Here is a 57,149-nt window from a genome sequence, read left to right on the forward strand (position 1 = left end):
ACCTTCTTCACGCCCGCGATCTGGGCCGCCGCTTCGGCAGCCGCCTTGGCGTTCGAACCCGCCACCAGCACGTGCACGTCCTCACCGCATTGCAGCGCTGCGCTCACCGTGTTCAGCGTCGCCGCCTTGATCGATTGATTGTCGTGTTCTGCGATTACCAGAATGCTCATCTCGTCGTCTCCCTTAGATGACCTTCGCTTCGGTCTTCAGCTTCTCGACGAGCGCTGCCACGTCCGCCACCTTCACCCCCGCGCTGCGCTTGGGCGGCTCGGCCACCTTCAGCGTCTTCAGACGCGGGCTCACATCCACCCCCAGATCCGCAGGCTTGACGCTCTCCAGCGGCTTCTTCTTCGCCTTCATGATGTTGGGCAGCGTCACATAACGCGGCTCGTTCAGACGCAGGTCCGTCGTGATCACCGCCGGCAGCGACAGCGACACGGTCTCAAGACCCCCATCCACTTCACGCGTGACCTGCGCGCGGTTATCCGCCACCGTCACCTTCGAGGCGAACGTCGCCTGCGGCAGCTTCGCCAGCGCCGCGAGCATCTGACCCGTCTGATTGGAGTCGTCGTCGATCGCCTGCTTGCCCAGGATCACCAGTTGCGGCTGCTCCTTGTCCACGATCGCCTTGAGCAGCTTGGCCACCGCCAGCGGCTGCAACTCTTCGTCCGACTCGATCAGAATCGCGCGATCCGCGCCAATGGCCAGCGCCGTGCGCAGCGTCTCCTGCGATTGCGCGACACCCGCCGACACCGCGATCACTTCCGTCGCCACACCCGCTTCTTTCAGGCGCACCGCTTCCTCCACCGCGATTTCGTCGAACGGATTCATCGACATCTTCACGTTCGCAATGTCGACACCACTCCCGTCGCTCTTCACGCGAACTTTTACGTTGTAATCCACTACCCGTTTGACCGGTACAAGGATCTTCATGAACTCGCTCCAAAGTTACGTTTACGTCAATCCGCTGCCATTATAACCACACGGCAAATGACGCATTTATTGCATATTTGAGGCGTTTTGTGGCAAACATGGATGACGTCCTGTCGATTTGCCACGAATGCGCAATCCTCGCGATAGCGGCACCCCCCTCCTTGGCAGGCACACGTCTTCGCACCCAGCCCCGAACGATCGTGCTATTTTTATGCAAATCGTGAGGCACAGCCAGTATCCTCGTGGTGCATTTCCTCTAGAGAAATCACCCCGCCGCCCGGGCGCCTATGATCGAATGGCGCACTCGATAATCGCAGTGCCGTCGCACGCATGACGGCCACCCGGCCAACGCGCCAGGAGGAGACATGACCACCTATTCGGCATCGCGTCTGCAGGCCAGCGACGGCCTTTCGCTGCACGTTCATCGCTGGCAGCCAGATACCGGCGGCGAACCGCCGCGCGCGGTCGTCGCCATCGTTCACGGGATGGGAGAGCACGGTGGACGCTACGCGCGGCTGGCCGAACACTTCGCCGCCCACGGCATCGCGACCGTCACCTACGATTTGCGCGGACACGGCCGCTCCGGCGGTGCACGGGTCTTCGTCAAACGTTTCGACGAGTACCTGGATGACACGGAAATCTTCCTCACGCACGTGCGCACCACGTTCGGCCCAACGCCGCTCTTCCTGCTAGGACACAGCATGGGCGGTGCCATCGCGGCGCTGTTCACCATCACGCGAGCACCGGCGAATGTGCGCGGCCTGATGCTCAGCAGCCCGGCGCTCGCCCCCGGCGAACCCGTGGCGCCGTGGATGATGACGGCCGGACGCTGGGTCTCGCGCTGGCTGCCGAAAGTCCCCGTCTTCAAGATCGATCCCGCCATGATTGCGCGCGACGAAGCCGTCGTGGCCGCGGCGAAAAAAGATCCGCTCAACGCCTATCGCGGCACACCCGCGCGCACCGCCGCCGAACTGCTCGACGCGATGGCAAGGATTCACGCCAATGCCAACGCCCTGCACCTGCCGCTCTACATCTTTCACGGCACCGCCGACAGACTCACCGCGCCGTGGGCGAGCGAACAGTTCTATGGCAACGCCGCCTCGCATGACAAGACGCTCCGTCTCTATCACGGGCACTTTCACGAAACACTCAATGACCTCGACCGCGAGAAGGTCATCGACGAACTGACGCAGTGGCTGCTGCAACACCTGCCCGATACGCCAACGTCGTCGTCGGCACAAGCACCCCTGCCGGCCCTGGGCACCCACGACAACACGTGAGCGTGGGCGCCGTCGACAAGACGAGCACACGGAACCCCGCACGCGAGCAGGGTCTCGCCGCGTAACACCTCACTGCGCGTTACACTGAATCCGTGTGATTCGCGAGGAGCCTCCGGCATGCAAGCGCAGACGAAATACTCGCCGCAAACGGTCACCGGCATGCATTTCTGGACGCCGACGATCTTCAGCATCAAAACCACGCGCCCCGCCGGCCTGCAATTCACGGCGGGGCAGTTCGTGCGGCTGGGACTTCCCGGCGACGACGGGGAACTGATCTGGCGGGCGTATTCCTTCGTGAACGCCCCGGCCGAAGATACATTGGAGTTCTACGTAATCACGATTCCTGAGGGGCAACTGACGCCGCGCATGTCGCGACTCAAGGTCGGCGACGAGCTGTTCGTGGATCACACGGCATACGGCTTCCTGACGCTCGACCGGTTCACCGGCGGCGAAGACCTCTGGCTGCTCGCTACCGGCACCGGCCTTGCGCCATTCGTGTCGATCCTGCGCGACCCGGCGGTATGGCAGCGCTTCAATCGCATCTTCGTCGTGCACAGCGTGCGATGGGCGCGTGATCTCGCCTACTACGAGGAACTACGGCACTTCTCGCACCCTGACGTCGATCCGTCGCTTGTCGAAAAACTTCACTTCACGGTGTGCGTGACGCGAGAGCAAACGCCGGAAGCGCTTTACGGGCGCATCACGTCGCTGCTGGCATCGGGAGAATTGGAGACGGCCATGGGCGCGACGCTCGATCCGGCCACCTCGCGCATCATGGTGTGCGGCAATCCGGACATGGTCAAGGAGCTACGCGCATGGTTCACCGGCAAGGGCTACGCCGTGAGCCGTACCGCCACGCCCGGGCCGCTCGTGCTTGAAAAGCAGTGGTAGCGAGGGGAACGTCCGACGTCTCACGTCCGTTGCAGACGCCGCCCGTCCTCAGACAGATGGCTTCGCCCAGCCGGGTGCGCGTTTCTCGATGAACGCCTGCACACCCTCGAGCGCACACTCGTCCATCATGTTGCAAGCCATCGTCTGCCCGGCCATCTGATAGGCCGCTTCGATCCCCGTCTCCGCCTGCCGGTAGAACAGCCCCTTGCCAGCGGCCACTGCCGCCGCAGGCTTCGCCAGGATCGAACGGCACAGCGCCGCCACCTCCGAGTCTAATCGCTCTATCGCCACCACTCGGTTGATGAGACCGCGCTCGCGGGCCGTCTGTGCGTCGATGAAATCGCCCGTGAGCAACATTTCCATCGCCTGCTTGCGCGTGAGATTTCGCGAGAGCGCCACGCCCGGCGTCGCACAGAACAAGCCGACATTGATGCCCGACACGGCGAAGCGTGCCGCCGATTCCGCCACCGCCAGATCGCACATGGCCACCAGTTGACACCCGGCAGCCGTCGCAATGCCATGCACCCGCGCAATCACCGGCTGCGGCATGCGCTGCATCGTCAGCATCACGCGCGTGCATTGATTGAACAACGTGCGGTAGTAGTCGAGCGACGGCTCGGCGCGCATCTCCTTGAGATCGTGTCCGGCGCAAAACGCCGGACCGGCGGCCGCAAGCACCACCACGCGCGCACCGGGGTCGCGGGCGGTGTCGTCGAGCGCGCGTTGCAGCGCGTCGAGCATCGCTTCGGAGAGGGCGTTGAAATGACGCGGGCGATTCAGCGTGAGCGTAACTACCCCCGCAAGCTCGCCTTCGCCGCGCGCGACGAGCACCAGCGGCTCAGGCGTGGCGGCCGTGGATTCAGATGCCGTCATGGTCGTCTCCTGCGCCGCGTCTGAGCGCGCGGCATCGCACATTCGTCAAACGCGAAACGTCAAACGTCGGCGAGCACCTTCAGATGCGCCACGACGCTGCGGCCAAGCGCCGAGAGGTTGTAGCCACCTTCGAGGCAGCTCACGATGCGTCCCTTCGAATGACGATCCGCAACCGCTTTGACACGCTCGGTGATCCAGGCGAAGTCCGCTTCGGTCAGCCCGAGATTGCCGAGATCGTCTTCGCGGTGAGCATCGAAGCCCGCCGAGAAGAAGATCATCTCCGGACGAAACGCTTCGAGCTGTCCCAACCATCCATAGTCGATGGCCTCGCGCACCTGCATGCCGGACGTGCGCGCCGCGATCGGAATGTTGAGCATGTTCGGCGCCGGATCGACCGCGCCGGAAAACGGATAGAACGGATGCTGGAAAATGCCGCACATCAGCACGCGGTCGTCGTTGGCGAATGCGGCTTCCGTTCCGTTGCCGTGGTGCACGTCGAAGTCGACGATCGCCACACGCGAGAGCCCGTGCACTTCCATCGCATGGGCGGCGGCAATCGCCACGTTATTGAACAGGCAGAAGCCCATGGCGCGCGTAGGCGTGGCGTGATGGCCCGGCGGACGCACGCTGCAAAAGGCGTTCTCGAGTTCGCCCCGAATGACGGCATCGGTCGCGGCAATTGCCGCCCCCGCCGCCCGCGTGGCCGCACGCCAAGAGTACGGATTGAGCAACGTATCCGGGTCGATCGGAAAATAGCCCGACTCGGGAATGTTGTCGCGAATAAAGTCGATATGGTCCTGCGTGTGCACGAGCCGCAGGCTCGCCTCGTCGGCCGCCGGCGCTTCGCGGCGCTCGAGCAGGCCATCGATGCGGCCGGCGATCAACTGGTCCTCGATGGCGCGCAGCCGCTCGGGGCATTCAGGATGCCACTCTCCCATCTCGTGACGGATGCAATCGGGGTGCGTATAAAACCCGGTAGCCATTCGTTGTGTCGCCTATCGCTTCGAATCGTTATATTGGGACGGGCGGGGGATGCCCGCCGCGCCATGGTCTCCACGTCCGGTAGCGGCCGGGCGTGGTGCCTGGCTCACTGTGCCGCACCGCACTGGCACACGCGTGCCGATGGCCGGCATCCCCCTGAACACTGTCACAGACAGTGCACAGGCCTTAAGGTATCACAGGTGCACTCGGTTATACTGCCGAGCAGTCTCCCAGCAGACCCGTGTCAGCCGGCAAGGGCCGTTCTCCTGAAATTCGGGACGGCAGGAACTGGCATGAATAGTTGACGCTCTAGTCTGAACGGCGTGTCGAGTCACTTCGACATGCGCCGACAAAAGCATCGACGCGACTAACGCGACGGCAGCCCATGCGGCTGCCTCGCATTCGGACTTCATACAGGCCTGACAGACAGCATGACATCACCGGTACGGATGTACGACTCGCTCCCGCTGGCGCTCTCGCGCCTCACTCATCGACCGGATACTGGCCGTCATCCTTCGGCCACCCTCCGCCAGCACGCCGGCAAGCAGCCCGTTTTGCAACTCTCGCGCCCCATTCGCGCGCTCGGCATTGCACTATGCATTGGCGCCTTCGCGCTGACGACGACTGGCGCTCACGCGCAGACGCGTCCGAAGCAAGTGGCGCAAGCCGAATTCGAGGAAGAGGTTGTGCCGCAACGCTATGCGGCGAACCCCGAAGTCGATGCGTTTATCAACGACATCGTGGCGCGCGACGGTTTCGAGCGCGCCGAGTTGCAGCGGGTGTTCTCGCGCGTCGTGTTCTCGCAGACGGCCGCACGTCTGGCCGCACCGCCCGCAACCCCCGGCCAGAAAAACTGGACGAAGTACGAGAAGAACTTTCTCGACAACACGCGCATCAATGGCGGCGTGCGTTTCTGGAATCAGAACGCCGCAACGCTCTCGCGTGCCGCGAAGCAATACGGTGTACCTGAGGAGATCATCGTCGCCATCATCGGCGTAGAGACGATCTACGGGCGCAACATGGGCAACTTCCGCACCATCGATGCGCTCACCACGCTCGCATTCGACTATCCGCCCGCACGTAACCGTTCGGAGCGCATGGCCCTCTTTCGCAACGAACTGGAAAACCTGCTGCTCTACGCCCGCGAACGCGGCGTCGATCCGTTCAGCATTTACGGCTCCTACGCGGGCGCCATCGGCATTCCGCAGTTCATGCCGTCCTCGATTCGCAACTACGCAGTCGATTACACCGGCGACGGAAAGATCAATCTGACGACTGACGTGGCGGACGCCATCGGCAGCGTCGCCAACTTCCTCAGGCAGCATGGTTGGCAGCCGGGACAACCTGTCGTCTGGAACATCGCCGGCGATCGCGGCAGTCAGGGGCTGGCGGAAGCCGGTGCCGACGGGCAGCCCGAGCCGCACTGGAAGCTTGGCGACTTCATCAAGGCCGGCATGTTGATGAACGAGCCGCGGCTCGACGTAGGGGCGTCGCTCGACACCCCCGTACTCATCGTCGATCTGCCAACACCAGGGCAAGCGACGCAATACCGCATGGGCCTGAATAACTTCTACGTGCTCACACGCTACAACCGCAGCTTCTTCTATGCCATGTCGGTGTACGACCTGGCCGATGCGATCAAGGCGGCACGCGCGCCGTAACGCCTGATTCACGTCGTCGCTCACCATGAAAAACGGGACCCTCGGGTCCCGTTTTCGTTGTGCATCGTGCAGGAAGCGGTGTCAGGCATCGCCACGCATCACGCGGGGAACACTCCTGTCGACAGATAGCGGTCGCCGCGATCGCACACGACGAACACGATGGTGGCGTTCTCGACCTCACGCGCCAGGTTCAGCGCGATGTGGCAGGCACCGGCGGCCGAAATGCCGCAGAAGATGCCCTCTTCCGCCGCGAGACGGCGCGCCATGATTTCCGAGTCCGCCTGCGTCACCGAGATCGTGCGATCCACGCGCGCACGGTCGAAAATCTTCGGCAGATACGCTTCCGGCCATTTGCGAATACCCGGAATGCGCGAACCTTCGGCCGGCTCGGCGCCGACGATCTGTACCGCTTCGCTCTGCTCCTTCAGATACTGCGACACGCCCATGATCGTGCCGGTCGTGCCCATCGCCGAGACGAAGTGCGTGACGCGTCCTTCGGTATCGCGCCAGATTTCCGGGCCGGTCGTCTCGTAGTGCGCGCGCGGGTTGTCCGGGTTGGCGAACTGGTCGAGGATCGTGCCGCGTCCGTCGCGCTGCATCTGCTCGGCGAGGTCACGGGCGTATTCCATCCCCCCCTTGACCGGCGTCAGGATGATCTCGGCGCCATAGGCACCCATGCTCTGACGACGCTCGATGGAGAGGTCTTCCGGCATGATCAGGACCATCTTGTAGCCGCGAATGGCAGCCGCCATCGCCAGCGCGATACCGGTATTGCCCGACGTAGCTTCGATGAGCGTGTCGCCCGGCTTGATGCGGCCGCGCAATTCCGCGTGCTTGATCATCGACAGCGCCGGACGGTCTTTCACCGAACCCGCCGGGTTGTTGCCCTCGAGCTTGCCGAGAATCACGTTGTTGCGGCGGCGGATTTCGTCGTCGGGCAAACGCACCAGTTGCACCAGCGGCGTGTTGCCGATGGTGTCTTCGATAGTCTTATAGGCCATTGCGCTAAGCTTTTTCGGTCGGGAATCGAAACATTCTAATCCACCGGCCGTGACCGCGCTCACGGTAGGACTTCGGCCGGACATCGCGCTGTGCGATATCCGGCCGCCCGTAGGGCGTCAGGACTTGGCTGCGCTGGCCGGCGACGGGGCCTTGGCCTTCTTCGATTTGGACGGCTTGGCCGCAGTCGCATCGGCTGCCCCGGCCGCCGGGGCAGACGCGGCCGACGGTGCCGCATCCGCCTTGGCGGCCTTGGCCTCTTTCGACTTCTTCGACTTGGCGGCCTTCGTGTCCGATGCGCCAGCAGCAGACGCCGTCGCCGGGACCGGTGTGCCGGGCTTGGCGGGCATGGCCGTCGCGCCCGGTGACGCGGGCTTCATGGTCGGGCCGGCGGCCGGGGTGGGCGTCGGCGTCTTTTGCGTGGCTGTCGACGGCACAGGCGCGGCCGGTGCGGCGGGTGCCGGCGCTACCGTTGCGGGCTTGGCAGGGACCGCTGGCGCTGCTGGCGTCTGCGCGGCAGACGGAGCTGGCTTGCCTGGCGCGGCAGGCGTCTGTGCGGCCGGCGCTGCGGCCGGTGGCGATTTGGCCGATGCGGCCGGCGCCGCAGGTGCCGCTGCACCGCCCTGCCCGTTGATCGTCATGCCTTCGGACTGGAGCGTGGAGACCGACTTGGCGCCAAGTCCCTTGACGCGCTTGGCAACGTCAGCGGCGTCCTTGTAGGGGCCGTGGGCGTTGCGCTCGTCGATGATGGCTTTGGATTTGACCGGTCCGATGCCCTTGAGCGATTCAAGCTGCGCCTGATCGGCGGTATTGATGTCGACGGCGGCCATGGCCAGACCGCACAGGGTGAAAAAGGCTACAACCGCCAGCAAGAGCTTGCGAAGCATGGTGTTTTCCTTATGAGATCACTCGGGTCAATAGCCTCGATAGCCTCGATACCCCCGATATCTCCTTAACGCCCAAGCGCGTCTGCGGATGACATCGGGTACGTTTTAAAACAAAACGGGGAGCTGGCTGGCTCCCCGTCTGTCTGGCGGCGCGTCGTGGCGGCTCCTGGCGCTTACTGCGCGAGCAGCCAGCGCACGTAACGCGACACCCCTTCACCCACCGTGTAGAAGGGCTGCTGATAGCCGCCCGCCTGACGCAGATGATCGATGTTTGCCTGCGTGAAGCACTGGTACTTGCCACGCAGGGCGTCCGGGAAGGGGATGTACTCGACCAGCCCTTGCTTGACGAGTTCGTCGAGGGTCAGCGGCGCCTCGCCCGCTTCCTCGCGAAGCGTGTTGATCACGGCGACCGCGATATCGTTGAATGGCTGCGCACGGCCCGTGCCCAGGTTGAAGATGCCGCTGCGCTCCGGATGATCGAAGAAGTGCAGGTTGACCTTGACCACGTCTTCCACCGAGACGAAGTCGCGGCTTTGCGTACCGGCAGCGTAGCCGTTGTACTCGCCGAAGAGCTTCACACGGCCATTGGCACGGAATTCGTTGAAATTGTGGTACGCGACCGACGCCATGCGCCCTTTATGCGCCTCGCGTGAGCCATACACGTTGAAGTAGCGGAAACCGGCCACCTGACTCGGCAGCTTGCCCCCCGCCTCGCGCATGGCGCGACGCACGATCTGGTCGAACAGGAACTTCGAGTAGCCATAGACGTTCAGCGGCTTCTCGTACTCACGTGTCTCCACGAACGTTTCCGACGCGCCATAGGTTGCCGCCGACGACGCGTAAAGGAACGGCACGGCCTGCGCCTGACAGGCTTCGAACAACGCACGCGTGTAGCGGAAGTTGTTCTCCATCATGTAGCGGCCGTCTGTCTCCATCGTGTCGGAGCAGGCGCCTTCGTGGAAAATCGCACGAACGCGGCCGAACTCACGGCGCTGGAAGCGCGCGACGAAGTCGGTCTTGTCGAGGTAGTCGCTGATCTCGCAATCGACCAGATTGCGGAATTTGTCGGCGCGCGTGAGGTTGTCGACCGCCACAATGTCGGTCTCTCCCCGATCATTGAGGGCTTTGACGATGTTCGCGCCGATGAAACCGGCTGCGCCGGTCACGATGATGGTCATGTCAGGTCAGAAAAGAGTTCGTTGTAGTCCACGGTCGCCGTACCCAGCTTGCCCACGACGATACTACCCGCGCGATTGGCGAGCACAACAGCCTGCGCGAGCGGCAGGCCGGCGGACAGCGATGCCGCGAGCGTGGCGATTACGGTGTCGCCCGCACCCGACACGTCATACACTTCGCGCGCCTGTGCGGGCACGTGCAGCGCGCCGCCTTCGGTGAAGAGCGTCATGCCCTCTTCCGAGCGCGTGAGCAGCAGCGCCTCGAGGTTCAGCGACTCGCGCAGGTTCTGCGCGCGCACCGTGAGATCCTCTTCCGAGCGCCATTCGCCCACGACCTGCTGTAACTCCGAGCGGTTCGGGGTCAGAATCGTGGCGCCGCGGTAGCGCTCGTAATCGCTGCCCTTCGGGTCAACGAGTACCGCCTTGCCTGCGGCACGCGCGGCGTCGATCATCGGCTGCACATGCGTCAGACCGCCCTTCGCATAATCCGAGAGCAGCACGACGTCATAGCTGCCCAGCAGTTGACGATACTGATCAAGTACCGCCAGCAGCACCTCATGCGCCGGCTGGTTTTCGAAGTCGATGCGCAGCAATTGCTGCTGGCGCGACACAATGCGCAGCTTGATCGTCGTCGCCAGATTGGCGTCGCGCGTGACGTAAGCCGTCACGCCGCTTGCATCGAGCATGTCGACTATCCGATCGCCCGGTTCATCGTTGCCCAGCACGCAAAGCAGCCCCGCCTGCGCGCCGAGCGACGTGGCGTTGAGCGCTACGTTTGCGGCGCCGCCCAGTCGCTCCTCATTGCGCTTGACGTGGACGACCGGCACCGGCGCTTCCGGGGAAATGCGATTGACGTCGCCGAACCAGTAGCGATCGAGCATCACGTCGCCAACGATCAGCACGCGCGCGCGGCTGAACGCCTCGCGAGGCACGATGGGCACGCCCGGCGCTTGTACCGTGCGGGTGAGCGAAGTTGCCGTCGAGGTCATTCGTCGCTCCTGGATGCTCAGACCGGCTTGTGCAGATCGCGGCCAATGGCGTGGTACTCGATGCCGAGTTCGTGCATGGCCTCCGGATCGTACAAATTACGACCGTCGAAAATCAACGGCAGCGACAACGCCTTTTTCACCTTGGCGAAGTCCGGGCTGCGGAAAGCCTTCCACTCGGTCACGATGACGAGCGCGTTGGCCCCCGTCAACGTGTCGTTCTGCGTGGCGCAAAACTCGATTCGGGCATGCGCCTCGGCGTCGTCGGCGAAATCGAGCGCAATCACGCGACGCGCTTCTTCGATTGCCACCGGGTCGTAGGCGCGCACGCGAGCGCCACGGCGCACCAGCTCCTCGATGACACGACGGCTAGGCGCCTCGCGCATGTCATCCGTATTCGGTTTGAACGCCAGCCCCCACAGCGCGAACGTCTTGTCCGACAGATCGTCGCCAAGGCGCTTGACGATCTTCTCGATCAGCACGGTCTTCTGCGTTTCATTGACGGCTTCGACCGCGTTCAGAATCCGCAGCGGCAAGCCGTAGTCCTCAGCGGTGCGCACGAGCGCCTGCACGTCCTTCGGGAAGCAGGAGCCACCGTAGCCGCAACCGGCATAAAGGAAGTGATAACCGATACGCGGGTCCGACCCAATGCCCTGACGCACGTCTTCGATATCCACGCCAACGCGATCGGCCAGATTGGCCAGCTCGTTCATGAACGAGATCCGCGTGGCCAGCATGGCATTGGCCGCATACTTGGTGAACTCTGCCGAGCGCACGTCCATGTACAGCGTGCGCTCGTGATTACGGTTGAACGGCGAGTACAGGCGCTTCATCATGGCACGCGCCTGTTGACCGTCGGCGTCGTCGTCCACGCCGATCACGATGCGATCCGGGCGCATGAAGTCGTCTACGGCCGCGCCTTCCTTCAGGAATTCCGGATTCGAAACGACGGAGAACGACACGTCTTCACCGCGCTTGGCAAGTTCTTCTGCCACGGCGGCACGCACTTTGTCGGCCGTGCCCACGGGCACCGTCGATTTATCGACGATCACCTTGAAGCTCTTGGCGTAACGACCGATATTGCGCGCAGCCGCGACAACGTATTGCAGGTCGGCCGATCCGTCTTCGTCCGGGGGCGTACCCACCGCAATGAATTGCACATCGCCGTGCGCGACAGATGCTTCGATATCCGTCGAGAATTGCAGGCGGCCCGCCTGACGGTTACGTGCAATAACTTCCTGAAGCCCCGGTTCGTGAATCGGCACGCCGCCGCTATTCAGGATTTCGATCTTGCGCGGGTCGACGTCGAGGCAAAACACGTCATTGCCGACGTCCGCCAGACAAGCGCCAGTGACTAGGCCGACGTAACCGGAACCGATGATGGTGATCTTCATGATTTTGCGAGTTTATGAAAATTAGGATGCCGCCGGCACGTCGGCACGGCGCGGCGTATAGGTCTCCCAGCCATTACAGCCAGGACACTGCCAATAGAACAGTCGCGCGCGGAAGCCGCACTGATCGCAGACGTAGCGCGGCAACGACTTGGTGCGTTGCGTAATGAGCTTGCCCATGAGTTGCAGATCGGACTGTGTGTCTCCGGGGGCTGTCGCGGCGTGCGCTTCGAGCAGGCGCGTCATGCCCAGAGCGCTCGGTGCGCGATGCATCTGCTCTCGCATGAGCTTGAGCGCCGCTTCCGTCCCCTCGAGGGCCACCGTCTTCTCGTAGACGATTTCCAGCAGGTCGTCTGAAGGGTTCTTGCGCAGGGCCTCACGCAGCACGTTGAGCCCCTCTGGCGCGCGGCCCAGGGCCTCGTACGCCCGCATTAGCCGCTTGGCGGCCAGGCCGAGGTACACCGGATTCTGTTGCTCGATGGTGCTGAGCACGCGCAATGCGCCTTGCGCATCGCCAGCGGCAAGCAGCATGTCACCGCGCAGCAGCGGCGCGCGCACGTTCGCGGGATTGACCTCGAGCGCGGCATCCAGTTCTTGCGTCACCGACTCGATGTCCTTGCGTTGCAGCGCTTCTTGCGCCAATTCGCAATGGAACTGCGCAATCTCCTTGCGGTACGACACGGCAGGATCAAGATCGCTCAACGCCTCGGCCTCGGTCAGCGCTTTGCGCCACTCTTTCTCGATCTGATAGATGGTGAGCTTCGCATGTTGCGCGGCCTTGGCATACGCCCCGGTATTGAGACGGCTGAATGCCTCTTCGGCACGGTCAAGCAGACCTGCCTTCAGGAAGTCGTGGCCCAACTCGTAGAGCGCATGCTCCTGATCGGCTTGCGGCAGATCGTCACGCGAGAGCAGGTTCTGATGCACGCGAATGGCGCGCTCCGTCTCGCCGCGACGGCGGAACAGGCTACCCAATGCGAAGTGCAGTTCGGTGGTCTCGGGGTCGAGCTTCGCGACTTCGATGAAGGCATCGATCGCTTTGTCGGGCTGCTCGTTGAGCAGGAAGTTCAGGCCGCGAAAATAGGATGCCGGCAGATTGCGGCTCTCCGAGAGCAGACTGCGCAGGTCCAGGCGTGCGGCTACCCAGCCGCAGCCGAAAATCACGGGGATGGCTAGAAGCCACCAGACCTCGAATTCCATGAATGCGTGTTGTCGTTGAAACAGTCGATGAGGATGACGAGAGTCGTGCGCTGTGCGGCCGTCGTTTTAGACCGGCGGCAACATCGGCGGTTGATCGCTTGCCTCGGGATCACGTTGCGCGCGCGCCAGATCGCGTCGCGTGCGACGCAGCTCCAGGCGTTGGCGCATCAGGCTCGGTAAAGTGGCAAGCACACCGATAACACCACCGACCACAAAAAACGCCAGACCGATCATGATGAGCGGTGCCGTCCACGTATGCCCCAGGAACAGGTTCAACGTGACCTCGCTCGTGTTGGCGAGCGCGAGACATAGCAACACCACGAACACGATGAGACGAACGATCCAAACAATCAGCTTCATGCCGAAAGGCTCCTGCGGCAGGCTTGCCGTATGTTTTGCGACTTGAGCGGTCTCGCGTATACGGTGTCGACCACCGTTCACGCGCCAGTCCCGCACGTGCGCGTATTGTACCGGATGTACTCCAAGAGGCGTCGTTACTGCAGCGCGCTTCACATTTGCGTCAATTGTGCGCACTTGCCTCCGCCGGACGCAAAAAAGCGCCCGAAGGCGCTTTTTTTGCGTAGTAGATCCCAAAGGGCCTTATTGGTCCGACGCCTTGTGATCAACCCGCTCTCGCAACTCCTTGCCGGGCTTGAAGTGCGGCACGAATTTCTCCGGCACCAACACTTTCTCACCCGACTTGGGGTTGCGGCCGACGCGCGGTGGCCGACGGTTGAGCCCAAAGCTACCGAAACCGCGGATCTCGATTCGATGACCGCGCGCAAGCGCATCAGCCATCGCGTCGAGAATTGTCTTCACCGCGAAATCGGCATCCTTGAGCACCAACTGGGGAAACCGCGCCGCCAACTGGTTGACCAATTCAGACTTGGTCATAGGCCTTGGACCTTACTGATTCTGGCTGTCCAGCTTGGCTTTGAGCAGCGCACCGAGGTTCGTGGTGCCGCTCGCTGCCGAGCTATCCGACGACAGCTTGCTCATCGCTTCTTGCTGTTCAGCCGAATCCTTGGCCTTGATCGACAGGTTGATGTTGCGCGACTTGCGATCGATGTTGACGATCATTGCATTGACGGCTTCACCTTCCTTGAGCACGTTGCGGGCATCTTCCACACGGTCGTGCGAGATTTCCGAAGCGCGCAGGTAGCCTTCAACATCATCGCCCAGCGACACGACAGCACCCTTCGGGTCGACAGCCTTGATGGTGCCGTCAACGATCGAGCCCTTGTCGTGGATCGCCACGAAGGTGTTGAACGGATCGCCTTCGAGCTGCTTGATACCCAGCGAGATGCGTTCCTTCTCGACGTCGATGCCGAGAACCACGGCTTCGACTTCGTCGCCCTTCTTGTACTTGCGCACGGCTTCTTCGCCAGCTTCGCTCCACGACAGGTCCGACAGGTGGACCAGGCCGTCGATGCCGCCCGGCAGACCAATGAACACGCCGAAGTCGGTGATCGACTTGATTGCGCCCTTGATCTTGTCGCCCTTCTTGAAGTTGCGCGAGAAGTCATCCCACGGGTTCGGCTTGCATTGCTTCATGCCGAGGCTGATACGACGACGGTCTTCGTCGATCTCAAGGACCATGACTTCGACTTCGTCGCCCAGTTGGACAACCTTGGTCGGAGCAACGTTCTTGTTGGTCCAGTCCATTTCCGACACGTGAACCAGGCCTTCGATGCCCGATTCCACTTCGACGAATGCGCCGTAGTCGGTGATGTTGGTGACCTTGCCGAACAGGCGGGTGCCTTGCGGGTAACGGCGAGCAATGCCTTCCCACGGATCTTCGCCGAGTTGCTTAACGCCCAGCGAGACGCGGCCCTTCTCTTGATCGAACTTGAGGATCTTGGCGGTGACTTCCTGGCCAACCGACAGAACTTCGCTCGGGTGACGCACGCGACGCCATGCGATGTCGGTGATGTGCAGCAGGCCGTCGATACCGCCCAGGTCGACGAACGCACCGTAATCGGTGATGTTCTTGACCACGCCCTTGACGATCGCGCCTTCCTTGAGCGTCTCGAGCAGCTTGGCGCGCTCTTCACCCTGGGTGGCTTCGATCACGGCACGGCGCGACAGCACAACGTTGTTGCGCTTGCGGTCGAGCTTGATAACCTTGAATTCGAGGGTCTTGCCTTCGTACGGGGTCGTGTCCTTGACCGGACGCGTGTCAACCAGCGAACCCGGCAGGAATGCACGGATGCCGTTGACCATCACGGTCAGGCCGCCCTTGACCTTGCCGGTGATCGTACCGGTCACGAGGTCGCCCGACTCGAGGGCCTTTTCCAGTTGCAGCCACGAGGCCAGACGCTTGGCCTTGTCGCGCGACAGCACGGTGTCGCCGTAGCCGTTTTCCAGGGCGTCGATCGCCACGGAAACAAAGTCGCCGGCCTGAACTTCGACCTCGCCCTGATCATTCAGGAATTCTTCGATGGGGATGTACGCTTCGGACTTGAGCCCGGCGTTGACGACCACGAAGTTGTGGTCAACCCGCACGACTTCAGCGCTGATGACTTCACCAGCACGCATGTCTTGGCGGGAGAGCGACTCTTCGAAAAGCGCCGCGAAAGATTCGTTGGTCGAGGTTTGCAGGTCGGACATAAATGTGGATTACGCCGCTGACGCCCGTCTCCCGAGGGGGGCTGACGATGACGAACAACGGTTGGGTTAAAGGTTAGACAAAGCCACGCCGGATGACTGCATGAAACATCCGGTCAGGCGCCTTGCGGGTACTGCACTTGCGCGAACCATTCGAGCACCTGAGCCACCGTCTGATCGACCGTGAGCCCCGATGTGTCGAGTACCCGCGCACCCTCTGCCGGCCTTAGTGGCGCTTCTGCCCGGGTACGATCCCGCGCATCGCGCGCCTCAAGATCCAGCATGAGACTGTCTATATTAGCAGAAAAACCTTTTTCTATCAATTGCTTATACCGTCTCTCGGCACGGGCCTGTGGCGAGGCGGTCAAAAAGACCTTCAATTCGGCTTCCGGGAAGATCACCGTGCCCATGTCACGGCCGTCTGCGACGAGGCCTGGTGCGGTCTTGAACCCCCGCTGGAGCGCCATCAGCGCTTGCCGCACCGCTTTGTGCACGGCGATGCTCGATGCCCGGTTGCCAATCGCCTCGGCCCGGATCGCGTCGGTGACATCTTCGCCAGCGAGCCATATGCGCTCGTATCTGAAGCGCACATCGAGTGTTTCGGCAAGTACGGCCAGCGCGCCAACGTCGTCGGGATCGATCCCGTGACGGGCACTCGCGAGCGCCGTCAGCCGATACAGCGCCCCACTATCCAGATAGTGAAATCCCAGCGCATCAGCGACACGGTGCGCCACCGTTCCCTTTCCGGACGCCGTCGGGCCATCCACCGTAATGACTGGAATCGAGTCGTCCACCACCGTCAAATCAGGCATCCCTTCGTCTCTGTCTATCTCACACATTAAAAAATAACCCCTCACCCAAATAATAATGATTATCATTTAGATGTAGGCGCTAACGGCGCTGTCAACCCTTTGTGACTGCCATGCAAAGCCGCGATTATCCCTTAGCCGGTTCCGAATGGGGGCTGACGCCCGACCCGCAATCCAACATGCCACGCCGTGCGCGGCGGTGGATGGGGTTCGCTGGCGCGGGCACCCTTATCGCCGTTGGGTATATGGATCCGGGCAACTGGGCCACGGCGATCGCGGGAGGGGCCCGTTACGGGTACACACTGCTGTGCGTAGTGTTGCTCTCGAGCGTGATGGCATTGTTGCTGCAATGGCTGGCGGCACGCGTCGGTCTGGTGACCGGACGCGATCTCGCGCAACTCTCACGTAGCCAGTATAGCCGTCGCACTTCGCTGGCGTTGTGGGTCTTGTGTGAGATCGCCATCATCGCCTGCGATCTTGCTGAGATCGTCGGCAGTGCGCTCGCACTGCAACTGCTGTTCGGCCTGCCTCTGCCCGTGGGCGTGCTGTTCGCGGGCGCTCTCGCTTTCGCCCTGCTAGGGCTGCAAGGTTTCGGACAACGTCGGCTCGAAGGTGCCGTCGCCGCACTGATCCTGCTCACGGCGGGTTGCTTCGCGGCGCAACTTGCGCTGGCGAACCCCGACTGGGGCGCCGCCGCAGCGGGACTGCGTCCTCGCAGTGAAATCGTCGCCCAAGCCGGCATGCTCTGGCTGGCGACCGGCATTCTCGGCGCTACGGTCATGCCCCACAACCTTTATCTGCATTCAGCCTTGCTGCGCATGCGCGGCGAGGCCATGCCAGAACGTACCCCGGCCACATTGCGACACGCACTCCGCGCCACACATTGGGACACCGCACTGTCTCTCGGCTTCGCCTTCCTGATCAACGCTGCGCTCCTGATTCTGGCGGCCTGCGTGTTTCATGCGAGCGGAAACACGTCTGTGGAATCGCTTGGCGACGCGCACAAGTTGCTCGGCAATCAATGGGCAGGCGTGATGTTTGCCGTCGCGCTGCTCGCCTGCGGGCTGAATTCGACGGTAACAGCCACACTCGCGGGTCAGGTCACGATGGAGGGCTTTCTCAATCTTCGGATGAAGCCATGGCAACGTGCGCTCATCACGCGCACGCTGGCGCTCATTCCGGCGCTGCTGATCGTGGGGCATGGCGGCGAAGCCCAGACAACCAACCTCCTGATCGTCAGTCAGGTCGTGCTGAGCCTGCAATTGCCGTTCGCGGTGATTCCGCTGGTGCGGTTCGCCGGCGATGCGAAGCTGATGGGCGAATGGCGCGCGCGCGGCGCACTGCTGGCCGTCGCCTGGCTCATTGCCGGAGCCATCGTTGCGCTGAACGGCATTCTGCTTTGGCAGACATTGACCGGCCGGGGGTAACGGCATGTGCCCAGCACAAACGATGCGGCCCCGGCCACTCCAGCCGGCAACAGGACCACGCATCGTCGGGTCTCACGCACCGGCAGCGGCACGTCGGCCCCGAATTCACGGCAGGGACTACGAAGCGACCCGCGCGAATTCGCTGAAATATGTCGGGAACGTCTTGGCAACGCACTTCGGATCGTTAATCGTCACAGGAACGCCCCCCAGGCTCACGAGCGAGAAGCACATCGCCATACGATGATCGTCGTAGGTGTCGATCGCTGCATTCGGCGTCAGCGACGCTGGCGGTGTGACGCGAAGATAATCCGGGCCTTCCTCTACCGTCGCGCCAACCTTGCGCAACTCGATAGCCATCGCCGCCAGGCGATCTGTTTCCTTCACACGCCAGCTCGCCACATTGCGCAGCGTGGTCGTACCATCGGCGAAGAGTGCGGCGACGGCAATCGTCATCGCGGCATCGGGAATGTGATTGAAGTCCATATCGAGCGCACGCAGCTTGCCGCTCGGCGTGTCGACGCCATGGACCTCGATGGCATCGTCGTGCAGCGTGACGCGTGCGCCCATCGCAGCAAGTGCGTCGACAAAACGCACGTCGCCCTGAATACTGTCGCGGCCAACGCCTTCGACTCGCAGCGGACCGCCACCAATCGCGCCAGCCGCGAGGAAATAAGACGCCGACGATGCGTCGCCCTCGACCCGAATTTCGCCAGGGCTCCGATATTTCGCGCCATCGGCATCCGCCGCCGGCAAGGTGAATCGAGACCACCCATCCTGCCGAACGTCGATGCCGAACCGCCGGAGCAGTCGAAGCGTGATGTCGATATACGGCTTGGAAATCAGTTCCCCCTCAACCTCGACAACAATCTCGCCCGTCACCGAAGGCAGCAACGGCAGCGTCAGCAGGAGCGCCGTCAGGAACTGACTCGACACGTCGCCTCGCACACGAATCGGTGTAGCGGGCGCCACCACGTCGGCCGGCTTGATATGGAGCGGGGGGTATCCGGCGTTGCCGAGGTAGTCGATCTGCGCGCCCAGTTGACGCAAGCCATCGACCAGATCACCGATCGGGCGCTCGTGCATACGTGCCACGCCTGAGACTTCGTAGTCGCCATGGCTCAACGACAATGCCGCGGTCAACGGACGAATGGCAGTGCCGGCATTGCCCATGAACAACTTGGCCGTCTTTACAGGAAACACGCCGCCGCAGCCCTCGACGACGAAATCGCGCGAGCCGCCGACCTGCGTGCATTTGACGCCAAGCGCCGCCAATGCGTCGAGCATGACTTGCGTGTCGTCCGATGCCAGCAGATCGCGTACGCGGGTCGTGCCGCGCGAGAGCGCGGCGAGCAGAAGCACGCGGTTCGAGATACTTTTCGAGCCGGGCAGGCGCAGCGTGCCTTCGGCGTGGCCGTACGGGCCGAGATCGAGCGTTTCCATTACTTTTCCTGTTGCTTGGCCCAGTCCGTTCGCGCCTGACTGGTGCGAGCGAACACGGCCTCGAGACCGGCACCATCACCGGCATCAATCAATTCACGTAGCGTACCGAGCGTGGCGAGGTAGCCATCGAGTTCGGCAAGCAGCGCCTCGCGATTGGCCACACAGATATCGCGCCACATTTCGGGATTCGATGCAGCGATACGCGTGAAGTCGCGAAAACCGCCGCCCGCGAAACCGAATTTCAACGCGGCATCGGGGGCTTCGAGAATCTGTGCAATAAGTGCGTACGACAACACATGCGGCAAGTGACTCACCGACGCGAAAACGCGATCATGCTGTGTTTCGGACATTTCCGAGACACGCGCGCCCGTCGCCTCCCACATGGCTCGCACTCGCGCGACGTCCTCGCTGCGATTGCGCGGTTGCGGACAAAGCACGACGCGTCGGTCGCGATACAAATCGACTTTCGCTGCGTCAACGCCAGACAACTCCGCGCCGGCAATCGGATGTCCCGGCACAAAGCGCCAGACCTCGTCGCCCAACGCCTGCCTGGCGGCTACCACGGCGTCCGTCTTGGTACTACCTGCATCGGTCACAATCGTATCGCCGCCAAGATACGGACGGATCGCCGCAAGCAAGGCAGGCGTCTGTGCCACCGGCGCCGCGAGCACAACCACATCGGCCCCGGCCACAGCGTCGGCCATCGACACGGCAGCACGATCGATCACGCCGAGCTCGCGAGCTCGCGCGAGCGACGCCTCACTTCGTCCGACGCCGACGACTTCCGTCACCGCCCCCGCTGCCTTGAGCGCCCGCGCGAGCGAGCCGCCAATCAGGCCGACGCCGCAGATGACGAGTTTATTCAGACTCATGGTGTATGGCCTGCCACGCGTTACGCGGAGCGCGGGTACGACCCGAGCACCTTGCAGTAGGCCGCGTTCTGACGCAGTACATCGAGCGCTTTGGCGACATTCGGATCGTCGCGATGCCCTTCGAAATCGACGTAGAAGTAATACTCCCACGCACCGCTCTTGGCCGGGCGCGATTCAAATCGCGTCATCGACACGCCGTTGTTTGCGAGCGGCTCCAACAATGCCACTACCGCACCGGCGCGATTGGGCACGGAGAGAATCAACGAGGTCTGATCATGGCCGCTCGGCGCCGCATCCTGCGTGCCGACCACCACGAAACGCGTGCGGTTGTGCGGATCGTCCTGCACGTGCGAGAACGCGACTTGCAGTCCGTATTGGGTGGCTGCCGACTCGCCCGCAATCGCGGCAATCGTCGGATCGGCCGACGCCATGCGCGCCGCCTCGGCATTGCTCGACACCGCCTGACGCTCCAACTTCGGGAAGTGCGCCGTGAGCCAGTGCTGGCACTGCGCTAGCGACTGGGCATGCGAACAAATACGCGTCACACCGTCGAGCGTGCCAGATAACGACATCAGGTTATGGTGAATCGGCAAGGCCACTTCACCGCCGATCGTCAGCGGACTTTGCAGCAGCAGGTCCAGGGTGCGCGACACCACACCCTCGGTCGAATTCTCGACCGGTACGACGCCGAAGTCCGCGCTGCCTGCCTCAACGGCACGGAACACTTCGTCGAGCGACGGACACGGCAAGCCCTTCACACTCTGACCGAAGTAGGCGAATGCCGCCTGTTCACTGTAGGTCCCCGCCGGGCCGAGATAGGCGACGGTCATCACCCTCTCGAGCGCACGGCTGGCCGACATGATTTCGCGCCAGATCGACGCCAGATTGTCGCCATACAACGGGCCGTCATTGGCTTGTTGCAGTCGGGAAATCACCTGCAACTCGCGTTCCGGCCGGAACACCGGCGCGCCGAAACGCTTCTTGACCTCACCCACTTCCAGGGCGACGGCCGCACGTTGATTGAGCAGCTTCAGAAGCTGCGCGTCGATAGCATCAATCTTCTCGCGCAAGGGGCGCAACGATGCGTTCAGATCATCATCCATGGAGCGTATTGTCTTCTTGCGATGGGACATGGTCAGGCGGCTCGCGGCGCGATGTCTCGAAGGACGTCGGTAGATTCCCGTCGCGCCGGCCGTTCGTCCTCGTCAGCCGTGGCTGCGCTCGAATTCGCGCAGATAGTCGACCAGCGCCTCGACACCGGCAAGCGGCATCGCGTTGTAGATCGAGGCACGCATGCCCCCCACGGACTTGTGGCCCTTGAGTTGCAGCAGACCACGCTCGCGAGCGCCGGCCAGGAAAGCATCGTTCAATGCGTCGTCGTGCAGGAAAAACGGCACATTCATGCGTGAACGGCAATCCTTCTCCACCGACGTGCGGTAAAAATCGCTGCCGTCCAGGTAGCCATACAGCAACTCGGCTTTCGCCTTGTTCTGCGCGTCCATGGCAGCCAGGCCGCCCTGCCGTTTGAGCCACTGGAACACGAGACCGGCAATGTAAATGGCGTAAGTCGGCGGCGTGTTGTACATCGAGTCGTTTTCGGCAACGATCTTCCAGTCGAAAGCGCTGGGCGTGACCGGCAGTGCACGACCGAGCAGATCATCGCGCACGATGACGAGCGTGAGACCCGACGGGCCGATGTTTTTCTGCGCACCACCGTACATCACGCCGAACTTCGATACGTCCATCGGACGCGAAAGAATGTGTGACGAGACATCGGCCACGAGCGGCGCGTCCGGCAGGCCGGCAGCCGCCAGATCGGGCGTCCAGAAATATTCGACACCGTGAATGGTTTCGTTCGTGCAAATGTGCACGTAAGCCGAATCCTTCGACAACCGCCATTCGTCCATCTTCGGCAGCCGGGTGAACTTGTCGGCTTCGCTACTCGCAGCAATGTTGACGTCGCAGTACTTGCGCGCTTCCTTTTGCGATTTCACGGACCAAGAACCCGTGACGACATAATCTGCCGTACTGCGCGCGCCCGCGCGCTCACCGCCCAGCAAGTTCATCGGGATGATGGCGTTTTCCGCCAGCGCGCCCCCTTGCATGAACAAGATCCGGTAGTTGTCGGGCACTGCCAGCAACTCGCGCAGATCAGCCTGCGCCTGCGCCAGGATACTCATGAACTCACGACCGCGATGGCTCATCTCCATCACGCCCATGCCGGCCCCATGCCAGTCAAGCATTTCCTCGGCTGCCTGCGTGAGCACTTCGGCAGGCAGCGCCGCCGGTCCGGCGGAAAAATTGAAAGCGCGCGTCATCATCGTTTTGCTGCAGTAAAAGTGAAACGCAAGCCGGCGGAGACTGATCCGTGCGGCTTGCGTTTCACGTCTGGCGATCATGCGGTGGCGCAGCAGCGGTAAAGGTCAACTATACCGCCAGATGACGCTCACGTGCGGGCACTCCCCGTAATTCCGGCTTGGGACGGCCGAATTCCGGAGAATTCCGAGCAGAACCTGCCGATTTGGCCCATCAATGCAAAATGGCCGTTTGCGATCTCTCGCAAACGGCCATTATCGGTCAATCCCTGGGGGATCCGCCGAAATTTACTTCTTGGCCGGTGCCTTCGGTGCCGACTTGGCAGCCGCGGAGATCTCGGCGTCAGCTTGCTTGCTGGTCGCGTCGATCGATTGCGGCATGTACTTCTGCATCAGGCCACCAACGACTTCCTGGCCAACCTGATCCTGCACCTTGATGTACTTCTGGCCGACCGGGCTCTTGTAGAACGCCGTCAGACCCTTGATCTCTTCGGTGGTGTAGTACTTGCCATAGGCGTTGTACTGCGCTTGCACCGCGTCGTTCTTGAAGGCATCGCTAGCGAAGACCTTGCCCGCGCCGTCGACAAGCTTTTGCACGGAGTTCTGTTGCAGCGTCGGCACGATGGACTGCTTCTGTGCGTCGCTCAACGTCTTGTTCTCGACCAGTTGGCGCTCCAGCACTTGCGGCGCGAGTTGCTTGGCCTGCTGCTGCGCACCGTCACCGATAGCGGAGACGAGCTTGTTCGAGTCGATAGCGTCGAGCAGCTCCTTGATGGCTGCCTTCTTGTCGGCGTCGAGCGGGGCGCTCTGCTGCGCCATTGCCATTGCCGGTGCTGCGAGCAGCAGCCACATCCACTTCTTGACGTTGTGTTGCATAGTAATAGTCACTCCAAAGTTCGTCGGCTTTCGACGACGATAAATAGATGCATCCTCGCCTGGGCACTTCACTGCATCGGGCCAGATTCTACTGACTTTTCGGGGCAATGCGCCCATAGATTACATCGAGTTACGCCAGTATTACTCCGTGACATCCGCTTCCGGCGCCTCATCGTCGCCCGGGGCGTCGCCATTCTCGGCAACTTCGGCGTCGGACTCGACGATGCGTTGCAGGCCTGAAAGCGTCGTGCCTTCGTCCAGGCTGATCAGCGTCACCCCTTGCGTGGCCCGGCCCATTTCGCGAATTTCCGACACACGCGTACGGATCAGCACCCCGCCAGTCGTGATCAGCATGATCTCGTCATCCGGCTCAACCAGCGTCGCCGCGACCACCCGGCCGTTGCGCTCGCTCGTCTGGATCGCAATCATACCCTTAGTGCCACGGCCATGGCGCGTATATTCGGTGATCGAAGTCCGCTTGCCGTAGCCGTTCGCAGTCGCCGTCAGCACCGACTGCTGCTCGTTCTCGGCGACCAGCAACGCAATGACCGTTTGGCCCTCTTCGAGCTGCATACCGCGAACGCCGCGTGCCTCTCGACCCATCGGACGCACATCGTTCTCATCGAAACGCACCGCCTTGCCGCTGTCCGAGAACAACATGACGTCATGCGCGCCATCGGTGATGGCCGCGCCGATCAGCACGTCGCCGTCATCGAGGTTCACAGCGATGATGCCCTTCTTGAGCGGACGACTGAAGGCCGCGAGCGGCGTCTTCTTGACCGTGCCCAAGCTCGTAGCCATGAACACGAAGCGATCTTCCGTGTACTCCTTGACCGGCAGCACCACGTTGATCTTCTCGCCATCCTGCAACGGGAACATATTGACGATCGGACGCCCGCGCGAGTTCCGCGAGCCCTGCGGCACTTCATAAACCTTGATCCAGTACACGCGGCCGCGGTTCGAGAAGCAGAGGATCGTGTCGTGCGTGTTCGCAATGAACAGCGTGTCGATCCAGTCGTCGTCCTTCGTAGCGGCGGCCTGCTTGCCGCGTCCGCCACGCTTCTGCGCGCGGTACTCGGACAACGGCATCGACTTGATGTAACCCGAGTGAGACAGCGTCACCACCATATCCTGCGGGGTGATCAGATCTTCGGTGTCGAGTTCGGTCGCGTTGTGTTCGATGGTCGAACGGCGGGCATCGCCGAACTCGGCGCGCACGGCCGTCAGCTCTTCGCTGATGATTGCCGTCACACGCGCCGGACGCGCCAGAATATCAAGCAGGTCGGCGATCTGCGCCATCACTTCCTTGTACTCGGAAACGATCTTGTCCTGCTCCAGACCGGTCAGGCGTTGCAGGCGCATTTGCAGGATTTCCTGCGCCTGCGTCTCCGACAGACGGTACATACCATCGGCCTGCATGCCCACTGCGGCATCGAGACCTTCCGGACGGAAGGCATCGCGGCCACCCTGCGTCTCGGTCTCGGCACGCGCGAGCATGTCGCGCACCACCGACGAATCCCACGCCTTCTCCATCAACGCGGCCTTCGCGATCGGCGGCGTCGGCGCTGCCTTGATGATCGCGATGAAGTCGTCGATGTTAGCGAGCGCTACCGCCAAACCTTCGAGCACATGGCCGCGCTCGCGGGCACGACGCAGCTCATAGACCGTACGGCGAGTAATCACTTCGCGACGATGCGCGAGGAAATGCACCAGCATTTCGCGCAGGTTCAGCAACTTGGGCTGGCCGTCGACCAGCGCCACCATGTTCATGCCGAACGTGTCCTGCAGCTGCGTGTGCTTATAGAGATTGTTGAGAACGACCTCGGGCACTTCGCCGCGCTTGAGTTCGATCACCACGCGCATGCCGCTCTTGTCGGACTCGTCGCGAATGTCGGAAATACCTTCAAGACGCTTCTCGTTGACCAGTTCCGCAATCCGCTCGAGCAGTGAGCGCTTGTTAACCTGGTACGGCAGCTCGTCGACGATGATCGCCACGCGCTGACCGCGATCGATATCTTCGAAGTGAGTCTTTGCTCGCATCACTACACGGCCACGGCCGGTGCGATAGCCTTCGCGCACGCCCGAGATACCGTAGATGATGCCGGCGGTCGGGAAGTCCGGTGCCGGAATGATCTCGATGAGTTCGTCGATGGTGGCATCCGGATTCTGAAGCAGATGCAGACAGCCTTCGACGATTTCGTTGAGGTTGTGAGGCGGAATGTTCGTGGCCATGCCAACCGCAATACCCGACGAACCGTTGAGCAGCAGGTTCGGGATGCGGGCAGGCAGGATGAGCGGCTCTTTTTCGCTGCCGTCGTAGTTCGGACCGAAGTCGACGGTTTCCTTGTCGATGTCCGCAAGCAGCTCATGGCCGATCTTGGCCATGCGCACTTCGGTGTATCGCATTGCAGCGGCATTGTCGCCGTCGACCGATCCGAAGTTACCTTGGCCGTCGACCAGCATGTAACGCAGCGAGAACGGCTGGGCCATACGAACGATGGTGTCGTATACGGAGGCGTCACCGTGCGGGTGGTACTTACCGATGACGTCACCGACGATACGTGCCGATTTCTTGTACGCCCGGTTCCAGTCGTTGTTCAGCTCGTGCATGGCAAACAGTGCACGGCGGTGGACAGGCTTCAACCCGTCACGCACGTCCGGCAAAGCGCGGCCGACGATCACGCTCATGGCGTAATCGAGATACGACCGCCGCATTTCTTCTTCGAGCGAAATCGGGAGAGTTTCTTTGGCGAACTGATCCATTATTCGTGTCTATCAAACCCTAATCGCGATAGGCGGCTGCCGGCGATATGATCTTAGGATTCTAACATGCCCGTCATTGGCATCCGAAACGAGCGTGGTGCAATGCACAACACATGTCTGGCACGCCAAAATGTCAGAGCTCGATATGAAATGAAACGGTTGGCGAGGTCCCTCAAAAGGTGTTGCGCTCAAACCACAACTGCGCCACGACGGGCAGCAAACTTGGGGTTTTGCTCGCGGGTGGCGGAAGCGCTATGGCAAAATGCCGTGGCATAAGTTAGACATTATTCGAAGTGCATGGGTCATGCTTTCGCGCACTTGCCGATGTTATACTTCGAGCGATGTAAGACTTTGGTTCTGTCGTCTAGGCTCGCAGTAAACCTGCGGTAATCTCATTTCGAGAGGAGAAATATGAATAAATTCGCTAAGCTCGCGATCGTTGCAGCTACCGCAGTGATGGCTGCTTCGGCTATGGCCCAAAACTACGTCCAGACCGCTCCGGGCCCGATCGCGGCCTCGAAGCAAGCAGTCAATGACAACTGGGTGAACGGCAGCGGCGAGTGGGTTTGGAAGAACGGCTCGGACGAACTGTGCTGGCGCGATGCCTACTGGACCCCGGCCACGGCCAATGCCAAGTGCGATGGCTCGATCATCGCTCAGGCACCGGCACCGGCACCGACCCCGGTCGCTCCGGTCGCTCCGGTCTCGCAGAAGGTGACCTATCAGGCTGACGCCCTGTTCGATTTCGACAAGGCCATCCTGAAGCCGGAAGGCAAGGCTAAGCTGGACGACCTGGCTGGCAAGGTTCAGGCGCTGAACCTCGAAGTCGTGGTTGCCACGGGCTACACCGACCGCATCGGTTCGGACAAGTACAACGACCGTCTGTCGCTGCGTCGCGCTCAAGCTGTGAAGGCTTACCTGGTCAGCAAGGGCGTCGAAGCCAACCGCGTGTACACCGAAGGCAAGGGCAAGCGTAACCCGGTTACGACTGGTTGCAACCAGAAGAACCGCGGTCAGCTGATCAAGTGCCTGGCACCGGATCGTCGCGTGGAAGTCGAAGTCGTCGGCACGAACAAGTAATACGGTTCGCCGACTACGAAAAACCCCGCCTCGGCGGGGTTTTTTTTCGTCCGTCGTCAGGCAAGCCGCTGGCGAGCGCTGACAACGAGCGTCGTCAGGCCTCGCTGCCCAACTGCGGATACTGGCGCTTCACCATGAAGGACATCAGCGCCTTGACCGGACGGTCACGCCACCACGTTCCGGTCTCCAGCGGTTTGAACATCATGCGCGTGGCCGCCTCCACCGGCATGTACTGCTTCATGATGTCGCCCGACATGGCGAGGAACGCCTCCCAGGTCATCGCCTCGAATGGCGGCGGCGAGCGCCAGAAGTGATTGAGCGGCTCGAACGCGAAGGCGATGTCCTCGTCGCGCACCAGCTCGCTGCGAGCCACCATCGTGCGCAGCCGGCTGATGATGCCGTGCCGCTCGACGGCGTTATACCTATCGAATGTCTTGCGGAAATAGCGATAGTGGCCGACCTCTTCGTTGCTCAGCTTATGCATCATCTGCTTGAGTTCTTCGACCGGCATGTAGGACTCGAGGCAGCGATAGATCATGGCCGTCTGCGTCTCGGTGACGCACCGTGACAGCGCCTCCAGCGCCAGCGACGGCCGCATGTACTGCACGTCGCAACGCGGCTTGTAACGGGAGAGGAATGCGTCATAAGCATTCGACCAGTCGAACTCTGGCCAGACACGTGCGATATAGTCCTTGGCAAGACGCCCGTGTTCGACTTCTTCAGGCAGCCAGGTATCGCTCAACCACGTTCTCATCTCGTCATCGTCGCCATACATCTGATTGAGCGTAGAGACGAACTCGGGGACACTGGTCTCGATGAACGACACCGTGGCAAGAGAATAGAAGATGAACGCATTGGTTCGGACAGACGGCTCTGCAGCCATGACACACTCTCCTATCGGCATAGGGAATTGAACATGTATCGCTCAAGCACGTGCTTGCGACCGGTGCGAATGGGTAGGCGGATGAACGCGTTGTGCACTGCACTTTAAAGCCCCTGCGCAACGGAGCCCATGCGTCACCTGAAACGTCACACGAAGGTCACTAACTAATAGTATAGGAATTGGCCAAATATCGCAGCGCGGCAAACAATCGATCGCAGATGCGTCGCCTTCGGGCCCATTTGAGCGATATTTGTCACCGTTGCGCCCACTTGAACTCCGAAACGTCATGACGCAACGCTATTGGTTGATGAAGTCCGAACCCGAGGAGGCGAGCATCGACGATCTCGCCAGCGCAAAGCACCAGACCCTCCCATGGACCGGGGTGCGCAACTATCAGGCGCGCAACTTCATGCGCGATGACATGCGCGTGGGCGACGGGGTACTCTTCTATCACTCGAGCTGCGCCGTGCCCGGTATTGCCGGACTCGCGACAGTCGCCTCGGCCCCCTACCCCGATCCGACCCAGTTTGACCCGAAGAGTCCATACTTCGATCCCAAGTCGACGCCGGAATCCCCTCGTTGGCTGCTCGTCGACGTGAAGCTCGATCGCAAGACACGGCTCGTACCGCTCACCGAATTGCGCCAGACCCCGGAACTGGACGGCATGCTTGTACTCGCACGCGGCAACCGGCTGTCGATCACCCCTGTCTCTCCCGAGCACTGGAAGTTCATCAGCAAGCACTTACTTAAGTAATGAAGGACTGAAGGAGGTCTCGGGGAACCAAAATTATTGCGATAGCGTCTGTATAACGTTGCCGGAACATGCATAGTGCGTACCCACTTGCCTTTTCATCCGAGTGAGGGTTATGTCACGAAGGCGGTACCGGTGATCGGTCAAACGTTCGCCGTTCAGACGCGAACTACCCTTCGAAAAAGGTCAAAACTATGCGCAAATCTCTCGCTGCCGCTCTTCTGATTGCCACCGCCGCCACTGCCACCAACGCCGCCTACGCCCAATCGGGCGACGATGCGAATCGTCAGGTCTCAGGCGTGTTGGGTCTGGAGGCGAATGCCACGAAGGAAGTCGAACAGGACACCGTTCACATCACGATGTCTGCGCAGGAACAGGGCCCGGATGCCGCCACCGTCTCGCGCAACCTCACGCAAAAGGCCAACAGCGCGATGTCGATCGCCAAGGGGCAGAATGGTGTGCAGGTTCAGACCGGCAACGTCTCGCTCTACCCGACGACCAACCGCGACGGCAAGATCACGGCATGGCGCGGCCGTACCGAGTTGCAAATGACGTCGAAGGATTTCGGCGCGGCGTCGCGTCTCGCGAGCCAGATCTCGAACCAGATGCAGATGGACGGCGTGTCGTTCTCGCTCTCGCGTGAAGCGCAGGAGAAGACTCAGGCCGAGCTGACCCATCAGGCGATTCAGGCGTTCCGCGATCAGGCGCAGAACAACACGAAGGCCTTCGGCTACAGCAGCTACACGATCCGTCAGGTGCAGGTCGGCTCGAACGCACCGATGATGCCGCGTCCGTACGCGATGAAGGCCATGGCGATGGCACCCGGTGCCGACGCCGCCCCGCCGATGCAACTTGAAGGCGGCAAGACGCAAGTGACCGTGACGGTCTCAGGCACCGTGCAGATGAAGTGAGCTCCGCCGGCCCGGCCGCTCCCCCTGCGACTCGGCGACCCGGCCATTGCACAAACGAAAATGCCGCCCCAGCGAGGGCGGCATTTTCATCTCCACGACGACACGGCGCAGGCGCGGCACATTGCCGTATCGCCACCTGCGGCAACGTGACGCAAGCCGCTTATTTGAAGCGATCGCGCAGCAGATTCTTCTGCACCTTGCCCATCGTATTGCGCGGCAATTCCGCGACGACATGCACGCGCTTGGGCACCTTGAAGTTGGCGATGCGTTGCTTGAGCGCGTCGATGACGGTTCGCTCGTCGGGTGCCGGCACACCGTCGCGCGGCACGATCACCGCCACCACGGCTTCACCGAAGTCCGGGTGAGGCACACCGATGACAGCCGACTCGGCGACACCGTCCATCTCATCAATGAACCCCTCGATCTCCTTCGGGTAGACGTTGTACCCGCCGGAGATGATGAGATCCTTCGAGCGGCCCACGATATGGACGTACCCATCCTCATCGAACTTGCCGACGTCCCCTGTCTTGAAGAAACCGTCAGCGGTGAATTCCTCTGCCGTCTTTTCCGGCATGCGCCAGTACCCGGCAAACACGTTCGGCCCCTTGACCTGAATGTGGCCGATGTCGCCTTGCACGCTCGGCTGCCCGTCATCCCCCACCACACGAACCGTCACCTCCGGCAGCGGCACCCCGACGGTGCCCGCTCGGCGCACGGTGGCGGCATCGCCGTGGTACGGATTGGAGACAAGCATGACCGTCTCCGACATGCCGTAGCGCTCCAGAATCGTGTGACCCGTGCGTTCGCGGAACGCCTCGAACGTCTCGCGCAGCAGCGGCGCCGAGCCCGAAATGAATAGACGTACGTTGCGACACGCTTCACGCGTGAGCCCCGGCTCCGCCAGCAGCCTGACGTAATACGTCGGCACGCCCATGAACACCGTGGCGCGCGTCAGTTGATGCAGCACTTCACGCGCATCGAACTTCGTCAGCCAGATCATCTTGCTGCCCGAATACAGCGCCGCATGGCTCGCGACGAACAACCCGTGCACGTGGAAAATCGGCAGTGCGTGCAACAGCACATCGCCCCCTTCGCGCTCGCCCCAGCCCCAGAACGCGTGCAGGACACGCGTGTTGCTCGCAAGGTTGCCGTGCGAGAGCATCGCCCCCTTGCTGCGGCCCGTAGTGCCCGACGTATAGAGAATCGCGGCAAGATCGTCGGGCGAGCGCGGCACGGTCTCGAAGGCATCGCCGAACCACGCGGCGCGCTCCAGCAACGAGCCGGTGCGATCGTCACCCAGCGTGTAGACGTGTTTCGCGCCGTTGGTGAACGCAATCTTGGAGACCCAGCCAAAGTTCGCCGGGCTGCATACAACGACTTCCGGCTCCGCGTTCTCGACGAAGTAAGCGATTTCGGCGTCGCGATACGCCGTGTTGAGCGGCAGATAGACGAACCCCGCGCGCAGGGTCGCGAGGTAAAGCAGCAGCGCTTCGGGGGACTTCTCGACCTGCACGGCAATGCGCGCACCGGGTGACAGGTCGAGGCTCGCGAGCAGGTTGGCAATGCGTGCGCTCGCGTGCTCAAGGTCGCCCCAGCTGTAGTAAAGCCCTTCGGGCGTCTCGATGGCACACGCCGACTTGTCGGCGGGAAAACGTTCGGCAAAGAGTCGGTAGAGATTGGCGTCTTGCGTCATAAACAGAACCGGATTCGAAACAGTGGATACGTCGATGCGTCAGTGAAATCGGAAACACCAGGGAGCGTCGGCACTCAGCGCCCCCGGAAATCGGGCGGCCGCTTCTCAAGGAACGCGGCTACGCCCTCGCGGTGATCATGCGAGTCCCAGTACGAGAAAGCCTTCTGCCATTCGGCCTCGGACAATGGCGCTACGGCCGGCGCCAGCCGGGTGATCAACCACTTGTTCAGTTGAGCGGCGAGCGGTGCACCGGCGGCCAGCCGCCGGGCACAAGTGTAGCCCGCTTCTTCCACCGCCTCGTCGGCGACCACACGCGTGAGCAGGCCTTTCTCGCGGGCTTCCGCGGCGCCGAAGACTCGTCCTTCTAGCAGGATCTCAAGCGTGGCAGCGCGTCCCGCCAGCGCCAGCACGCCGCGCAGTTCGCCGGGCGCCATCGGAAAGCCGAGCTTGTTGATCGGCACGCCGAACCTCGCGCCTTCCCCGGCGATACGCAAATCGCAATGCGCGGCGATCTCCAGGCCGCCGCCCACGCAGACCCCTTCGATCAGCGCAACGCTCGGATGCCGGCAACGCGACAACGCCTCGAGCGTCGGCCCGATCACCTCGCCGTGATAGCGGCGCAGCGTATCGTAGCTGCCGCGCTCGACCGGAAACTCCTCGATATCGGCGCCGGCGGCAAAGTTGCCTTGTGCCCCGCGAATGACGATGGCTCGCACACGGGCGTCTTCGTCAAGTGCCTGCAAATGCGCGCGTAACGCGCGCCACATCGCCACCGAAATGGCGTTGAGCTTGGCGGGATTCGATAGCGTCAGTGTGACCCACCCCTCGTCAAGCGAACTGTCGTCGCGCAGAACTTCACTCACACCTGTCTCCATGATGATGATGGGCGTTCGCGGCCGCTTCGGCACCGGGCGTCATGTGCGTCATGTGCGTCATGGTGCTCAGAGCAAGCGCGATACGGCGCGTCCGAGCGCCGGTTCGCCGTCGATGAGGCGTTGCAGGTTGGCGTCGAGCTCGTCGGGCTCGTAGAGATAGTTGACCATCATGCCGCACGACTGCTTCGCGCCTTTCTTCGAGAGGTCCGCATGCCAGTTGATGCGCTCCACGCGCGCGCCATTGCCCAGGTGGAATCGCGCGACCGGATCTCGCGGCTGTCCGCGCACGGTTTCGCGCGCCAGATAGCGGGCAGCCAGTGCCTCGCCAAGACTTCGCTGCAGCGCCTGCACGCCTTTGCGCTCCGGCGATGTCTGCAGCCACACCATCATCTGCGCTCCCGAGGCGTGCGAAGGCAGCGACGCCTCCTGCGCCAGCAGCTTCAGCCGCTTGGGGCCGAGTGCCTCGGCGAGCGCTGGCGCAGACAGTTGCCTGAGCCAGTCGTTAAAGCCGGGGATGGGGGAGAGGGTCGCGAAGTTGCGCAGCTTCGGGAAATCGACTTGCAGTTCGTCGATCACGCGCTTGAGCAGGAAGTTGCCGAAGCTCACGCCGCGCAGTCCCGGCTGCGTGTTCGAGATCGAATAGAAGATGGCCCAGCGCACGCGGCGCAAATCCTCCAGCGGCGCCTGCTCGTCGAGCAGCGAATGCACGTCGGCCGCCATGTCGGGGACGAAGGCCACTTCGACAAAGATCAACGGTTCGCGCGGCATCCGGGGGTGGAAGAACGCATAACACCGCCGGTCGGAATCGAGCCGGTTGCGCAAGTCGGCCCACGACGAAATCTCGTGCACCGCCTCGTAGCGCATGAGTTTCTCGAGCAGCGACGCGGGCGAATCCCACGTAATCGGATGCAGCTCCAGCAAGCCGACGTCGAACCACGTCGAGAAGAGACTGCCGAGATCGTCTTCAAGCGCCGCGAGGCCGGGCAGCGCCGCCCGATGGTGCAGCATGTCCGAGCGCCAGCGCACGAGGAACGGCAGGCCGTCGGGCAATGCGTTGAAGCGCTTGAGAAACCGCACGCGTTCACTGCCGAGCGCACCTGCCAGTCCACTGGCGGCACGCTTGGCGCTGGTGCCGTCGCCATTCTTGCCCGCCTCGGCACCCGCATTGCCGTGGTTCGCACAGATATCGGCCACGACCGTGAGCAGCGCCAATTGCGCTTCGGGCGACGCCGCAACGTACCGCGTCATGAAGTCGCGGGCGGCCTCGTTAGCGGCAGAGTCGGTCAAACGCGCCGCCAGGCATTGCGTCAACTGCCGCCGCAACGCGCTTTCCGTTCGCGAGGACAGTTTCGCCGGGGCCCCCTTGCCGTCCCCCTTGCCCTCCCCCTTATCACCCTTGTCACCTTTGCCATCCTTCGGGCCGCCGCCCTGCCCGCCCGTCTTGCCTGCGCCACGCCCGAACCACTGCCCCAGCCGCTCACCCAACGACGGCTTCGGCGACGGCACGGGTGCGCTGACATCGGCAACGCGCTCGGGCGCACTTCGTTCAGGCGAACTGGACGACGCCGACAACGACGACGATGACGATTCGGCCGTCATCGATGCAGACGGACTCAGCGAAACGGGAATGGACATGGCTGACATGATCGGCTCATCCTTCATGGCTTCCTCTCTCATGGCTTTAGTTCACGAAGCTCGTGCATGGTGCGCCCCACGCCCAGACGAAGGGTGCCCGAACGTCACCGGCCATGCTCACCCCATCAGTTGGTCCGGCAGCCACAGCGACAAGCCGGGCAGCATACAGATGAGAACGACGGCCACCACCATCAGCACCACGAACGGCATTACGCCCCACACGATGTCGCGCAACGCAATATCGGGCGCCGTATTCTTGATAACGAATATGTTGAGACCCACCGGCGGATGAATCAACCCCAGTTCCATGACAATCGTCATGACCACGCCGAACCACACCAGATCGAAACCCGCGGCCCGCAGCGGCGGCAGAATGATCGGCGCCGTCATCAGAATAATGCTCACCGGCGGCAAAAAGAAGCCAAGCACGACGACCATCAGCAAGATGGCGGCAAGCAGCACCCAGCGCGACAGATGCAGCCCCACGATCCACTGCGCGGCCGACTGGCTGATGTGCAGATAGCTCATCACGTAGGAATAGAGCAGCGACATGCCGATGATGAACATGAGCATGGTCGATTCGCGCAACGTGCCGGTCAGAATCGGGGCAAGCTGACGCGGCTTCCACATCCGGTAGATCACGGCGATGAGCGCGAGCGCCAGCAATCCGCCAAGGCCGGCCGTCTCCGACGGCGTGGCATACCCGCCATAGAGCGCCGCCATGACACCGATGAGCAGCGTTACGAACGGCAGCACGCGCGGCAACAGCGCCAGCTTTTCGCGCATCGTCGCCGGCGGCTCGTTCGGGAACGGCGACGGCGTGCCGTCGCGTGCGAGGGCTAATTGCGCGCGCCCGTACTCCTTCCGGTAGCGCCATGCGGCATAGCACGAGAACAACCCCACCAGCAGCAACGCGGGCACGATCCCCGCGAGGAACAGACGCCCGAGCGACTGTTCCGCCGCCACCGCATAGAGGATCATCGTGATCGACGGTGGAAGCAAAATACCGAGCGTGCCGCCTGCGGCGATGATCCCGGCGGCGAACCCCGGCGAATAGCCCCGTTGGCGCATCTCCGGAATCCCGGCGCTGCCAATGGCAGAGCACGTTGCCGGGCTCGAGCCGGCCATCGCGGCGAACAGCCCGCATGCGAAGACGTTGGCGATGCCGAGCCCCCCCGGAATCCGTCGCATCCAGGCATGCAGCGCCAGATACAGGTCCTGCCCCGCGCGCGACTTGCCGATGGCCGCGCCCTTCAGGATGAAGAGCGGGATCGACAGCAGCGTAATACTGGCCATCTCCTCGTAGACGTTTTGCGTGATGGTGTCGAGCGACGACGCCGGCATGAAGCCGAACATGAACGCCACCGCCACGGCCCCAAGCGCGAATGCGATGGGCATGCCCGAGAACATGGCGACGAGCGTAGCGCCGCCATAGAGCAATCCGATGCCGAGTTCGCTCATGCGTGTTCTCCCGTGCGATCCGATGCGAGCGGCGTATCACGGCCCGGCGTTTTCCCCATCTCGCAAGCGCCGATCGCCACTTGCAGCAGCAGTTGCACCGTAAGCAACGTCATGCCGAACGCCATCAACCCGTAGGGAATCGACAGCGGCGGCCCCCATGTCGAACTGCTGGTCTGGCCGTCGACATAGGCTTCCCAGAACAGCGTCCACGATTTCCAGGCGAAGAAGCCGCAGAACGCGAACGTGACAATGTCCACGAGCCATCGCCGCACCCGGTTCACGCGCGGCGAAAGCAACGTCGTCACGGCTTCGATGCCAATGTGCCCGCGCAAGTGCTGCACGTGAGCGGCAGAGACAAAGGTTGCCCCCACCAGCAGAAACACGGCGGCTTCGTCCTGCCAGTCGGTGGCGAGCTTGAGCACGTGCCGCGCGAACACGCTGTAACTCAGCACCAATGCGGCGCCGACCAACGCCAGCATGCACACGATCATGAGCAGGCGGCTCACGCCCTGCAACAGGGCGTCGAGCCGCCGCAACACGCGAGTGCGCGCCTGCGCTGGCTCCGCGCTCACGACGGCCCCGCTCATGCAGGCACCTTTTCGGCGAGCGCGAGCAGCTTCGCGCACGTGTCCGACTTGCTCGCGTAGTCCTTCCACGCGGTGCGCCGGGCAATGTCACGCCACTTCATCACCGTCGCCTCGTCGAGGTCATAGACCTTCGCGCCAGCCTTGGTGTAGACGCTGGCGATCTGCGCATCGTCGGCCTTGGCGGCTTCCGTGCCGAACGACTCCAGCTCGGCCCCCACTTGCAGAATCACCTGCTGCTGATCCTTGGGCAGCTTGTCGAAGATCTGCTTGGACATGAGCAGCGGTTCGAGCATGAACCAGTACGACTTGTTGCGTCCCGTGGTCAGATGCTTCGACACCTCTTCAAGACGGAACGACATCAGACTCGTCGACGACGTCATCGCCGCATCCATCGCCCCTGTCTGCATGGCTGCATAGAGTTCGTTCGACGGCAGCGAGATGACGGCCGCGCCGGCCTCCTTGAGCATCATGTCCATCTCGCGACTGCCGCCGCGCACCTTGAGGCCCTTGGCGTCTTCCGGCGCAACGAGCGGCTTGGCGCGGCTCGCGACACCGCCCGCCTGCCAGACCCAGCTCACCATCACGATGTTCTTCTCGGCGAGCACGTCCGTGAGTACCTTGCCGATCTCGCCATTGCGCCAGGCGGTGCCCTGCGCATAAGACGTCACGAGCCCCGGCATCAGGCCGATATTGAGTTCGCGGACTTCCCCGCCCGCATAGGGCAGCGGATAAAGCGAAAGATCGAGTGCCCCGCGGCGCAGCGCGGAGAACTGCGCATTGGTCTTCATGAGCGAGCTGCCCGGATAGACCTGAAACCTGAGCGCACCCCCGGTGCGTTTCTCGACCTCTTGCGCGAACTTGCGGCATAGCCGGTCGCGGAAATCGCCCTCGGTGAGAGTGCCGCCGGGGAACTGATGGGAAATCTTGAGCGGGCCCGACTGCGCAAATGCGCCGCCCCAAGGGCTGGCCAGACCGCCGGTGACGAGTGCCGAAGCGGCACCCAGCATGAGTTGCCGCCGCAGCGGGGAAAGGGTTGTCTCCATGGCGTCTCCTGTCACTTCTGTCAGTGATGGACCAGCGAAGCCCGGTGCCTGACATCGCCCGGCACGCGTCGCAAGACACGCCCCGGGTGCACCACCGGTTCGCCGGCACTGCATGTACGGATGACTGCTTTGATTTTTTGTGTTTCGAGTGCGCGAGTTGCCGCTCTCGGATTGAAATCGTATAGTCAATCCATCACGGTGTATACAAATCGGCCCCGTAAAAAATACATTTTTGGCGTTTACCCCGATCTTCAACGCGGGGTTCACGCGGTACTTTGGCAACGATGGCCCCCATTTCAGCCCCGTTTGACGGGGTTGGCACACGACCGAGCGAGAGCGTCATGACCGTAAAACCGAAGCGATCGGAAGCGCTGCGACAGGCGATCGAAGAGAAGATTGCCGTGGGCGAGTACCCGCCCGGCATGCGGCTCGACGAAGTGGAACTGGCGAGCGCGTTCGGCGTGTCGCGCACGCCGCTGCGCGAGGCATTGATTCAGTTGGCGTCGTCGGGCGTGATCGAGATACGCCCCCGGCGAGGCGCGGTCGTCGCGCAGATCGATCCCCAGCGGCTATGCGAAATGTTCGAGGTGATGGCCGAACTGGAATCGATGTGCGCAAGGCTGGCCGCACGCCGCATCACCGAAGACGAACTGGCTGAACTGCGCGAGACACACGAAGCGAGCCGGGCGGCCGCCGAGACGCGAGACATCGACACGTATTACGAAGTCAACGCGCGCTTTCATGCGCTGATCTATCAGGCCAGTCACAACACCTACCTGCAGGAAACGGCGCTGCAACTGCACCGCCGGCTGCGCGTCTATCGCCGTCTGCAACTGCGTGTGCGCGATCGGCCGCACCAGTCGTTCGCCGAGCATGACGCCGTGTTTCGCGCCATCGAAGCGGGGGATGCCGATGCGGCATCGGAACGCCTTCGCGGCCATGTCACGGTGCAGGGAGCACGCTTCGCCGATCTGATGGCGTCATTACGAGCGCTGGAGCGCAAGGCAAGCTGAGCGATCCTCGTCCCCCGCCCCCCAAGCAAAAAGGGCTGAGCCCTGTGCAGTACAGAACTCAGCCCTTGCCGACGTAACTTACCCGTCCAACTTTACGGGGTCAGTTCACAACCTCCGGCGGCCCTTTGCATTGCAGGCTGTGACACGGCGCCTGCCGACACCTCAGACGTGAGACGTCACCGGCCGGCGGCGATACGACCACACGAGCATGATCACGCCCGCCACGACCATCGGCAGCGACAGCCATTGGCCCATCGACAGCCCGAACGAGAGCAAACCGAGGAAGGCGTCGGGCTCGCGTGTGAATTCGGCGAGGAAACGGAACGCGCCGTAACCGACCAGGAACATGCCAGACACCGCACCGACCGGACGCGCACGCCGCGAGAAGCACCACAGCAGCAGGAACAGGGCCACGCCTTCGAGTGCGACCTCGAACAACTGCGACGGATAACGCGGCAGTCCGTGGAATTGCGCGAACACCATCGCCATCGCCTGATCGGCCATGGCTTGCGGATGCGCCATCGCCCATTGGGCATCCTCAACCGCCGCTTGCGGGAAGAGCATCGCGAAACGCGAGTCGGGCGACGTCACTCGTCCCCACAACTCACCGTTGATGAAGTTGCCCAGACGGCCGGCGGCGAGCCCCAGCGGAATCATCGGCGCGATGAGGTCGGTGCCTTCGAGCAGCGAATGCCCGCGACGGCGCGTGAACAGCCACATGGCGACGAGCACGCCGAGGAAACCGCCGTGGAACGACATGCCGCCTTCCCACACCTTGAAAATGTCGAGCGGGTTCGCCAGATAGAACGACAGCTTGTAGAAAATCACATAGCCCAGACGTCCGCCGAGAATCACGCCGAGTACGCCATAGAACAACATGTCGTCGAGATCCTGCGCCTTCCAGCCTTGCGCGGCAATGGAGGGCTGACGCACGCGCAGCCGCCCCACGAGAAGGAACAGGATGAAGCCGACCAGGTACATCAGGCCGTACCAGCGGATGGCGAGCGGGCCGAGATGAATCGCGACCGGGTCGAATTGAGGATGAATCAGCATGGATCAAAAGAATCGATTCGTGAACAAAAGTTCCGTCAGCCCGATGGCAACACGGTCAATGCAAAACCTTGCCGCCATCACGTGACACACCAGTCATTGCCGGCTCATGGGAGACCGGCCCGGCATGCCGTGGGATGGGCAGCACAATACCACGAGCGCCCGGCGGTGCGGCAGGCGGACGCCGGGCATTGCCATGCGGCCAGTCAGGTCGACAGCGTCGCCCCCGGCGGCGTGTGCGCCACGCTCCGCGCCGTCTCGAGAAAGCCTTCGAGCACCGGCGTGACTTCCGCGGTACGCCAAAGCAAGCCCGTCTCGATCAGCGTGCTCGTCTCGCGCAGCGCACGATAGGTCACCCCGGTGCGCCGCAGGTGACATAGCGACTGCGGCACCAGCGCTACCCCCATGCCCGCAGACACCAGACTCACGATGGTCTGCATCTGAATCGCCTCTTGCCCCACGCGTGGCGTGAGGCCAAGCGCGGCATAGCATCCCATGATGATGTCGTAGAACGCCGGCGCCACACGACGCGGGAAGATGACAAGCGGCTCGTCGGCAAAGTCGGCCAGACTTACTGGCTCCCCCGGCTCACCTGGCTCACCCGGCTCACCCGACCGATCGTGCTGACCGTCGGGATCGCCCCCGCGACCGGCGGGCAGTGCCAGCATCAGCGGCTCTCGCATGATGGGCAGATACGAGAGTTCATTGGCGTAACGCGCGGGCACAGGCGGAATGAACAGACCCGCGTCGATGCGGCCGTCCATCAGCGCTTCGACCTGCACGTCGCTGGTGGCTTCGAGCAGTTGCAGGCGCACCCGCGGGTAGCGCTCGCCGAACTCGCGCAGCAGCGGCGGCAGAATGCCGTAGTCCGCCGTCGAGACGAAACCCAGCGAGAGCGTTCCCACCTCGCCGTGCGCCAGGCCCTGGGCGAGTGCGGGCAGTGCGTCAGCGTCCGCCAGAATGCGCCGCACCTCGGGCAGCAGTTGCCGGCCGACGGCCGTGAGCTCGACCGACCGGTTGGTCCGCACGAACAACGGTGCGCCCAGCGACGCCTCCAATGCCCGGATCTGCTGCGAAAGCGGCGGCTGCGTCATCGACAGACGCTGGGCGGCGCGTCCGAAATGACGCTCTTCGGCCACCGCGACGAAGTACCGAAATTGACGGAGATCCATGATATGTTTTTCGACTTAATCCGAGTCAAATAATATATTTGACAAGCATTCAAGGAAAGACGAATCTTGACGTCCGGCCGACACTGGCGCGAGCGCGGCGTTGGCGGCGTTGCCCGCGAGCGCGCGAATCCAGTCTGAATAAAGCCTGGCGGCCCCGAATTTCGTTCATCCCACAAGCACAGCGTTTCAGAGACGACCATGCCTCAATACCGTTCCCGCACCTCGACCCACGGCCGCAACATGGCCGGCGCCCGCGCCCTGTGGCGTGCCACCGGCATGAAAGACGACGACTTCGGCAAGCCGATCATCGCCGTGGTGAACTCCTTCACGCAGTTCGTACCGGGTCACGTTCACCTGCGCGATCTGGGCGCCATCGTGGCCAAGGAGATCGAGGCGGCCGGCGGCGTGGCCAAGGAATTCAACACCATTGCCGTGGACGACGGCATCGCCATGGGTCACGGCGGCATGCTGTACTCGTTGCCGTCGCGTGAGCTGATCGCCGACTCGGTGGAATACATGGTCAACGCGCACTGCGCCGACGCCATGGTCTGCATCTCCAACTGCGACAAGATCACCCCGGGCATGCTCATGGCCGCAATGCGCCTGAACATTCCGGTCGTGTTCGTCTCGGGTGGCCCGATGGAAGCGGGCAAGGTCAAGTCGGGCGACGGTCAGGTGATCGCCAAGATCGACCTGATCGATGCCATGATCAAGGCTGCCGATCCGAAGGTGAGCGACGCCGAAGTTGCCGAAGTCGAACGCAGCGCCTGCCCGACGTGCGGTTCGTGCTCGGGCATGTTCACCGCCAACTCGATGAACTGCCTGACCGAAGCCATCGGTCTCGCCCTGCCGGGCAATGGCACCATCGTCGCCACGCACGCCTGGCGCCGCGGGTTGTTCGAACAAGCCGGCCGCCTCGTGGTCGATCTGTGCCGCCGTTACTATCAGGAAGACGATCTCTCGGTCCTGCCGCGCAACGTCGCCACCAAGGCTGCCTTCGAGAACGCCATGGCGCTCGACGTCGCCATGGGCGGCTCGACCAACACGGTGCTGCACTTGCTTGCCGCCGCCCAGGAAGCGGGTGTCGACTTCACGATGTCCGACATCGATCGCATCTCGCGCAAGGTGCCGTGCCTGTGCAAGGCCGCACCGGCGACCGACAAGTACCACATCGAGGACGTGCATCGCGCGGGCGGCATCATCGGTATTCTGGGTGAACTCGCGCGCGGCGGTCTGCTCGACACGTCCTGCGGCAACGTACACAGTGGCACGCTCGGCGAGGCGATCGCCAAGTGGGACGTGGCCGGCGACGCGGGCGACAAGGCACACACGTTCTACAGCGCCGCCCCCGGTGGCGTGCCCACGACCATCGCGTTCAGCCAGTCGTCGACCTACCCGGCGCTCGACCTGAACCGCGAAACCGGTTGCATCCGCGACAAGGAACATGCCTATACGAAGGACGGCGGTCTGGCCGTGCTGTACGGCAACCTCGCCGAGAAGGGCTGCATCGTGAAGACGGCAGGTGTGGACGAATCGCAATGGGTCTTCACCGGCCGTGCCCGCGTGTTCGAGAGCCAGGACGACGCCGTCGAAGGCATTCTGGGTGACAAGGTGCAGCCGGGCGACGTGGTCGTGATCCGCTACGAAGGTCCGAAGGGCGGCCCGGGCATGCAGGAAATGCTGTACCCGACGTCGTACCTGAAGTCGAAGGGGCTGGGCAAGACCTGCGCCCTGTTCACGGATGGCCGCTTCTCGGGCGGTTCGTCGGGTCTGGTGATCGGCCACGCCTCGCCGGAAGCGGCGGAAGGCGGCACCATTGGCCTAGTCGAAGACGGCGACGTGATCGAGATCGACATCACCCAGCGCAAGATGCATCTGGCCGTGTCCGACGAAGAACTGGCTCGCCGCCGCGCCGCCATGGAAGCCCGTGGCGACAAGGCATGGCAGCCGGTGGATCGTCAGCGCGTGGTCTCGCAGGCGCTGCAGGCTTATGCGGCACTGGCCACCTCGGCCGACCGCGGCGCCGTGCGCGACCTGTCGCAACTGAAGCTGGGCAAGCGCGGCTGATCCTTCGGGCTGATCCTTCGGGCTGATCGTTCGGGCTGATCGTTCGATTGGCAGCGCCACGTCTGAACGGGAGCGGCGGCACGCAGGATGGAATGACCGGCCGCTCCCGCGCAAGATTCGCAATGCAGTGACGTCGCAGTCCAGCAGCAATGACACCCGGCGGTGTGGTCGGATTTCCCCTCATGCCGCCAGCATGACAGCGTGATACAACAACGTTTGTGCGCAACGCTGCGGTCGCCGGTGGCGTGGCACATCCCCACAGGAGACCGTCATGGCATTCAACCGTCGTTCGCGAAATGTCACGCAAGGCGTGGCGCGCTCGCCCAATCGCTCGATGTACTACGCGCTGGGCTACAAGGAAGAAGACTTCGACAATCCGATGATCGGCGTGGCCAACGGCCACTCGACGATCACCCCGTGCAACGCGGGGCTGCAACGTCTCGCCGATGCTGCGGTCGACGCCATCAAGACCCATCAGGCCAATCCGCAGACCTTCGGCACCCCCACCATTTCCGACGGCATGTCGATGGGCACGGAGGGCATGAAGTACTCGCTCGTCTCGCGCGAAGTCATCGCCGACTGTATCGAGACTGCCGTGCAGGGGCAGTGGATGGATGGCGTGGTCGTGATCGGTGGCTGCGACAAGAACATGCCGGGCGGCATGATCGCACTGGCCCGCATCAATGTGCCGGGCATCTACGTCTACGGCGGCACCATCAAGCCCGGCCACTGGAAAGGCAAGGATCTCACCATCGTCTCGTCGTTCGAGGCCGTAGGCGAATTCACGGCCGGCCGCATGACCGAGGCCGATTTCAAGGGCATCGAGCAGAACGCCTGTCCGTCGACAGGTTCCTGCGGCGGCATGTACACGGCCAACACGATGAGTTCGTCGTTCGAGGCGCTGGGCATGTCGCTGCTGTATTCGTCGACGATGGCCAATCCCGATCAGGAAAAGGTCGACTCTGCCGCCGAATCGGCACGTGTACTGATCGAGGCCGTCAAAAAAGACATCAAGCCGCGTGACATCATCACGCGCAAGTCCATCGAGAACGCCGTGGCACTCATCATGGCCACGGGCGGCTCCACCAACGCCGTGCTGCACTATCTCGCCATCGCGCACGCCGCCGATGTCGAATGGAGCATCGAGGACTTCGAACGCATTCGGGCGCGCGTGCCGGTCATCTGCGACCTGAAGCCGTCGGGCAAGTATGTGGCGACGGATCTGCACAAGGCAGGCGGCATTCCGCAAGTGCTCAAGATTCTGCTCGATGCCGGTCTGCTGCACGGCGACTGCCTGACGATCACCGGCAGCACCATCGCCGAAGCACTGAAGGACGTGCCGTCGGTGCCGCGCGCCGATCAACACGTCATCTTCCCGATCGACCGCGCACTCTACAAGGAAGGCCATCTCGCGATCCTCAAGGGCAATCTGGCCGAGGATGGCGCCGTGGCGAAAATCACCGGCCTGAAAAATCCGGTCATCACGGGCCCGGCGCGCGTGTTCGACGACGAGCAAAGCGCGATGGACGCGATCCTCACCGACAAGATCCAATCGGGCGACATCCTCGTGCTGCGCTATCTCGGCCCGAAGGGGGGGCCAGGCATGCCGGAGATGCTCGCCCCGACCTCGGCCATCATCGGCAAGGGACTGGGCGAAACGGTCGGCTTCATCACCGACGGCCGGTTCTCGGGCGGCACATGGGGCATGGTGGTCGGACACGTTGCACCGGAAGCGTTCGTCGGCGGCACCATTGCCCTCGTGCACGAAGGCGACTCGATCACCATCGACGCACACAAGCTGCTGCTGCAACTGAATGTGCCGGATGACGAACTCGCGCGCCGTCGCGCTGCGTGGAAAGCCCCGGCACCTCGATACACGCGAGGGGTGCTGGCGAAGTACGCGGCGCTGGCCCAACCGGCCAACAAGGGCGGCGCAACGGGCTGATTCCGAGCACGCCGCGTATGACGGCACGTCCTGCCCGCAAGGGCAGACGTGCCGTTTTTCATGCGTGGCTCACAGACACGGAACGCGCTACAATCCGCGCATTCGGGCCGGGGGTCCGTCGGCTCAGGTCTCGTCACCGGACGGCACCTCAACACCTCCACGCCTCCATGCACCTTTGCGCATTTTCTCTGACGTGAAGTGTTCTTATGCCGCATAAGCCGACCGCACCGGCCCGCCCGAAGCCGAGCAAATTCCGCGCGACATACTGGGCGGCTTTGGCCCTGGGCCCCCCATTGCAGGGATGCACGCTGCATGGCGCTCCCGCCCGCGAGATCTTCGGCGCGTACTTCCCTCTCTGGCTTCTGGGCGGCGTCATCGGCCTGTTCGCCGCGTTGCTCGCGCATCGCATCGGCGTTGCAATGCGATGGACACAAATCGTGCCCCTCCAACTCTGCGTCTGTTTGTCGATCGGTGTCACGGTGGCGGTACTCGTCTGGCTCGCGGGAACAGGACAGTTGCTATGAAAATGGCCGGCAAAAGCAAAGCCCCGCTCAAAGGGCGCCCGATCGCGCTGGCGATCATTCTGGTCGGCGTCATCGTCGCCGGCTACGCGTACTACCGCTCGTCCCAGTTCCCCTCGACAGATGACGCGGCCATCGATGCCGACGTCGTCCACGTCGCGACACCCGTTGGCGGGCGCATCGTCAGGCTCGCGGTGCAGGAGAACCAGCGCGTCGCCAAGGGCGACATCCTGTACGAAATCGACCCCGTTCCCTATCGCCTCGTGCTCGCGCAGGCGCAAGCCGATCTCGCGCTGGCACGCGCCTCACTCGACACACGGCAGAAGACCATCTACAACGAGCAGGCCAACGCCTCGATTGCTGACGACCAGACCGGCAAAGCGATGCATAACTACGCGCTCGCGACCCGCAATGTCGAGCGGCTGGCACCGCTTGCCGCCAAAGGCTACGTGCCTCAACAGCAACTCGATCAGGCCCAAGTCGCACAGCGCGACGCCGAACTCTCGGTGAAGCAGGCGAAGGCGCAGAAGGCGGCCAGCGCCCAGAGCGTCGGCGACGAAGCGGGCGCACTGGCCACCGTCCGTGCGCGCGAAGCCGCTGTCGCACTTGCGCAGCACAACCTCGACGATACGGTTGTGCGCGCCCCGCAGAACGGTTACGTGACGGGCCTTTCTGTACTCGCCGGAGAAACCGTCGCACCGAGCCAGTCGCTCTTTACGCTGGTGCATGCGGACGAATGGTTTGCCGTCGCCAACTTCCGCGAAGGTGCGCTGTCGCATATCCAGGTCGACGATTGTGCGACCGTCTACTCGATGATCGACCGAAGTCAGGCGATCACCGGCAAGGTCGTTGGCATCGGCGCAGGCATCTCCGACGCCGGGCGCATCAACCTGCCGCGCACACTGCCGATTGTCCAGTCGTCGGTGAATTGGGTACGCGTTGCGCAGCGCTTCCCGGTGCGCGTTCAACTCAATGAGCCAGCCGAGCGGCTAGTGCGGGTCGGCGCCAGCGCAGTCGTGGAGATCAGACATGGCGCCGCCTGCCGGTGATCTGCGGCGTCCCGGGCTCGACGATCTGCGGAAGTGGCTCGCGCCATTTCCAGGACGAGCCGCTACGGCAACCCGGGTCGCACTCATCTGCGCGCTGACGACGCTCGTCACCGCCGCATACGGCACGCCCGAGGCCGCGCTCTCGGCCTATGTGGTCTTTTTCCTGATCCGTCCCGACCGTGTCACGAGCATCGTTACCAGCGCGGCGATGCTCGTGCTGGTGAGCATTATCATCGGCTTCGTGCTGTTGGTAGCAACGCTCGTACTGGACGACCCCATGGCGCGGGTCGCTTCCATCGCGGGGCTATCGGCAGCGCTGTTGTTCATCACGTCCGCCAGCAAGCTGCGCCCGGTCGGCGCGATTATCGCGATGATCGTCGGATTCGCGCTCGACAAGCTCGGCAGCGTGCCGCTCGGAGAGGTTGCCACGCGCGCACTGCTGTATGCGTGGCTGATGGTCGCCATCCCGATTGGCGCCGCCGTCTGCGTGCAACTTGCCGTCGGCCCCTCGCCGCGCAAGCTCGCAGGCAACGAACTCGCGAAACGCCTGCGACTCGCAGCCCGTATGCTGCGCGATCCGGATACCCCCCGCGATGCGCTCGACGCCTGCCTGAGTGCGGGTGACGAAGCGCTCGGCAAGTGGCTCAAAGTCTCGGTTCTCGAAGGCTCGTCGGCACGCGCTGACGCTGCGGCGTTGCGGCAGGCCGCGTCGGCCACGTTCGCCGTTCTGGTGGCCGCCGATCTGATCGGCCGGGAGCGTGGCGCCCGGCTGCCGGCCGCGTTTCTCGAACCGCTGGCGAGTACGATTGAGCGCATGGCGCAAATGCTCGAGGCTGGGGGCTACCCGGTCGACATCGAACTGTCGCTACCGCCATCCGATAGGCTCGCACCACTGGCGCGCGTGGCCGTCAGCGATCTGAGCAACGCGATCAAAGGCTTCGCCGTGGTGACGCAGGAGGCCGCCCCTGAGGTCAAACCGCAGGCGCACGGCGGTTTCTTCCTTCCCGACGCATTCTCCAATCCGGACCACGTCCGGTACGCGCTCAAAACCACGGTAGCCGCCATGATCTGCTACCTGCTGTACTCGCTGCTGGACTGGCCCGGCATTCATACCTGTTTCATCACCGTCTATATCGTGTCGCTGGGCACGACCGCCGAAACCGTTGAAAAGCTGATGCTGCGCATCGCCGGATGTCTCGCCGGCGCGCTGGCGGGCACGGCGATGATCGTGTTCGTGATGCCCACGCTCACCACGATTACCGGTCTGCTCAGTGTTGTCGCCATCGGCACGTGGCTGTCGGCGTGGATCGCGTTTGGCTCGCCGCGCATCGGATACGCTGGCTTCCAGATCGCGTTCGCCTTCCTCCTGTGTGTGGTGCAAGGCCCCGCGCCTGCGTTCGATCTGACGATTGCACGTGATCGCACCATCGGTATCCTGCTGGGCAATGTCGTCGTCTATCTGATCTTCACCCGGGTGTGGCCCGTGAGCGTCGCCGCGCGTGTCGATGCCGGACTTCCCGAGTTGCGGCAACGCTGGGCAACCTTGACGGCGATTTCCTCCGCCAGCCTCCGGCGCGCACAAGCCGCAGGGGCAATGGCCCGTCGCAGCGCGCTGCAAGACGACATTGCGCTGACGCACTACGAACCGTCCTGGGTGCGTCCTGCGGCGCGCTGGAAGGTGGCGCGCAAGCGGGCGCTGGCAGAACTCCAGGCGCTCGAAGGACCGATGGTCTTGCTCGCCGAACGGCATCCCGGCGACACCGGCATCGACGCCTGGTTAAGGCGACTTGACGTCGACGGCGGCGGACTCGGCAGCCCGGCGACACGCCACGCGCCTGCCGCCCTCGTTGAAGCATCTGGCTCATCGCCCGCCGATCAGGAGCGTCTGTCGTTGCTGATGCTTGGCGACTCGCGCCTTACCCAACTCGACCATGCCGCGCGTGACGATGACGTGGCGAAGGAGCGTGTTCCTCATGCGCCGGCTTGATCCGCCCGCCGTCTTCACGATCACGGCAATGCTGACGTTGTCCGCTCTGGCGGGATGTGCAACGTCGTCGCTCGACATGGCACCCGAGCAGCCGGATCGTCCCTGGCAACCTCGCACGGATGCATCCGGCGCGATCCAGCCCGGTGCACCGGTGCTGGCCAGCACCTATCGCGGCACCGATCGCGGCACCGATCGCGGCACACATCGAGGCAACTACCGGCTGCCCGCCAACCCTGCCCTTGCCGCCGTGTCGCCACCGCCACCACTGGAGCAGGACCACGCCTACACATTGCCCGAGCTCATCGACCTCGCGGAATCGTCGAACCCCGCCACACGGATCGCCTGGAACGATGCGCGTAACGCCGCATTGGTCGCAGGCGTCGCGAAAAGCGCCTACCTGCCGCAACTGTCGTTAAGCGCGATGGGCCAGTATGCCGCCGCCCACGATTCGACATCCAGCGTGCTGGGCGATTCGTCTGCCAGTGCTTCCACGCACGGACTCACGTCGGTGGTCGCGCTGCAATGGCTGTTGTTCGATTTCGGCGGACGGGCCGCACGCGTGGAAGCGGCATCCCAGGCATCGGTGATCGCGAACATCGGGTTCACGGCGGCCCATCAGCAGGTGGTGTACGACGTCAGTGTCGCCTTTTACACGTATCAGGCGGTGCGTGCGCGTGTCGTGACGGCCGAGCAAGGGCTTGAGAATGCGGGCGCCGTGGTGGACGCCGCCAAGTCGCGATACCGCCGCGGCATCGGCACCGTGATCGAAGTGGCGCAATCGAACCAGAACTACGCTCAGGCGAAGCTGGCACTGGTTCAGGCGCAAGGCGCACAAAGCAATACCTATCTGACGCTGATTTCCGCAATGGGCATCTCGCCGTTGTCGAAACCGAAGATTGCCGACATGCCGGTGCGCGCGCTCTCGCCCGCGCTGCGCCAGCCGGTCGAACAGATCGTTTCGTCCGCGATTGCGCGACGGCCGGATGTTCTGAGCGCCTATGCAGCGCAACGCGCAAACCTCGCGAAGATTCAGGCGGCAGAGTCGGAGTTCAAGCCCAAGGTTTTCCTGGCGGCGTCCGGCGTCTACAACACCGGCAGTTCCTCTCTGTCGGCCGTGCCCGCCATTGGCCAGCAATTGCCGACCGTCAACCTGAGCGGCGGGCGCTACGGCGGCAGCGTCATTGTCGGCATCTCGATCCCGCTCTATGATGGCGGCCTGCGCTCGGCAGCACTCGCACAAGCGCGAAATGACGCGGACAGCGCGAGTACCCGGCTCGAGCGCAGTCGTGAGGAGGCCGTGCGGCAAATCGTCGGGGCGCAGAACATGCTTCAAACCAGTCTGACAGCGCATGAAGCCGCGAAAGAATTGCTCACCGCAGCGCAGACGACCTACGACGCGGCATTCGACGCCTACAGACACGGCGTCGGCTCCGTGACCGATGCCCTGCTCGCCCAGAATCAATTGCTGATCGCGAAGAACGCGTACGCGGACAGCTACAGCAATGCGCTATCTGCGGCGGCCTCGCTGGCACTCGCCACAGGGGCCATCGACTAGCTCGCCGGCTTCGTTCGGCGACCGTCGGCAGTCACGTCCCGGCGGCCGTCGGACAAATGCTATATTGCTGCCACACTTCACCAACCAGTCTTCGGATACGGGTGTCCAATGAGGGAATTTGCGGGCATATCTGCCAGTGCGATGATCGGTGCGTGGCTGATGTTTGCGGCAAGCGGTGCGGTCGCGCAGACGAACGCACCCGCCGCCCACGACGCGTCGGACGCGCGCGCAATGGAGAAGCTCGCGCGCGAGCGGAATTGCATGACGTGCCATGCCACCGACCGTACGCTGCTCGCTCCGTCCTACCGGGATATCGCCAAGCGCTACGCAGGACAGACAGGTGCGGCCGCCGAGATCGCGCGTTCCATTGCTGACGGCAGCCGTGGCAAGTGGGGGAGCATTCCAATGCCCGCCAGCCCTCAGGTCGCCCCGGAAGAGGCAACCCGTCTGGCACGCTGGATTCTCGGGATGGCGCGCTAACCCAACCTCTCAGTCGATGGCCGGCGGTCGTGACCGTTGCGTCACGGCACGTCCAACACCCTACCCTTGCGAGCGGACCTGTTTCGCGACCTCTTCGATAACGGCTTGCCGGATACGGTCCGGCAATTGCACCTGCAAGGCGTCGGCGACCTGTTTGCCGATCAGTTGCACCAGCCATGCGGTCTGGTCGATCAGCGCGTCGTGACAGCGGCGCTCCACCATCGTTGTGATTTCATCGGCCAGTTGCAGCGTGAGCCGGGCGCTCACACGTTCCGCAAAGACGGCGACGTCGGCCGGCACTCCCTGTTCAACCGCTGAGGCAGCCGGGCTGGCACGCAGCGGCGCCGTGGTCTCGCCGGGCGCGAGCACTTCGGTCAGCGTGGGAATGCCGGGATCGGTGCGCTCGGGCTCGTTCGTCACGGTCAGCCTCTCTGGTCGTAGTTGTTCAGGGTGTAGCCGCGATCGCGGTAGAAGCGATAGCGCTCGCGGGCACCGGACAACTCGTCCGGCGTATCGCCCACGATCTCAACCACCCGTTCGAAGCGGGCAAAGTGTGTTGGCACACCCGCCGCCAGATTGAGCAGCACCTGATGATGCTGGGCCTCCTCGTCGGGGGCGGCCAGCACAACCGGAGTCTGTGCAGCGAGCGGGTCGCGGGTGAAGCAGTGCGGCACGAATTCCAGCGGCGAGAACGTCCACAGCGCCTGATCGAACGCACGCAGCACGTCGGGTTCGCCGACGACCACGAGCGTCTGCCCGGCCCCATAGACCTTGCGCGCGAACCGGCAAGCGTATTCGAGCCGGTTCGCCACATGCGTGTGAAAGTCGACGCGGGTCACCGGGCTTCGCGATCGATCAGGAACTGTGTGAGCAGCGGCACCGGACGGCCCGTCGCGCCCTTGGCGGCACCGCTCTTCCATGCCGTACCGGCGATGTCGAGGTGCGCCCATTCATACTTCTCGGCGAAGCGTGCCAGGAAGCAGGCGGCGGTCACACTGCCCGCCGGACGCCCGCCGATGTTCGCCATATCGGCGAAGTTCGACTTGAGCTGCTCCTGATACTCGTCCTCGACCGGCAGACGCCACGCCGTGTCGCCCGTTGCCCGGCCTGCGGCGAGGAGCTCGTCGGCAAGCGTGTCGCTCTTGGAGAAGAGGCCCGAGTTCACGTGGCCGAGCGCAATGATGCAGGCACCCGTCAGCGTGGCAACGTCGATCACCGCAGCCGGCTTGAAGCGTTCCGCGTAGGTAAGCGCGTCGCACAGAATCAGGCGGCCTTCGGCGTCGGTGTTGAGCACTTCGATGGTCTTTCCGGACATACTGGTGACCACGTCACCCGGCTTCGTCGCCTGACCGTTCGGCATATTTTCCGTCGCCGGCACGATGGCGATGACGTTGAGCTTCAAGCCCATCTCGGCAACCGCGCGGATCGTGCCGAGCACCGAACCGGCGCCGCACATGTCGTACTTCATCTCGTCCATGCCCTCGCCCGGCTTGAGCGAGATGCCGCCCGAGTCGAAGGTCACGCCCTTGCCGACCAGCACGATCGGCGCCTGCTTGGCGCCACCGCCCTCATACTTGAGGACGATGAATCGCGGCGGTTGCACCGAGCCACGCGCGACCGACAGGAACGATCCCATCTTGAGCGCTTCGATTTGCTTCGGCCCAAGGATTTCGGACTTGAGCTTGAATTCGCGGGCGAGCTTCTGCGCCTCATCGGCCAGATACGTCGGGGTGCACACGTTACCCGGCAGGTTGCCGAGATCCTTGGTAAGCGCCATGCCGTTGGCAATGGCTTCGCCACGCTTGGCCGCGAGCTTGGCGGCCTTCAGGTCTTCCGGGGCGACGGCGAAACAGACCTTGCGCAGCACGATGGTGGCCGGCTCGGCCTTGCTCTTCATCTGCGTGAAGCGGTAGGTGGCCTCGCGCAGGGCGAGCACCGAAGCGCGCACGGCCCAGGCGATGTCCTGCTTGGCGACCTTGGCTTGCGGCAGCGTCCAGATGGCGTCGGCCGCGCGCGAGGCGAGCACCGTGCGCACGGCGGCACTGGTGGCTTCGTTGAAACCCTTCTGTGTCAACTGGTCCTCAGGGCCCAGGCCGACGAACAGCACACGGGCCGGACTCCATCCAGCGACTTCGTGCAGCATCAGCGTGCTGCCGAGTTTGCCGTTGAGCTCGCCCCGTTTGACCATGCGTGCGAGCAAGCCCTTGCTCGCGATGTCGAGCGCCTTGGCCAGCCCGGCAAGCGGCTGCTGCTCGAACACGCCAACTACCAGACACTCCGTCTTTGCGTTGGCAAGGTCGGCCTGGCCCGCCTTGGTCGAATCGAAGGCTTTTGTGCTAAAGTCCATCGCGCTTTCCTCGGGTAAAATTCGTACGAGCCGCAATTATCCGCTTTTTTCCGCGCTCGCCCAACCGCGAGAGCACCCCAATCGTCATCTCATGATTTTTCAGCGTTCCCTGCAGCGCGAGCTGAACTACACCGCCGGGGCCGTCTTCATGGTGCTGATCACCGTCATGCTCACCACCATGATGATCCGCATCCTGGGCTTTGCCGCGTCGGGGAAAGCCGATCCGCGCGACGTCCTCGTGCTCATCGGCCTGGCCGTGATCGGCTACCTCGCCGTCATTCTGATCGTGACGCTGTTCGTCTCGATCCTGTTCGTCCTCACCCGCTGGTACCGCGACTCCGAGATGGTCGTGTGGTTTGCCTCGGGCCTGTCGATCACCAACTTCGTCAAGCCGGTGCTGCGCTTTGCCGCGCCCTATCTGGCCGTCATCACGTTCTGCGCGCTGGTCGCCTGGCCATGGGCGAATCAGCAGATCGCCGCCCTCGAAGCTCGCTTTGCCCAGCGCGACGATGTCTCGATGATCTCGCCGGGCCAGTTCCGCGAGAGTGCTGCGAGCCACCGGGTGTTCTTCGTCGAGTCGGTCTCGCCGGACGCAACCAAGGTCCATAACGTCTTCGTCTCCGGCACCGAGAACGGCAAGGTCAACGTGATCGTCTCGAAAGACGGTCACATCGAGACGGCCAAAGACGGCAACCGCTATATAGTGCTCGAGAAGGGCCGCCGCTACGACGGGGTGCCCGGCCAGCCCAATTACCGGGTGATGGAATTCGAGCGCTATGGCGTGAAGATCGACAATCCGACAGCGGTCAGCACCGACAACACCCCGACCAAGGGGGTACCGACCACGCGACTGTTCCGAGAAATCCAGAATCCCATTTTCCGTGGCGAGATCGTCTGGCGTATCGGCCTGCCGCTGCTCGCGCTCTCGCTCGTGCTGCTCGCGGTGCCGCTCGCCTATCAGAACCCGCGCCACGGACGCACCATCAATCTGGTCATGGCCGTGCTGATCTACCTCGGGTACACCAATCTGTTGAGCCTGTCGCAAGCGTATGTCGCGCAGGAGCGCTTACCGCTGGCCATCGGCGTCTGGCTGCTGCACGCGCTGGCCATCGGCGTGATCGTGCTGCTCTACCTGCGCCGCGTGCGATTCCGCGGACTGTTCGGCCGCCGCCGTAACGCCGGGTCCGGCGCGATGCGTGCATCGGGAGGCGCCCGCTGATGCGCATCTACGAGAAATATTTCGCGCGTCAGATCTATCTGGCGTTCCTGTTCGTGCTGCTCGCGTTCGTCGGTCTGTTCGTCTTCTTCGATCTCGTGAGCGAACTGGGCGATGTCGGCCGAGGCGGCTACCGCTTCCAGCATGCCCTCGCCTATGTGCTGCTTTTCGCCCCGCAGCGCATGTACGAAATCATTCCGGTCGCCTCGCTCATCGCCGCCATCTATGTCTGTGCGCAACTAGCGGGTAACTCGGAATTCACCATCTTCCGCGTCTCGGGACTCTCGACCGGACAGGCGCTGCGCTCGCTGCTGAAAATCGGCTTCCCGATCGTGATGATCACCTTCGTCATCGGGGAGTACGTGGCGCCGAATGCCGAGCAGCTCGCGCAGAAGATTCGTCTCGAGGCGTTGGGCAGTTCGGTTTCGGCCGGTTTTCGCTCCGGGGTCTGGGTCAAGGACACCGTCGATCAGGAGGGCTCGCGCGTCACCCGCTTCATCAACGTGGGTACGCTCAACCCCGATAACACCATCGCCAACGTCCGCATCTACGAGTTCGATGACGCGCTGCGGCTCGACAGCGTACGGCTGGCGAAGCTCGGGCAGTTCGACGCACCGAATTTCTGGAAGCTGACGGATGTGTCCGAGACGGTCTTCAGCGCCACGGACGACGCCACGGCCAGCAACGACCCGCTGCGCGCACTGGTCCAGAGCAAGCAGGTGCACATCGATACGGTGCAGATGCGCTCGGAGCTGACGCCGCAGATTCTGTCCGTGTTGATGGTCTCGCCGGACAACATGGCCATCGGCAGTCTGTACCGGTATATCGGCCACCTGAAGGAAAACCAGCAGAACACCGACCGCTACAACCTCGCGCTCTGGCAGAAGCTCCTGTATCCGTTTGCTGTCTTCGTGATGATGGCGCTGGCGCTGCCGTTCGCCTATCTGCACGCGCGGGCGGGTGCCATCGGCCTGAAGGTGTTCGGCGGGATCATGCTCGGCATGAGCTTCCAGTTGCTCAACAACCTGTTCTCGCATCTGGGCCTGCTCAACACGTGGCCGGCGTGGTTCACGGCGGCGTTGCCATCGTTGCTCTATCTGGTGCTCGCTATCGCGGCGTTGCGCTGGGTGGACAAACACTGAGGTGCCGACCATGCAAGGCAAGCCCGGTGTCATCCTGTTCGCTCACGGCTCTCGCGATCCGCGTTGGGTCGAGCCGTTCGAGCGGCTTCGCGACAAGCTGAGCGCGCAGCGTCCCGACACCGACGTCCGGCTTGCCTTTCTTGAGTTGATGACGCCTGACCTTGCCGAAGCGGTGGCCGACATGACGTTGCAGGGCACGTCGGAGATCACGCTGGTGCCGGTCTTTCTGGGTCAGGGTGGTCACGTGCGACGGGATCTGCCGGCGCTTGCCGACGCCTGCCGCGCCGCACACCCCGGCCTGAAGCTGCATGTGAGCGCGGCCATCGGGGAGGACGACAAGGTGCTCGATGCCCTCGCCGAGTACTGCGGCAGGACGATGGACGGCAACTGATCGCGCCATCGCCCGCCGGCGCAGTTCCCGGACACAGCAAAACGGCGTCACAGATGACTGTGACGCCGTTTTGCATTGATTCCCGGGAAGTCTGGCCGTCTGGCCGAGACCGGTCTCAGTCAGGCAGCCATCGCGGCCTGCACCGCCCAGTCGTGCAGCGACGCGGCATCGGCGTGCGCAAACGCCTCACCGATGAGCAGCACACTCGGCTGTGCCGCGTCGAACCATGACGCCGCCAACCCTAGCCGGATGTCGTCAAGCGTGAGACGCACGCGCCGCTCGCGCGGCGTCGTGGCGGCTTCCACAATCGCTACGGGCGTTGACGCCGGTTTGCCGGCCTCGATCAACGCCGTCGCAATGCGCTGGGCGCTGTCGCGTCCCATGTAATAGACGAGCGAATCGGCCGACACTTGGGCCGCAATCTCTGCCGACTCCGGCGCACGGCTTTGCGTCGCAAAGGCCACGCTACGGGCCACGCCGCGCAACGTGAGCGAACGGCCTAGCGCCGCAGCGCTGGCCAATGCCGCCGTAATACCGGGCACGACTTCCACCGCAATACCGGCCGCCTCCAGCGCGCGCAGCTCCTCGTCCGCCCGGCCGAACAGCATCGGATCGCCGCCCTTCAAACGCACAACCAGCGCGTGGGTGCGGGCGTGATCGATCAACTGCTTGTTGATGAAATGCTGCGCACTCGACTGCTTGCCGCAGCGCTTGCCGACAGCAATCCGCTTGGCCTGCGGGCACAGCGCGAGCATCTCCGGCTCGACGAGCGCGTCGTGGAGCACCACGTCGGCGCGCGCCAGCAGCCGCGCGCCACGCACCGTAATCAGATCGGCCGCACCGGGGCCTGCGCCGACCAGATAGACCTTGCCCGGCGACTGACCGGATTGCGAAGAAGTCATCATGATGATGCCGTCATGGTTCGAGGGATTTGGCGCCGGCCCCTCCTGGGGGCGGTGCGCCATTCAATACATAGCAGAACGCAGGTTGGCCCGGCAATTTACGCGGCGAGTGCGCGAATCATCCCTGCGGCCACCGTGTGGTGCGTGGCTTCGTCGATCAGTACGAACGCGCCCGTCGCGGGGTTCGCGTCATACGTGTCGGCAGCCACGGGCTTTTGCAGGCTCAATTGCACGCGGCCGATGTCGTTCATGGCGAGCGTCGTCTTGTCTGTGCCGTGCGAGAGCGTGCTGACGTCGAGCACGGTGTCCACGCTACCGACCTTCACGTACACGGTGCTGGTGGCTTGCTTGAGCAGATACTTGCGCTGCGGCGCAAGCGCGTCCTCGTCGAACCAGCACACGTCGGCGGACAGTTTGCGCGACGGGGCGAGCGCCGACTCGGCGCTCACGAAGGTGTCGCCGCGCGACACATCCACGTCTTCTGTCAGACGGATCGTCACGCATTGCCCGGCGAAGGCTTCTTCGAGAAGACCGCGCGGCCCGACGATCTCGGCGACGCTCGCCGAGCGGCCTGCCGGCAGCACGCGCAGCGCCTGGCCGACGCGCACCGAGCCCGACTCCACGCGTCCCATGTAGCCGCGGAAGTCGTCGGCATGCGAGCCGTCCTGACGCGCCACCAGTTGCACCGGGAAGCGCAGTTCGCCGCCCGATTGCGCAACCGGGAGCGCTTCGAGCAGGTCGAGCAGCGGCTCGTCCTGATACCAGGGCATGCGCTCGCTCGCGTAGACAATGTTGTCGCCCTTGAGCGCGGATACCGGCACGAAGCGCACGTCCTCCAGACCCAGACGCTGCGCCAGCGCCAGATAGGCGGCACGAATCGAGTCGAACGTCGTCTCGCTGTAGTCCACCAGATCCATCTTGTTGATGGCGACGATCACGTGCTGCAAGCCGAGCAGCTTGACGATGGCGCTGTGGCGCTTGGTTTGAGCAAGCAACTCGGTGCGGCCGTCGACTTCGGTCACGCGCG

51 protein-coding genes and 1 pseudogene (1 of these 52 running past the window's edge) are annotated in these 57,149 nt (G+C 63.2%); 18 read left to right on the forward strand and 34 right to left on the reverse strand.

Annotated features, from left to right (window positions below; all coding sequences use genetic code 11):
- Positions 1–170, reverse strand: a pseudogene (locus PBR20603_RS10065) (electron transfer flavoprotein subunit alpha/FixB family protein); the annotation flags it as partial.
- Between the two features lie 13 nt (positions 171–183).
- Positions 184–933, reverse strand: coding sequence for an electron transfer flavoprotein subunit beta/FixA family protein (locus PBR20603_RS10070; protein ID WP_150559404.1), 750 nt, complete (start codon positions 931–933; stop codon positions 184–186).
- A gap of 365 nt (positions 934–1,298) precedes the next feature.
- On the opposite strand from PBR20603_RS10070, the gene PBR20603_RS10075 reads away from it, so the two are divergent.
- Together PBR20603_RS10075 and PBR20603_RS10080 are read left to right on the forward strand one after the other, a co-directional pair.
- Positions 1,299–2,213: an alpha/beta hydrolase gene (locus PBR20603_RS10075; RefSeq protein ID WP_174977868.1), complete on the forward strand. Its 915-nt coding sequence runs from the start codon at positions 1,299–1,301 to the stop codon at positions 2,211–2,213.
- A gap of 117 nt (positions 2,214–2,330) precedes the next feature.
- On the forward strand, positions 2,331–3,104 hold the full coding sequence (locus tag PBR20603_RS10080) for a ferredoxin--NADP reductase (protein ID WP_150559405.1): 774 nt from the start codon (positions 2,331–2,333) through the stop codon (positions 3,102–3,104).
- 48 nt (positions 3,105–3,152) lie between these two features.
- Here the strand turns inward: PBR20603_RS10080 and PBR20603_RS10085 are convergent, their stop codons facing one another.
- Positions 3,153–3,977 carry an enoyl-CoA hydratase gene (locus PBR20603_RS10085; protein ID WP_150559406.1) on the reverse strand — a complete coding sequence of 275 codons (825 nt, stop codon included), beginning with the start codon at positions 3,975–3,977 and terminating at the stop codon, positions 3,153–3,155.
- A 59-nt stretch (positions 3,978–4,036) separates the two neighbouring features.
- Positions 4,037–4,960, reverse strand: coding sequence for a histone deacetylase family protein (locus tag PBR20603_RS10090; protein ID WP_150559407.1), 924 nt, complete (start codon positions 4,958–4,960; stop codon positions 4,037–4,039).
- A 429-nt stretch (positions 4,961–5,389) separates the two neighbouring features.
- On the opposite strand from PBR20603_RS10090, the gene mltB reads away from it, so the two are divergent.
- The gene (gene mltB, locus PBR20603_RS10095) at positions 5,390–6,619 is read left to right on the forward strand and encodes a lytic murein transglycosylase B (RefSeq protein WP_246174524.1); all 1,230 of its coding nucleotides are present in this window, start codon (positions 5,390–5,392) and stop codon (positions 6,617–6,619) included.
- A gap of 98 nt (positions 6,620–6,717) precedes the next feature.
- Here the strand turns inward: mltB and cysM are convergent, their stop codons facing one another.
- The 10 genes from cysM to cmk all read right to left on the reverse strand — a co-directional run bounded on the left by cysM (position 6,718) and on the right by cmk (position 16,676).
- Positions 6,718–7,620 (reverse strand): cysteine synthase CysM, encoded by a 903-nt coding sequence (gene cysM, locus PBR20603_RS10100; protein ID WP_150559408.1) that lies wholly within the window; start codon positions 7,618–7,620, stop codon positions 6,718–6,720.
- Positions 7,621–7,737: 117 nt separating this feature from the next.
- Complete coding sequence (locus PBR20603_RS10105) at positions 7,738–8,505, reverse strand: ComEA family DNA-binding protein (protein ID WP_150559409.1); 768 nt, start codon at positions 8,503–8,505, stop codon at positions 7,738–7,740.
- Between the two features lie 173 nt (positions 8,506–8,678).
- Complete coding sequence (gene rfaD, locus PBR20603_RS10110) at positions 8,679–9,683, reverse strand: ADP-glyceromanno-heptose 6-epimerase (RefSeq protein WP_150559410.1); 1,005 nt, start codon at positions 9,681–9,683, stop codon at positions 8,679–8,681.
- Positions 9,680–10,669, reverse strand: coding sequence for a D-glycero-beta-D-manno-heptose-7-phosphate kinase (rfaE1, locus tag PBR20603_RS10115; RefSeq protein ID WP_150559411.1), 990 nt, complete (start codon positions 10,667–10,669; stop codon positions 9,680–9,682). The genes rfaD and rfaE1 overlap by 4 nt, the downstream gene beginning before the upstream one ends.
- 17 nt (positions 10,670–10,686) lie before the next feature.
- The gene (locus PBR20603_RS10120) at positions 10,687–12,060 is read right to left on the reverse strand and encodes a UDP-glucose dehydrogenase family protein (RefSeq protein ID WP_150559412.1); all 1,374 of its coding nucleotides are present in this window, start codon (positions 12,058–12,060) and stop codon (positions 10,687–10,689) included.
- A gap of 21 nt (positions 12,061–12,081) precedes the next feature.
- Positions 12,082–13,257, reverse strand: a complete 1,176-nt coding sequence (gene lapB, locus PBR20603_RS10125) for a lipopolysaccharide assembly protein LapB (protein WP_150559413.1) — start codon at positions 13,255–13,257, stop codon at positions 12,082–12,084.
- Positions 13,258–13,323: 66 nt separating this feature from the next.
- On the reverse strand, positions 13,324–13,617 hold the full coding sequence (locus PBR20603_RS10130) for a LapA family protein (protein ID WP_150559414.1): 294 nt from the start codon (positions 13,615–13,617) through the stop codon (positions 13,324–13,326).
- A 240-nt stretch (positions 13,618–13,857) separates the two neighbouring features.
- Positions 13,858–14,151 carry an integration host factor subunit beta gene (locus PBR20603_RS10135; protein WP_010804341.1) on the reverse strand — a complete coding sequence of 98 codons (294 nt, stop codon included), beginning with the start codon at positions 14,149–14,151 and terminating at the stop codon, positions 13,858–13,860.
- Between the two features lie 12 nt (positions 14,152–14,163).
- The gene (gene rpsA / locus PBR20603_RS10140) at positions 14,164–15,867 is read right to left on the reverse strand and encodes a 30S ribosomal protein S1 (protein ID WP_010804342.1); all 1,704 of its coding nucleotides are present in this window, start codon (positions 15,865–15,867) and stop codon (positions 14,164–14,166) included.
- 113 nt (positions 15,868–15,980) lie between these two features.
- Entirely contained in the window at positions 15,981–16,676 is a 696-nt protein-coding gene (gene cmk, locus PBR20603_RS10145; RefSeq protein WP_174977888.1) for a (d)CMP kinase, read from the reverse strand.
- 110 nt (positions 16,677–16,786) lie between these two features.
- Here cmk and PBR20603_RS10150 point away from each other — a divergent pair, with 110 nt between their 5' ends.
- Positions 16,787–18,100 carry an Nramp family divalent metal transporter gene (locus PBR20603_RS10150; protein ID WP_281355995.1) on the forward strand — a complete coding sequence of 438 codons (1,314 nt, stop codon included), beginning with the start codon at positions 16,787–16,789 and terminating at the stop codon, positions 18,098–18,100.
- Positions 18,101–18,217: 117 nt separating this feature from the next.
- On the opposite strand, the gene aroA is transcribed toward PBR20603_RS10150, so the two are convergent.
- The 6 genes from aroA to gyrA form a co-directional block, all read right to left on the reverse strand.
- On the reverse strand, positions 18,218–19,540 hold the full coding sequence (aroA, locus tag PBR20603_RS10155; protein WP_150559415.1) for a 3-phosphoshikimate 1-carboxyvinyltransferase: 1,323 nt from the start codon (positions 19,538–19,540) through the stop codon (positions 18,218–18,220).
- Entirely contained in the window at positions 19,540–20,412 is an 873-nt protein-coding gene (locus PBR20603_RS10160; protein WP_150559416.1) for a prephenate dehydrogenase, read from the reverse strand. The genes aroA and PBR20603_RS10160 overlap by 1 nt, the downstream gene beginning before the upstream one ends.
- 20 nt (positions 20,413–20,432) lie before the next feature.
- Positions 20,433–21,515: a prephenate dehydratase gene (pheA, locus tag PBR20603_RS10165; RefSeq protein ID WP_150559417.1), complete on the reverse strand. Its 1,083-nt coding sequence runs from the start codon at positions 21,513–21,515 to the stop codon at positions 20,433–20,435.
- A 102-nt stretch (positions 21,516–21,617) separates the two neighbouring features.
- Entirely contained in the window at positions 21,618–22,733 is a 1,116-nt protein-coding gene (gene serC, locus PBR20603_RS10170) for a 3-phosphoserine/phosphohydroxythreonine transaminase (RefSeq protein WP_425495800.1), read from the reverse strand.
- A gap of 282 nt (positions 22,734–23,015) precedes the next feature.
- Positions 23,016–23,603 (reverse strand): DUF2059 domain-containing protein, encoded by a 588-nt coding sequence (locus tag PBR20603_RS10175; protein ID WP_150559418.1) that lies wholly within the window; start codon positions 23,601–23,603, stop codon positions 23,016–23,018.
- A gap of 141 nt (positions 23,604–23,744) precedes the next feature.
- Entirely contained in the window at positions 23,745–26,366 is a 2,622-nt protein-coding gene (gene gyrA, locus PBR20603_RS10180) for a DNA gyrase subunit A (RefSeq protein WP_150559419.1), read from the reverse strand.
- A gap of 411 nt (positions 26,367–26,777) precedes the next feature.
- Here gyrA and ompA point away from each other — a divergent pair, with 411 nt between their 5' ends.
- On the forward strand, positions 26,778–27,446 hold the full coding sequence (ompA, locus tag PBR20603_RS10185; protein WP_048628982.1) for an outer membrane protein OmpA: 669 nt from the start codon (positions 26,778–26,780) through the stop codon (positions 27,444–27,446).
- A 94-nt stretch (positions 27,447–27,540) separates the two neighbouring features.
- Here the strand turns inward: ompA and PBR20603_RS10190 are convergent, their stop codons facing one another.
- On the reverse strand, positions 27,541–28,329 hold the full coding sequence (locus tag PBR20603_RS10190; RefSeq protein WP_150559420.1) for a hypothetical protein: 789 nt from the start codon (positions 28,327–28,329) through the stop codon (positions 27,541–27,543).
- 286 nt (positions 28,330–28,615) lie between these two features.
- Here PBR20603_RS10190 and PBR20603_RS10195 point away from each other — a divergent pair, with 286 nt between their 5' ends.
- Complete coding sequence (locus tag PBR20603_RS10195; RefSeq protein ID WP_150559421.1) at positions 28,616–29,083, forward strand: EVE domain-containing protein; 468 nt, start codon at positions 28,616–28,618, stop codon at positions 29,081–29,083.
- Positions 29,084–29,274: 191 nt separating this feature from the next.
- Entirely contained in the window at positions 29,275–29,991 is a 717-nt protein-coding gene (locus tag PBR20603_RS10200; protein ID WP_150559422.1) for an SIMPL domain-containing protein, read from the forward strand.
- Between the two features lie 160 nt (positions 29,992–30,151).
- Here the strand turns inward: PBR20603_RS10200 and PBR20603_RS10205 are convergent, their stop codons facing one another.
- From PBR20603_RS10205 to dctP, 6 genes are all read right to left on the reverse strand, one after another.
- Positions 30,152–31,684: a malonate--CoA ligase gene (locus PBR20603_RS10205; protein ID WP_150559423.1), complete on the reverse strand. Its 1,533-nt coding sequence runs from the start codon at positions 31,682–31,684 to the stop codon at positions 30,152–30,154.
- A 74-nt stretch (positions 31,685–31,758) separates the two neighbouring features.
- Positions 31,759–32,559 (reverse strand): enoyl-CoA hydratase/isomerase family protein, encoded by an 801-nt coding sequence (locus tag PBR20603_RS10210; RefSeq protein ID WP_150559656.1) that lies wholly within the window; start codon positions 32,557–32,559, stop codon positions 31,759–31,761.
- 66 nt (positions 32,560–32,625) lie between these two features.
- On the reverse strand, positions 32,626–34,203 hold the full coding sequence (locus PBR20603_RS10215) for a malonyl-CoA decarboxylase domain-containing protein (RefSeq protein ID WP_246174527.1): 1,578 nt from the start codon (positions 34,201–34,203) through the stop codon (positions 32,626–32,628).
- A gap of 108 nt (positions 34,204–34,311) precedes the next feature.
- Positions 34,312–35,655, reverse strand: coding sequence for a TRAP transporter large permease (locus PBR20603_RS10220; protein WP_150559424.1), 1,344 nt, complete (start codon positions 35,653–35,655; stop codon positions 34,312–34,314).
- A complete protein-coding gene (locus PBR20603_RS10225; RefSeq protein WP_150559425.1) occupies positions 35,652–36,242 on the reverse strand; it encodes a TRAP transporter small permease in 591 nt (196 codons plus the stop codon). Before PBR20603_RS10225 ends, PBR20603_RS10220 begins: the two co-directional genes overlap by 4 nt.
- The gene (dctP, locus tag PBR20603_RS10230) at positions 36,239–37,285 is read right to left on the reverse strand and encodes a TRAP transporter substrate-binding protein DctP (protein ID WP_150559426.1); all 1,047 of its coding nucleotides are present in this window, start codon (positions 37,283–37,285) and stop codon (positions 36,239–36,241) included. The genes PBR20603_RS10225 and dctP overlap by 4 nt, the downstream gene beginning before the upstream one ends.
- Before the next feature lie 341 nt (positions 37,286–37,626).
- Between dctP and PBR20603_RS10235 the strand changes: the two genes are divergently transcribed.
- Entirely contained in the window at positions 37,627–38,298 is a 672-nt protein-coding gene (locus PBR20603_RS10235; RefSeq protein WP_150559427.1) for a GntR family transcriptional regulator, read from the forward strand.
- A 162-nt stretch (positions 38,299–38,460) separates the two neighbouring features.
- On the opposite strand, the gene lgt is transcribed toward PBR20603_RS10235, so the two are convergent.
- Together lgt and PBR20603_RS10245 are read right to left on the reverse strand one after the other, a co-directional pair.
- Complete coding sequence (gene lgt / locus PBR20603_RS10240) at positions 38,461–39,351, reverse strand: prolipoprotein diacylglyceryl transferase (protein ID WP_150559428.1); 891 nt, start codon at positions 39,349–39,351, stop codon at positions 38,461–38,463.
- 203 nt (positions 39,352–39,554) lie between these two features.
- On the reverse strand, positions 39,555–40,520 hold the full coding sequence (locus PBR20603_RS10245) for a LysR family transcriptional regulator (protein ID WP_150559429.1): 966 nt from the start codon (positions 40,518–40,520) through the stop codon (positions 39,555–39,557).
- Positions 40,521–40,718: 198 nt separating this feature from the next.
- Here PBR20603_RS10245 and ilvD (PBR20603_RS10250) point away from each other — a divergent pair, with 198 nt between their 5' ends.
- From ilvD (PBR20603_RS10250) to PBR20603_RS10280, 7 genes are all read left to right on the forward strand, one after another.
- Positions 40,719–42,587 (forward strand): dihydroxy-acid dehydratase, encoded by a 1,869-nt coding sequence (ilvD, locus tag PBR20603_RS10250; protein WP_150559430.1) that lies wholly within the window; start codon positions 40,719–40,721, stop codon positions 42,585–42,587.
- A 271-nt stretch (positions 42,588–42,858) separates the two neighbouring features.
- A complete protein-coding gene (gene ilvD / locus PBR20603_RS10255; RefSeq protein WP_150559431.1) occupies positions 42,859–44,532 on the forward strand; it encodes a dihydroxy-acid dehydratase in 1,674 nt (557 codons plus the stop codon).
- A 206-nt stretch (positions 44,533–44,738) separates the two neighbouring features.
- Positions 44,739–45,056, forward strand: a complete 318-nt coding sequence (locus PBR20603_RS10260) for a phosphoethanolamine transferase CptA (RefSeq protein ID WP_246174529.1) — start codon at positions 44,739–44,741, stop codon at positions 45,054–45,056.
- On the forward strand, positions 45,053–46,102 hold the full coding sequence (mdtN, locus tag PBR20603_RS10265; protein ID WP_150559432.1) for a multidrug transporter subunit MdtN: 1,050 nt from the start codon (positions 45,053–45,055) through the stop codon (positions 46,100–46,102). Before PBR20603_RS10260 ends, mdtN begins: the two co-directional genes overlap by 4 nt.
- Complete coding sequence (locus PBR20603_RS10270) at positions 46,083–48,089, forward strand: FUSC family protein (RefSeq protein WP_150559433.1); 2,007 nt, start codon at positions 46,083–46,085, stop codon at positions 48,087–48,089. The genes mdtN and PBR20603_RS10270 overlap by 20 nt, the downstream gene beginning before the upstream one ends.
- Positions 48,076–49,644, forward strand: coding sequence for a TolC family protein (locus PBR20603_RS10275; RefSeq protein ID WP_150559434.1), 1,569 nt, complete (start codon positions 48,076–48,078; stop codon positions 49,642–49,644). The genes PBR20603_RS10270 and PBR20603_RS10275 overlap by 14 nt, the downstream gene beginning before the upstream one ends.
- 108 nt (positions 49,645–49,752) lie before the next feature.
- Positions 49,753–50,124: a c-type cytochrome gene (locus tag PBR20603_RS10280; protein ID WP_246174531.1), complete on the forward strand. Its 372-nt coding sequence runs from the start codon at positions 49,753–49,755 to the stop codon at positions 50,122–50,124.
- A 60-nt stretch (positions 50,125–50,184) separates the two neighbouring features.
- On the opposite strand, the gene PBR20603_RS10285 is transcribed toward PBR20603_RS10280, so the two are convergent.
- From PBR20603_RS10285 to PBR20603_RS10295, 3 genes are read right to left on the reverse strand one after another with little or no spacing between them, the layout of a single operon-like run.
- Positions 50,185–50,544 carry a DUF2486 family protein gene (locus PBR20603_RS10285; protein ID WP_174977869.1) on the reverse strand — a complete coding sequence of 120 codons (360 nt, stop codon included), beginning with the start codon at positions 50,542–50,544 and terminating at the stop codon, positions 50,185–50,187.
- 2 nt (positions 50,545–50,546) lie between these two features.
- The gene (locus tag PBR20603_RS10290) at positions 50,547–50,963 is read right to left on the reverse strand and encodes a DNA polymerase III subunit chi (RefSeq protein WP_150559436.1); all 417 of its coding nucleotides are present in this window, start codon (positions 50,961–50,963) and stop codon (positions 50,547–50,549) included.
- Positions 50,960–52,471: a leucyl aminopeptidase gene (locus PBR20603_RS10295; protein WP_150559437.1), complete on the reverse strand. Its 1,512-nt coding sequence runs from the start codon at positions 52,469–52,471 to the stop codon at positions 50,960–50,962. The genes PBR20603_RS10290 and PBR20603_RS10295 overlap by 4 nt, the downstream gene beginning before the upstream one ends.
- A 91-nt stretch (positions 52,472–52,562) precedes the next feature.
- Here PBR20603_RS10295 and lptF point away from each other — a divergent pair, with 91 nt between their 5' ends.
- The 3 genes from lptF to PBR20603_RS10310 are packed head-to-tail and all read left to right on the forward strand — an operon-like array spanning position 52,563 to position 55,220.
- Positions 52,563–53,690, forward strand: a complete 1,128-nt coding sequence (gene lptF, locus PBR20603_RS10300) for an LPS export ABC transporter permease LptF (protein WP_150559438.1) — start codon at positions 52,563–52,565, stop codon at positions 53,688–53,690.
- Positions 53,690–54,829, forward strand: coding sequence for an LPS export ABC transporter permease LptG (gene lptG, locus PBR20603_RS10305; RefSeq protein WP_150559439.1), 1,140 nt, complete (start codon positions 53,690–53,692; stop codon positions 54,827–54,829). The genes lptF and lptG overlap by 1 nt, the downstream gene beginning before the upstream one ends.
- Before the next feature lie 10 nt (positions 54,830–54,839).
- A complete protein-coding gene (locus PBR20603_RS10310) occupies positions 54,840–55,220 on the forward strand; it encodes a sirohydrochlorin chelatase (RefSeq protein WP_150559440.1) in 381 nt (126 codons plus the stop codon).
- Positions 55,221–55,339: 119 nt separating this feature from the next.
- On the opposite strand, the gene cobA is transcribed toward PBR20603_RS10310, so the two are convergent.
- Together cobA and PBR20603_RS10320 are read right to left on the reverse strand one after the other, a co-directional pair.
- Positions 55,340–56,122 (reverse strand): uroporphyrinogen-III C-methyltransferase, encoded by a 783-nt coding sequence (gene cobA, locus PBR20603_RS10315; protein ID WP_150559660.1) that lies wholly within the window; start codon positions 56,120–56,122, stop codon positions 55,340–55,342.
- Positions 56,123–56,220: 98 nt separating this feature from the next.
- On the reverse strand, positions 56,221–57,149 hold the 3' portion of the coding sequence (locus tag PBR20603_RS10320; protein ID WP_150559441.1) for a sulfate adenylyltransferase subunit 1. Its footprint extends 373 nt past the window's final position; 929 of the gene's 1,302 nt are visible here — the last part of the coding sequence; its start codon lies off the right edge, out of view — the gene reads right to left on this strand; the stop codon is at positions 56,221–56,223.

The sequence above is a fragment of the Pandoraea bronchicola genome, from assembly GCF_902459805.1.
GTDB lineage: Bacteria > Pseudomonadota > Gammaproteobacteria > Burkholderiales > Burkholderiaceae > Pandoraea > Pandoraea bronchicola.

Bases quoted from the DNA above. Each gene is read 5' to 3' on its own strand.
- PBR20603_RS10070 (WP_150559404.1), bottom strand. From the start codon at position 933: ATGAAGATCCTTGTACCGGTCAAACGGGTAGTGGATTACAACGTAAAA.
- PBR20603_RS10075 (WP_174977868.1), top strand. From the start codon at position 1,299: ATGACCACCTATTCGGCATCGCGTCTGCAGGCCAGCGACGGCCTTTCG.
- PBR20603_RS10080 (WP_150559405.1), top strand. From the start codon at position 2,331: ATGCAAGCGCAGACGAAATACTCGCCGCAAACGGTCACCGGCATGCAT.
- PBR20603_RS10085 (WP_150559406.1), bottom strand. From the start codon at position 3,977: ATGACGGCATCTGAATCCACGGCCGCCACGCCTGAGCCGCTGGTGCTC.
- PBR20603_RS10090 (WP_150559407.1), bottom strand. From the start codon at position 4,960: ATGGCTACCGGGTTTTATACGCACCCCGATTGCATCCGTCACGAGATG.
- mltB (WP_246174524.1), top strand. From the start codon at position 5,390: ATGACATCACCGGTACGGATGTACGACTCGCTCCCGCTGGCGCTCTCG.
- cysM (WP_150559408.1), bottom strand. From the start codon at position 7,620: ATGGCCTATAAGACTATCGAAGACACCATCGGCAACACGCCGCTGGTG.
- PBR20603_RS10105 (WP_150559409.1), bottom strand. From the start codon at position 8,505: ATGCTTCGCAAGCTCTTGCTGGCGGTTGTAGCCTTTTTCACCCTGTGC.
- rfaD (WP_150559410.1), bottom strand. From the start codon at position 9,683: ATGACCATCATCGTGACCGGCGCAGCCGGTTTCATCGGCGCGAACATC.
- rfaE1 (WP_150559411.1), bottom strand. From the start codon at position 10,669: ATGACCTCGACGGCAACTTCGCTCACCCGCACGGTACAAGCGCCGGGC.
- PBR20603_RS10120 (WP_150559412.1), bottom strand. From the start codon at position 12,060: ATGAAGATCACCATCATCGGTTCCGGTTACGTCGGCCTAGTCACTGGC.
- lapB (WP_150559413.1), bottom strand. From the start codon at position 13,257: ATGGAATTCGAGGTCTGGTGGCTTCTAGCCATCCCCGTGATTTTCGGC.
- PBR20603_RS10130 (WP_150559414.1), bottom strand. From the start codon at position 13,617: ATGAAGCTGATTGTTTGGATCGTTCGTCTCATCGTGTTCGTGGTGTTG.
- PBR20603_RS10135 (WP_010804341.1), bottom strand. From the start codon at position 14,151: ATGACCAAGTCTGAATTGGTCAACCAGTTGGCGGCGCGGTTTCCCCAG.
- rpsA (WP_010804342.1), bottom strand. From the start codon at position 15,867: ATGTCCGACCTGCAAACCTCGACCAACGAATCTTTCGCGGCGCTTTTC.
- cmk (WP_174977888.1), bottom strand. From the start codon at position 16,676: ATGCCTGATTTGACGGTGGTGGACGACTCGATTCCAGTCATTACGGTG.
- PBR20603_RS10150 (WP_281355995.1), top strand. From the start codon at position 16,787: ATGCAAAGCCGCGATTATCCCTTAGCCGGTTCCGAATGGGGGCTGACG.
- aroA (WP_150559415.1), bottom strand. From the start codon at position 19,540: ATGGAAACGCTCGATCTCGGCCCGTACGGCCACGCCGAAGGCACGCTG.
- PBR20603_RS10160 (WP_150559416.1), bottom strand. From the start codon at position 20,412: ATGAGTCTGAATAAACTCGTCATCTGCGGCGTCGGCCTGATTGGCGGC.
- pheA (WP_150559417.1), bottom strand. From the start codon at position 21,515: ATGGATGATGATCTGAACGCATCGTTGCGCCCCTTGCGCGAGAAGATT.
- serC (WP_425495800.1), bottom strand. From the start codon at position 22,733: ATGATGACGCGCGCTTTCAATTTTTCCGCCGGACCGGCGGCGCTGCCT.
- PBR20603_RS10175 (WP_150559418.1), bottom strand. From the start codon at position 23,603: ATGCAACACAACGTCAAGAAGTGGATGTGGCTGCTGCTCGCAGCACCG.
- gyrA (WP_150559419.1), bottom strand. From the start codon at position 26,366: ATGGATCAGTTCGCCAAAGAAACTCTCCCGATTTCGCTCGAAGAAGAA.
- ompA (WP_048628982.1), top strand. From the start codon at position 26,778: ATGAATAAATTCGCTAAGCTCGCGATCGTTGCAGCTACCGCAGTGATG.
- PBR20603_RS10190 (WP_150559420.1), bottom strand. From the start codon at position 28,329: ATGGCTGCAGAGCCGTCTGTCCGAACCAATGCGTTCATCTTCTATTCT.
- PBR20603_RS10195 (WP_150559421.1), top strand. From the start codon at position 28,616: ATGACGCAACGCTATTGGTTGATGAAGTCCGAACCCGAGGAGGCGAGC.
- PBR20603_RS10200 (WP_150559422.1), top strand. From the start codon at position 29,275: ATGCGCAAATCTCTCGCTGCCGCTCTTCTGATTGCCACCGCCGCCACT.
- PBR20603_RS10205 (WP_150559423.1), bottom strand. From the start codon at position 31,684: ATGACGCAAGACGCCAATCTCTACCGACTCTTTGCCGAACGTTTTCCC.
- PBR20603_RS10210 (WP_150559656.1), bottom strand. From the start codon at position 32,559: ATGGAGACAGGTGTGAGTGAAGTTCTGCGCGACGACAGTTCGCTTGAC.
- PBR20603_RS10215 (WP_246174527.1), bottom strand. From the start codon at position 34,203: ATGTCAGCCATGTCCATTCCCGTTTCGCTGAGTCCGTCTGCATCGATG.
- PBR20603_RS10220 (WP_150559424.1), bottom strand. From the start codon at position 35,655: ATGAGCGAACTCGGCATCGGATTGCTCTATGGCGGCGCTACGCTCGTC.
- PBR20603_RS10225 (WP_150559425.1), bottom strand. From the start codon at position 36,242: ATGAGCGGGGCCGTCGTGAGCGCGGAGCCAGCGCAGGCGCGCACTCGC.
- dctP (WP_150559426.1), bottom strand. From the start codon at position 37,285: ATGGAGACAACCCTTTCCCCGCTGCGGCGGCAACTCATGCTGGGTGCC.
- PBR20603_RS10235 (WP_150559427.1), top strand. From the start codon at position 37,627: ATGACCGTAAAACCGAAGCGATCGGAAGCGCTGCGACAGGCGATCGAA.
- lgt (WP_150559428.1), bottom strand. From the start codon at position 39,351: ATGCTGATTCATCCTCAATTCGACCCGGTCGCGATTCATCTCGGCCCG.
- PBR20603_RS10245 (WP_150559429.1), bottom strand. From the start codon at position 40,520: ATGGATCTCCGTCAATTTCGGTACTTCGTCGCGGTGGCCGAAGAGCGT.
- ilvD (WP_150559430.1), top strand. From the start codon at position 40,719: ATGCCTCAATACCGTTCCCGCACCTCGACCCACGGCCGCAACATGGCC.
- ilvD (WP_150559431.1), top strand. From the start codon at position 42,859: ATGGCATTCAACCGTCGTTCGCGAAATGTCACGCAAGGCGTGGCGCGC.
- PBR20603_RS10260 (WP_246174529.1), top strand. From the start codon at position 44,739: ATGCCGCATAAGCCGACCGCACCGGCCCGCCCGAAGCCGAGCAAATTC.
- mdtN (WP_150559432.1), top strand. From the start codon at position 45,053: ATGAAAATGGCCGGCAAAAGCAAAGCCCCGCTCAAAGGGCGCCCGATC.
- PBR20603_RS10270 (WP_150559433.1), top strand. From the start codon at position 46,083: ATGGCGCCGCCTGCCGGTGATCTGCGGCGTCCCGGGCTCGACGATCTG.
- PBR20603_RS10275 (WP_150559434.1), top strand. From the start codon at position 48,076: ATGCGCCGGCTTGATCCGCCCGCCGTCTTCACGATCACGGCAATGCTG.
- PBR20603_RS10280 (WP_246174531.1), top strand. From the start codon at position 49,753: ATGAGGGAATTTGCGGGCATATCTGCCAGTGCGATGATCGGTGCGTGG.
- PBR20603_RS10295 (WP_150559437.1), bottom strand. From the start codon at position 52,471: ATGGACTTTAGCACAAAAGCCTTCGATTCGACCAAGGCGGGCCAGGCC.
- lptF (WP_150559438.1), top strand. From the start codon at position 52,563: ATGATTTTTCAGCGTTCCCTGCAGCGCGAGCTGAACTACACCGCCGGG.
- lptG (WP_150559439.1), top strand. From the start codon at position 53,690: ATGCGCATCTACGAGAAATATTTCGCGCGTCAGATCTATCTGGCGTTC.
- PBR20603_RS10310 (WP_150559440.1), top strand. From the start codon at position 54,840: ATGCAAGGCAAGCCCGGTGTCATCCTGTTCGCTCACGGCTCTCGCGAT.
- cobA (WP_150559660.1), bottom strand. From the start codon at position 56,122: ATGACTTCTTCGCAATCCGGTCAGTCGCCGGGCAAGGTCTATCTGGTC.